Source organism: Klebsiella sp. K47, from assembly GCF_051858335.1.
In the GTDB taxonomy this organism is placed as follows: Bacteria; Pseudomonadota; Gammaproteobacteria; order Enterobacterales; family Enterobacteriaceae; genus Klebsiella; species Klebsiella pneumoniae.
Genome location: NZ_JBPYUI010000020.1, coordinates 1 through 57,671 on the forward strand (window position 1 = coordinate 1; position 57,671 = coordinate 57,671).

The window sequence follows — 57,671 nt, forward strand, 5'->3', positions numbered from 1 at the left end:
TGCGTTGTCTGCGGCCCTCAACCCCGGTCACTTACTGATGTAAGCTCCCGGGGATGTCGGGTCTTGACGCCTTTTTGCAACGCGAAATGCTGGGTTAAATGGGGGGCGCCTTTCACGCCGCAAATGCGTTGTCTGACTCCGGTCGCGCTGCGCTTACCGGGGCTACAGTCGCCAGGTAGCCCGGCTAAGCGAAGCGCCGCCGGGTTCTTCCTTGGTCATGCTCCGCTTATTGGGGCTACGGCTTAATGCTTTTCCCAACCATTCTGCTGGGCGCTAAAGCCGAGCGCCTGCATAAAGGCCGCCATCACGCCGCGGTCCTCCACCCCATGGTCGGCGACGCGCCAGCTATTGATCGCCGGGTTATCACGCAATGTCTCTTCCACTAAGTATTGTCCGACGCCGCGGCGGCGGGTCACTTCACGCACGCACAGATCGCTGAGCTCACCTTCGACGCCGCGCAGGGTAACGCGCACGGCGCCCAGCAGGCGCTCGTTAAAGCGGGCGGCGTAGAGACGATGGTTTTCATCAAGGGTCAGCGTCGACAGATCCTGCGACGGCCAGATTTTCCCCAGATCAATGCGATCCTGATCGCTGAAGTGCTGTAAACGGATAATGGTCAGTTTCATGGGCGGCAAATCCAGTGCAAAACAGAGGCGCCAGTGTACCCAAAATTGCTGTCTGGCGGAGCGCTGTTTTTTGCGCGTACATCAGGGGATTCGTTTTCCTGGCGTTGTCAGGGTAGCGCAATCCGTCATGGATCGAAAAATAAGCAGAATTTTAACCTAATGTGCAGCGTTTTATTCCGCCTTATGTATCGTTATTTTATGCTGCAGGATGGACTTTTTTTTGTTTATCTTCACCAAAATACAGAATATTATCTTTGCTTAATCGACTGAAAAATAGAGGTTTTAATCTGTTTTTTAGTGAAAAACTGCGCTAAACCATTAAACTCAATGGTAAAAATGGCGTTGTTTAATAAAAGCACAGAATGCTTTTTAACCATAAAAATACAAAACATTTACACCACATCACGAACGGGGTTCTGCAGCATGAAAAGGAACGCGAAAACCATCGTCGCGGGCATTGTCGCATTAGCGATGTCGCACGCGGCGATGGCCAAGGATATTAAGGTCGCCGTGGTCGGCGCGATGTCGGGTCCAGTGGCCCAGTGGGGCGACATGGAGTTCAATGGCGCGCGTCAGGCGATTAAAGACATCAACGCCAGCGGCGGCATTAAGGGCGACAAGCTGGTGGCCGTCGAATATGACGACGCCTGCGATCCGAAGCAAGCGGTCGCGGTGGCCAACAAAATCGTCAACGACGGCATTCAGTACGTTATCGGCCACCTGTGCTCCTCTTCCACCCAGCCGGCTTCCGACATCTATGAGGATGAAGGCATCCTGATGATCTCCCCCGGGGCGACCAACCCGGAGCTGACCCAGCGCGGATACCAGTACATCATGCGTACCGCCGGCCTCGACTCCTCGCAGGGGCCGACCGCGGCGAAATATATCGTCGAGAAAGTGAAACCGCAGCGTATCGCCATCATTCATGACAAGCAGCAGTACGGCGAAGGGCTGGCGCGTTCGGTGCAGGACAACCTGAAGAAAGCCGGGGCCAACATCGTCTTCTTCGATGGCATCACCGCGGGGGAAAAAGATTTCTCCGCCCTGCTGGCGCGCCTGAAGAAAGAGAACATCGACTTCGTCTACTACGGCGGCTACTACCCGGAAATGGGCCAGATGCTGCGCCAGGCGCGCTCCGTCGGGTTGAAAACCGTGTTTATGGGGCCGGAAGGGGTCGGCAACGCCTCGCTGTCCAATATCGCGGGCGCCGCGGCGGAAGGCATGCTGGTGACAATGCCAAAACGCTACGATCAGGACCCTGCCAACAGCGCCATCGTCAACGCGCTGAAAGCGGAGAAGAAAGATCCGAGCGGACCGTACGTCTGGATCACCTATGCCGCCGTTCAGTCGCTGGCGCAGGCGATGGACAGAACCGGCAGCCAGCAGCCGCTGGATTTAATCAAAGATTTGAAAGCGCACGGGGCGAAAACCGTGATTGGGCCGCTGACCTGGGATGAAAAAGGCGATCTGAAGGGATTTGAGTTTGGTGTCTTCCAGTGGCACGCCGACGGCTCTTCGAGCGCGGCGAAATAAGCGCTGAAGACGAGTTATCCCTCCGCCCGCGAACCGCGGGCGGTTTGAAAAAGGTTACCTTATGTCCGAGCAGTTTCTCTATTTTCTGCAGCAGATGTTTAACGGCGTCACGCTGGGCAGTACCTATGCGCTGATCGCCATCGGCTATACGATGGTGTACGGCATTATCGGCATGATCAACTTCGCCCACGGCGAGGTCTATATGATTGGCAGCTATGTCTCCTTCATGATCATCGCCGCGCTGATGATGATGGGCATTGACACTAGCTGGCTGCTGGTCGCCGCCGGATTCGTGGGCGCCATTGTGATTGCCAGCGCCTACGGCTGGAGCATTGAGCGCGTGGCCTATCGGCCGGTGCGTAACTCCAAGCGCCTGATTGCGCTGATCTCCGCCATCGGGATGTCTATCTTCCTGCAGAACTACGTCAGCCTGACCCAGGGCTCCCGCGACGTGGCGCTGCCGAGCTTGTTTAACGGCCAGTGGGTCGTCGGCCACAGCGACAGCTTCTCCGCGACAATCACCACCATGCAACTGGTGATCTGGGTGGTGACCTTTATCGCCATGCTGGCGCTGACGCTGTTTATTCGCTATTCGCGAATGGGCCGCGCCTGCCGCGCCTGTGCGGAAGATCTGAAAATGGCGAGCCTGCTGGGCATCAATACCGACCGCGTAATTGCGCTGACCTTCGTCATTGGCGCAGCGATGGCGGCGGTGGCCGGCGTGCTGCTGGGGCAGTTCTACGGCGTGATTAACCCCTACATCGGCTTTATGGCCGGGATGAAGGCGTTCACCGCCGCCGTGCTCGGCGGGATCGGCAGCATCCCTGGCGCGATGATCGGCGGCCTGATCCTGGGTATTGCCGAGGCGCTCTCTTCCGCCTATCTCAGCACCGAATATAAGGACGTCGTTTCCTTCGCGCTGCTGATTCTGGTGCTGTTAGTGATGCCGACCGGCATTCTGGGCCGCCCGGAGGTGGAAAAAGTATGAAACCGATGCAAATTGCAATGGCGCTGCTCTCTGCCGTGATGTTCTTCATTCTGGCGGGCGTCTTTATGGGCGTGCAGCTGGAGCTGAACGGCACCAAACTGGTGGTCGATACCGCCGCCGATATTCGCTGGCAGTGGATCTTCATCGGTACCGCGGTGGTCTTTTTCTTCCAGCTGCTGCGGCCGCTGTTCCAGAAAGCGGTTAAGAACGTCTCCGGGCCGAAGTTTATTATGCCGGCGATTGACGGGTCGACGGTGAAGCAGAAGCTGTTCCTGATAGCCCTGCTGGTGATTGCCGTGGCCTGGCCGTTTATGGTGTCGCGCGGCACGGTGGATATCGCCACCCTGACGATGATCTATATCATCCTCGGCCTCGGGTTGAACGTGGTGGTCGGCCTTTCCGGCCTGCTGGTGCTGGGCTACGGCGGGTTCTATGCCATCGGCGCGTATACCTTTGCGCTGCTGAACCACTATTACGGTCTCGGCTTCTGGACCTGTCTCCCGCTGGCCGGCCTGGTCTCCGCGGCGGCCGGTTTCCTGCTGGGCTTCCCGGTGTTGCGTTTGCGCGGCGACTATCTGGCGATTGTGACCTTAGGCTTCGGCGAGATCGTGCGCATTCTGCTGCTCAACAATACCGAGATCACCGGCGGGCCGAACGGCATCAGCCAGATCCCGAAACCGACCTTCTTTGGCCTCGAATTTAGCCGCAGCGCCCGCGAAGGCGGCTGGGATACCTTCAGCAACTTCTTCGGCGTCAAATACGATCCCTCCGACCGGGTGATTTTCCTCTACCTGGTGGCGTTGCTGCTGGTAGTGCTCAGCCTGTTCGTCATCAACCGCCTGCTGCGAATGCCGCTGGGCCGGGCGTGGGAAGCGCTGCGTGAAGATGAGATCGCCTGTCGTTCGCTGGGCCTGAGCCCGACGCGCATCAAGCTGACCGCCTTTACCATCAGCGCCGCGTTTGCTGGCTTCGCCGGCACGCTGTTCGCCGCGCGCCAGGGCTTCGTCAGCCCGGAATCCTTTACCTTCGCCGAGTCAGCCTTTGTGCTGGCGATCGTCGTGCTGGGCGGGATGGGCTCGCAGTTCGCGGTGATCCTCGCGGCTATTCTGCTGGTGGTCTCGCGCGAGTTGATGCGTGACTTCAACGAATACAGCATGTTAATGCTCGGCGGCCTGATGGTGCTGATGATGATCTGGCGTCCGCAGGGGCTTCTGCCAATGACGCGCGTGCAGTTGAAGCTGAAAAACGGTCAGGCGAAAGGAGAGCAGGCATGAGTCAGCCATTATTATCCGTTAGCGGCCTGATGATGCGTTTCGGCGGTCTGCTGGCCGTCAACAATGTGTCGCTGGAGCTCAGAGAGCGCGAGATCGTCTCGCTGATCGGCCCCAACGGCGCCGGGAAGACCACCGTCTTTAACTGCCTGACCGGTTTTTACAAGCCCACCGGCGGCACTATTCTGCTGCGCGACCAGCACCTGGAAGGGCTGCCGGGTCAGCAGATTGCGCGGATGGGCGTGGTGCGGACCTTCCAGCACGTGCGCCTGTTCCGCGAAATGACGGTGATTGAAAACCTGCTGGTGGCGCAGCATCAGCAGCTGAAAACCGGGCTCTTCTCCGGCCTGCTGAAAACGCCGGCCTTCCGTCGGGCGCAGAGCGAAGCGCTGGACAGGGCCGCCACCTGGCTGGAGCGTATCGGCCTGCTGGAGCATGCCAACCGTCAGGCCAGCAACCTGGCCTACGGCGACCAGCGTCGGCTGGAGATTGCCCGCTGCATGGTGACCCAGCCGGAAATTCTGATGCTCGATGAACCGGCGGCGGGGCTGAACCCGAAAGAGACCAAAGAGCTGGACGAGCTTATCGCCGAGCTGCGTAACCATCACAACACCACCATCCTGCTTATCGAACACGATATGAAGCTGGTGATGGGCATTTCCGATCGCATCTACGTCGTGAACCAGGGAACACCGCTGGCCAACGGGACGCCGGAAGAGATTCGTAATAACCCGGACGTGATCCGCGCATACCTTGGTGAGGCATAAGATGGAAAACGCGATGTTAACTTTTGACAACGTCAGCGCCCACTACGGCAAGATTCAGGCGCTGCACAACGTCAGCCTGCATATCAAACAGGGCGAGATCGTCACGCTTATCGGCGCCAACGGCGCGGGGAAAACCACCCTCCTCGGCACGCTGTGCGGCGACCCGCGCGCCTCCAGCGGGCGCATTGTCTTTGACGGTAAGGATATTACCGACTGGCAAACCGCGAAGATCATGCGCGAGGCGGTGGCGATCGTTCCGGAAGGGCGGCGCGTCTTTTCGCGTATGACGGTGGAAGAGAACCTGGCGATGGGCGGTTTTTTTGCCGACCGCGATCAGTTCCAGACCCGCATCAAATGGGTGTATGAGCTGTTCCCGCGTCTGCATGAACGCCGTATTCAGCGCGCCGGCACCATGTCCGGCGGCGAGCAGCAGATGCTGGCGATCGGTCGCGCCCTGATGAGCCAACCGCGCCTGCTGCTGCTGGATGAACCGTCGCTGGGGCTGGCGCCGATTATCATTCAGCAGATTTTCGACACCATCGAGCAGCTGCGCGAGCAAGGGATGACGATCTTCCTGGTTGAGCAGAACGCCAACCAGGCGCTGAAGCTGGCCGACCGCGGCTATGTGCTGGAGAACGGCCACGTGGTGCTGGAGGACACCGGCGACGCGCTGTTGGCCAACGAGGCGGTGCGCAGCGCCTATCTCGGCGGTTAATTCATCGCAACCCGGCGTCGTTCACTTCGCCGGTTTGTAGCCCGGGCGAGGCGCTTGCGCCGACCCCGGGAGCCGATCGCACGAATACATTTAAAAGAGCCTGTTGGCTCTTTTTTTGTACATGTATGTTGTACAATAAAAGAGTACAGCTTTGGAGGTTTTTATGAGAACGGTTAACTATAGCGAAGCCCGGCAAAATCTGGCCGATGTGCTGGAAAGCGCAGTGACAGGTGTACCTGTGACCATTACCCGTCGTGGGCATAAATCTGCAGTCATCATTAGTGCAGAAGAGTTTGAACGCTACCAGGCGGCCAGAATGGATGATGAGTTCGCGGCTATCATGGCGGTTCATGGTGATGAGATCAGGGAGCTTGCGGATAAATGACGCTGCAGATTATCTCAGCGGAAGAGATAATACAGTTTCACGACAGGCTGCTCCGCGTCACGCCTGGCGTTGCCGGTATGCCCGATCCGGGGCGTGCCGAAGCGATAATGTATAGGGTGCTAAACAAAATTGAATATGAAGGTGTGACAGACGTGTGGCGACTCGCTGCGATGCATCTGCTGGCGATTTCTCGCGGTCATATATTTAATGATGGTAATAAGCGTACGGCACTGTTTATCACCCTGCTTTTTTTAAAGCGAAATGGAATTATATTGCCAGCGAATCCAGACTTCGTCGGCATGACCGTCGAGGCAGCAGCAGGGCAACTTACCCTGGAACAGATTGTCGCGCGTTTGCGTGGATGACGGTTAACTCGTTGCAACCCGGCGGCTTCGCCGGTTTGTAGCCCGGGCGAGGCGCTTGCGCCGACCCCGGGAGCCGACCGCACGAATATTATCCGTGTCTCAGCTCCCACTTTACTTCCCCCGTCCTTTCATCGGCTTGTCATCTCTCTGACCCGTTACTATCTTTTTTTTGTAATAAAAAAGTTATTTTTCTGTAATTCGAACATGTCATGTTACCCCGCGAGCATAAAACGCGTGAAATCGCGCATCCGGCACAACAAGAGAGATAACCGATGATATCGTTACGACATACAGCTTTAGGACTGGCGCTGAGCCTGGCTTTTGCCGGTCAGGCCCTGGCGGTTACCACCATCCCATTCTGGCACTCAATGGAAGGCGAGCTGGGTAAAGAAGTGGATTCTCTGGCGCAACGCTTTAACGCGGCCAATCCTGATTACAAAATCGTTCCGGTATACAAAGGCAACTACGAGCAGAGCCTGAGCGCCGGTATCGCCGCCTTCCGTACCGGCAACGCGCCGGCTATCCTTCAGGTGTATGAAGTCGGCACCGCCACCATGATGGCGTCAAAAGCCATTAAGCCGGTCTACCAGGTGTTTAGCGAGGCGGGCATCAAGTTTGATGAATCGCAGTTCGTACCGACGGTGGCCGGGTATTACACCGATTCGAAAACCGGCCATCTGCTCTCCCAGCCGTTTAACAGCTCTACCCCGGTGCTCTACTACAACAAAGACGCCTTCAAAAAAGCCGGCTTAGATCCGGAGCAGCCGCCGAAGACCTGGCAGGATCTGGCGGCCTATACCGCGAAGCTGAAAGCCGCCGGGATGAAGTGCGGCTACGCCAGCGGCTGGCAGGGCTGGATCCAGATTGAAAACTTCAGCGCCTGGCACGGTCTGCCGGTGGCCACGAAGAATAACGGCTTCGACGGTACCGACGCGGTTCTTGAGTTCAACAAGCCGGAGCAGGTGAAGCATATCGCGCTGCTCGAAGAGATGAACAAGAAGGGCGATTTCAGCTACTTCGGGCGTAAAGACGAGTCTACCGAAAAGTTCTATAACGGCGACTGCGCCATTACCACTGCCTCGTCCGGCTCGCTGGCCGATATCCGCCAGTACGCCAAATTTAACTACGGCGTCGGCATGATGCCTTACGATGCCGACGTGAAAGGCGCGCCGCAGAACGCCATCATCGGCGGGGCCAGCCTGTGGGTGATGCAGGGCAAAGACAAAGAGACCTACACCGGCGTGGCGAAGTTCCTCGACTTCCTGACCAAACCGGAAAACGCCGCCGAGTGGCACCAGAAAACCGGCTACCTGCCGATCACTACCGCGGCCTACGATCTGACGCGTCAGCAGGGCTTCTATGATAAGAACCCGGGCGCCGATATCGCTACCCGCCAGATGCTGAACAAGCCGCCGTTGCCGTTTACCAAAGGTCTGCGCCTGGGCAACATGCCGCAAATCCGCACCATCGTCGATGAAGAGCTGGAGAGCGTGTGGACCGGCAAGAAAACCCCGCAGCAGGCGCTGGATTCCGCCGTGCAGCGCGGGAACCAGCTGCTGCGTCGCTTCGAGCAAGCGACTAAATCGTAATCTGTAACTTGCCCGGTGGCGCTGCGCTTACCGGGCCTACGATGTGCCCTATGTAGGCCGGGTAAGGCGTAGCCGCCACCCGGCATTGTTCAGGAACCCAATCTCAATGTCATCATCCCGTCCGGTATTCCGCTCGCGCTGGCTGCCCTATGTGCTGGTCGCGCCGCAGCTGATTATCACGTTGATTTTCTTTATCTGGCCCGCAGGCGAAGCGCTGTGGTACTCGCTGCAGAGCGTCGATCCCTTTGGCCTTTCCAGCCAGTTCGTCGGCCTGGATAACTTCGTTGCGCTGTTCCACGATCCGTACTACCTGGACTCGTTCTGGACCACCATAAAATTCAGCGCCCTGGTGACCGTCAGCGGCCTGCTCATTTCACTGTTTTTCGCCGCGCTGGTCGACTATGTGGTGCGCGGTAGCCGCTTTTATCAAACGCTGATGCTGCTGCCGTACGCCGTGGCCCCCGCCGTCGCGGCGGTGCTGTGGATCTTCCTCTTTAACCCCGGGCGCGGGCTGATCACCCATTTCCTCGGCGAGCTGGGCTACGACTGGAACCATGCGCAGAACAGCGGCCAGGCGATGTTTCTGGTGGTCTTCGCCTCGGTGTGGAAACAGATAAGCTACAACTTCCTGTTCTTTTTCGCCGCGCTGCAGTCGATTCCGCGTTCGCTGGTTGAGGCCGCCGCCATCGACGGCGCCGGGCCGATTCGTCGCTTCTTTAAGCTGGCGCTGCCGCTGATTGCGCCGGTGAGTTTCTTCCTGCTGGTGGTCAACCTGGTTTATGCCTTCTTCGACACCTTCCCGGTGATCGATGCCGCCACCGCTGGCGGCCCGGTGCAGGCGACCACCACTCTGATCTACAAAATCTATCGCGAAGGTTTCGCCGGGCTCGATCTATCCGCTTCCGCCGCGCAGTCGGTGGTGCTGATGTTCCTCGTCATTATCCTGACGGTGGTGCAGTTCCGTTACGTTGAAAGTAAGGTGCGTTACCAATGATTGAGAACCGTCGCGGGCTGACGATTTTCAGCCACACTATGCTGATCCTGGGTATCGCCGTCATTTTATTCCCGCTGTACGTCGCCTTCGTGGCGGCGACGCTGGATAACAAATCGGTATTTGAAACGCCGATGACGCTGCTTCCCGGCGGACATCTGCTGGAGAACATGAAGACCATCTGGGTGAACGGCGTCGGCGTCAACAGCGCGCCGTTCTGGCTGATGATGCTCAACAGTTTCATCATGGCGTTCGCCATTACGGTCGGCAAAATCGTGGTGTCGATGCTTTCGGCGTTCGCCATCGTCTGGTTCCGCTTTCCGCTGCGTAACCTGTTCTTCTGGATGATCTTTATCACCCTGATGCTGCCGGTCGAGGTGCGTATTTTCCCGACGGTGGAGGTGATCGCCAACCTCAACATGCTCGACAGCTATGCCGGGTTAACGCTGCCGTTGATGGCTTCGGCCACCGCTACCTTCCTGTTCCGCCAGTTCTTTATGACCCTGCCGGACGAGCTGATTGAAGCGGCGCGTATCGATGGCGCTTCGCCGATGCGCTTCTTTCGCGACATCGTGCTGCCGCTGTCGAAAACCAACCTCGCCGCGCTGTTCGTCATCACCTTTATCTACGGCTGGAACCAGTATCTGTGGCCGTTGCTGATTATTCAGGATGTGAATCTTGGCACCGCCGTCGCCGGTATTAAAGGCATGATCGCCACCGGCGAAGGTACTACCCAGTGGAATCAGGTGATGGCGGCGATGCTGCTGACTCTGATCCCGCCGGTCGTCATCGTTTTAGCCATGCAGCGCGCGTTTGTGCGTGGCCTGGTCGATAGTGAGAAATAAAATGGCTGGTTTAAAACTACAGGCAGTAAGCAAAAGCTGGGATGGCAAAACCCAGGTAATTCAACCGTTGACGCTGGACGTGGCGGACGGGGAATTTATCGTCATGGTCGGCCCGTCGGGCTGCGGGAAATCAACGCTGCTGCGGATGGTCGCGGGACTGGAACGGGTGACCAGCGGCGATATCTGGATCGATCGTAAACGGGTGACCGAGATGGAGCCGAAAGATCGCGGCATCGCGATGGTGTTCCAGAACTATGCCCTTTATCCGCATATGAGCGTGGAAGAGAACATGGCGTGGGGGCTGAAGATTCGCGGCATGGGTAAGGGATTGATCGCCGAGCGGGTGCAGGAGGCGGCGCGCATTCTTGAGCTGGATGGTCTGCTCAAGCGCCGCCCGCGGGAACTGTCCGGCGGCCAGCGCCAGCGCGTGGCGATGGGCCGCGCCATCGTGCGTGACCCGGCGGTATTCCTCTTCGACGAACCGTTGTCAAACCTCGACGCCAAGCTGCGCGTGCAGATGCGTCTGGAACTGCAGCAGCTGCATCGCCGCCTGAAAACCACCTCGCTGTACGTCACCCATGACCAGGTGGAGGCGATGACCCTCGCCCAGCGGGTGATGGTGATGAACAAAGGCGTTGCCGAGCAGATCGGCACCCCGGTGGAAGTGTATGAGAAGCCAGCCAGCCGCTTTGTGGCGAGCTTTATCGGCAGCCCGGCCATGAACCTGCTGGAAGGGCGCATCAGCGATGACGGCGGTCGCTTTGAGCTGGCGGGCGGCATGCAGCTGCCGACGAATCATGAGCACCGGCGTCACGCTGGGCGTAAAATGACGCTCGGTATCCGTCCGGAGCATTTTATCTTAAGCTCGCAGGCGCAAGGTGGTATTCCGCTGCTGATGGACACCCTGGAAATTTTAGGTGCCGATAACCTCGCTCACGGGCGCTGGGGCGAACAGAAGCTGGTGGTCAGACTGCCGCACCAGCAGCGCCCGGCGGCAGGCAGCACGCTATGGCTGCATCTGCCTTTGGAACATCTGCACCTCTTTGATGGTGAAACAGGACAACGCGCATGAGTAACTGGCCTTATCCCCGCATCGTCGCCCATCGCGGCGGCGGTAAACTGGCGCCGGAGAACACCCTGGCGGCTATCGACGTCGGCGCCCGCTACGGGCACACGATGATTGAATTTGACGCCAAGCTGTCGAAGGACGGGCAGATCTTTCTGCTGCATGACGATAATCTCGAACGCACCAGCAATGGCTGGGGCGTGGCGGGAGAGCTGGCGTGGGACGATCTGCTGAAGGTCGATGCCGGTAGCTGGTTCAGCCGTGAATTTAAGGGCGAGCCGCTGCCGTTGCTCTCCCAGGTGGCGGAGCGCTGCCGTCGTCACGGCATGATGGCGAATATCGAAATTAAGCCGACCACCGGGCTGGGGCCGCAGACCGGCAGAGTGGTGGCGCTGGCCGCGCGCGATCTATGGCAAGGCATGACCGCGCCGCTGCTCTCCTCTTTTGAAATCGACGCCCTGGAGGCGGCGCAGGAAGCCGCGCCCGAGCTGCCGCGCGGGCTGCTGCTGGATGAGTGGCGCGATGACTGGCGCGAATTGACCACCCGGTTGGGCTGCGTGTCGATTCACCTCAATCACAAACTGCTGGATGCGGCGCGGGTGGCGAGCCTGAAACAGGCCAGCCTGCACATTCTGGTGTACACGGTCAATAAACCCCAGCGCGCCGCCGAACTGCTGTGCTGGGGCGTAGACTGCATCTGCACCGATGCCATTGATGTCATCGGGCCGAATTTCCAGCCTTAAGACGGATTTGCGGCGGACGACCTTTACGGATTAGTCTGCCGCAGCATTCCACCGTTGTTATTTGGCCGCACCTGCTGCGGCGCATTCAGATTGCCGCCCTGGGCCGCGCGCTGCTGATTAGTCTGCAGCTGGTTTTGCAAATGCTGCTGCTGCGAGCGGGTCTGATTGTTCAGATCCTGCTTCAGCATGCTCTGCTGCTGCTGTTGCTGGATCTTCATCTCATTTTGCATGCGCTGCTGGCTGGGGACCACGTAACCCGGCTGGTTAGGGTTGTTATTAATATTGATCGGCTGGGCTAATACGCCAAGCGGCATCAGCGCCGCCAGAAACAGAATCGCTTTCATGGTTTTCTCCTCCCGTGCGTGGGATCACTTAAGTGTACCTCGAATCTGCCATAACAATGATTTTTTAGGAGTTATCAACCAGGCTTAAGCGGGGAATGAAACCTACCTTTCAGGAGTAAGACAATGATAAAAACAACAATATGGCGTCAGGTGGTCATCGCTGCGTTGCTGGCGGGGGGCAGCTTTACCGTCGCCGCCAATCCGCCACCGCCGCCGGTCTCTTATGGCGTAGAGGAAGATGTGTTCCACCCGGTACGCGCCCGGCAGGGGATGGTGGCCTCGGTGGACGCGCTGGCGACCCGCGTCGGCGTGGATATCCTGCGCCAGGGCGGTAACGCTGTCGATGCGGCGGTAGCGGTAGGCTACGCGCTGGCGGTCACCCATCCGCAGGCCGGGAATATTGGCGGCGGCGGTTTTATGATGCTGCGGACTAAAGACGGCAAGACCACGGCGATCGATTTCCGCGAAATGGCGCCAGAGCAGGCCACCCGCGACATGTTCCTTGACGACCAGGGCAACCCGGACAGTAAAAAATCACTGACTTCGCATCTGGCCTCCGGCACGCCAGGCAGCGTCGCCGGTTTCTCCCTCGCGCTGGAAAAGTATGGCACCATGCCGTTGAACAAAGTGATCCGTCCGGCGATTAAGCTGGCGGAAGAGGGGTTTATCGTTAACGATGCGCTGGCGGACGATCTGAAGACCTACGGCAGCGAAGTGATCCCGCAGCATGAAAATAGTAAAGCGATCTTCTGGAAGAACGGCGAGCCGCTGAAGAAGGGCGATCGGCTGGTGCAGAAGAACCTCGGTAAGAGCCTGGAGCTGATTGCCGAGCACGGCCCGGACGCCTTCTATAAAGGGGCCATCGCCGACCAGATCGCTGACGAGATGAAAAAGCACGGCGGGCTAATCACCAAAGCCGATCTCGCCGGCTATAAGGCTGTGGAGCGTACGCCGGTTAGCGGCGAGTATCGCGGGTATGAGGTTTACTCTATGCCGCCGCCGTCCTCCGGCGGGATCCATATCGTGCAGATCCTCAATATCCTCGAAAACTTCGATATGCAGAAATATGGTTTTGGCAGCGCCGACGCCATGCAGGTGATGGCGGAGGCGGAGAAACACGCCTACGCCGACCGCTCTGAATATCTCGGCGACCCTGACTTCGTCAACGTGCCGTGGCAGGCGCTGACCAGCAAGGCTTACGCCAAAGCGATCGCCGCCGAGATTGATGTCAACAAGGCGAAGCCTTCCAGCCAGATCCGTCCGGGCAAGCTGGCGCCCTATGAAAGCAACCAGACCACCCACTTCTCGGTGGTCGATAAAGACGGCAATGCGGTGGCGGTGACCTATACGCTGAATACCACCTTCGGTACCGGCATTGTGGCCGGTGATTCCGGCATTCTGCTCAATAACCAGATGGATGATTTCTCGGCGAAGCCCGGCGTGCCTAACGTCTATGGTCTGGTGGGCGGCGACGCCAATGCGGTGGAGCCGAAAAAACGCCCGCTGTCGTCGATGTCGCCGACCATTGTGGTGAAAGATGGCAAAACCTGGCTGGTGACCGGCAGCCCGGGCGGCAGTCGGATCATCACCACCGTACTGCAGATGGTGGTCAATACCATCGATTTCGGGATGAACGTCGCGGAAGCCACCAACGCGCCGCGTTTCCACCATCAATGGCTGCCGGATGAGCTGCGGGTGGAGAAAGGCTTTAGCCCGGATACCCTCAAGCTGCTGGAGGCGAAGGGGCAGAAAGTGGCGCTGAAAGAGGCGATGGGCAGTACCCAGAGCATCATGGTGGGGCCGGACGGCATGCTGTATGGCGCCTCCGATCCGCGTTCGCCGGATGATTTAACGGCGGGGTATTGATGTGTTGCCCGGTGGCGCTGCTGCGCTTACCGGGCCTACAACTGTGCGAACGCAGGCCGGGTAAGGCGAAGCCGCCACCCGGCAACACGCTACTTCATTCTCGCCATATAATACGCATCCACATACTCACCGTTGCGCAGCGCGTAACGCCTGCCGGTGCCTTCGATCTCAAAGCCGTACTTCTTATACACCGCAATCGCCGGGGCATTATCGGCGAACACCGTCAGCTCAATACGCTCGACGCGCAGCCAGTTGTCGCACAGGTCGATCATCTCGCGCATCAGCGCGCTGCCGATGCCGCAACCCTGATGGCCGGCGGCAACCGCCATGCCAAAGGTTGCGACGTGGCTGCGCCGAGGGCGCGGCTCAACATGGAGAGACAGATGTCCGGCGACCTGCTCGTCCAGTGTCGCCACCAGATGAAAGGTATGGGGTCTGGGCTGTAGCTTCTCCTGCCAGGCTTCCATCGATGGATAGGGGATCTGTAGTGTGTCATGATAGACCTCCGGGTGCGCCATCAGCATACGTAAAGGTTCAGCATCGCGCGGTTCGGCATGGCGTATCACTATGTCACTCATTCCCTTATCCTCTTTTTGGTTACTGATTCCCCTTCACAATCTCTGACGGCGGCCGGGGAGTCAATGTTGTTTTTTGCAAAAAAAAGTAGACAAGTGCGAATGAGAATGATTATTATTGTCCTGCATTCAGGGAGACCCTTGCGGAAAGCCTGAAAGCACGACATTGCTCACATTGCTTCCAGTATTACTTTAGCCAGCCGGGTGCTGGCTTTTTTTTTGCTGCTATCTCAGGCGCTCTGCGGCCTGACGGGCTCCGCGTCGGTTTTGGAGGGTGCGTCTGCTACCAGACCGAGAATATGACTTTTGTTCTCCGCGGCGGCCAGCAGTTCAGCGCGACCGCTAAAAACGCCGCCTTTCTTGATCGCCAGCGCGCGATAGGCGAGGGTACCCTCCAGATGGCCGTGCTCCTCGATGGTGATGCTGTCGCCATGACACTGCCCCTGCACCTTGCCGTCAATTATTAGCTCCCGGCAGCTGACGTTGCCCTCCACCTGGCCTTCACGCATTACCTTAATCAAATGCTCTTTGGCCTCAATGTTGCCGGTGACCTGACCGTGGATATAGACATGGCCGCTGGCGACTATATTGCCGACGAAATGCACCCCGCTGGCGATGACCGTAGTCTCGTGTTTTTTGCTGGCGACCGCTTCGGGTTCTGGGTTAATTGCCGGAGGCGTGGCTGCTTCTGATATCTGAGGTTCCGTTTTATTTTTCTTAATAAACATCGCGTTAATCTTGTTCCGTTGGCTATGGAGGAGGAAAGCGATAAGCGCGCAGGCGGCCGCCAGGCGCGCCAGCGCGCTTGCATCGACAGACCAGGCGATCAGCGCGAGAAGCCAGAAAAAAAGGGCGCCGTTTATGGCGAGATACTGTTTGTCCATCAGCAGCGGCTGGCTACTCCGTTAGTCATCAGCAACCTCCTGGTTTGCTCTCCACTTATCCGCAGTTTTGCCATGGCGATCAAGGTTTTTTGGCGAAAACTGCTGATTTAATCACTTATTAATCAATAAGTTATTAATAATTGCGTATGAGTGATACTCGAACTATTTTCCTAACGAATCTTCACTGCAAGCAAACAGAGAGGATGAAGTGAGGGACCGGCTTGCGCTATGGTTGAAGGTAGCTCATTAACTAAGGACAGCGTTATGACTCTGCACTGCGCATTTATTGGCTTTGGTAAAAGCACCACCCGCTATCACCTTCCTTACGTTTTGCACCGCAAAGACCGCTGGCAGGTAGCGCACATTTACCGCCGCCGGGCGAAGCCCGAGGAGCAGGCGCCGCAGTATTCCCATATTCATTTCACCAGCGACCTTGATGAAGTATTAAACGATCCACTGGTCAAGTTGGTGGTGGTCTGCACTCACGCCGACAGCCATTTTGAATATGCGGAAAAGGCGCTGGAGGCGGGGAAAAACGTGCTGGTGGAAAAGCCGTTCACCCCGACGCTGGAGGAAGCAAAAACTCTGTTTGCCCTGGCGAACAGCAAAGGTCTGACGGTGACGCCCTATCAGAACCGCCGTTTCGACTCCTGCTTCCTGACCACCAAAAAGGTGATTGAGAGCGGGAAACTCGGCGAACTGGTGGAGATCGAAAGCCATTTTGATAACTACCGCCCACTGGCGGAGACCAACCCCGGCGGTCCGCAAAACGGCGAGTTCTATGGCCTTGGCGTGCATACCCTGGATCAGATCATTTCGCTGTTCGGCCGCCCGGACCATGTCTCTTACGATCTGCGCTCGCTGCGCAATAAAGCCAACCCGGATGACACCTTTGAAGCCCAGCTGTTCTACGGCGATATGAAGGCCATCGTTAAGACCAGCCATCTGGTGCAGATCGATTACCCGAAATTTATCGTTCACGGGCACAAAGGTTCGTTTGTGAAGTTCGGCATTGACCAGCAGGAGACCAGCCTGAAGGCCAATATCATGCCGGGCGAGCCGGGATTTGGCGCGGACGACAGCGTTGGCGAGCTGGTGTATGTCAACGAGGCAGGGGAGATGGTGCGCGAAGCGGTGCCGCTGGAGAGCGGCGATTACGGTCGGGTGTACGACGCGCTGTACGACACCCTCGTCAACGGCCAGCCGAATTACGTCAAGGAAACTGACGTTCTCACCAATATGGAGATCCTGCAGCGCGGCTTTGAGCAGCCTTCACCGGCCACCATTACCCTTACCCGATAAGTCAAATTGGCTCCTCTGCGCTTGTTCATATTTTTTGAACAGAGGAGTCAATTTTCACCCTCTATGATCGCCGGCGAAATGGGTCCACACTGACTCCATCGACAACATACGGGGGTGCAACATGATCTATTTACGCAAAGCGAACGAACGTGGCCACGCTAACCATGGCTGGCTGGATTCCTGGCATACTTTCTCTTTCGCCAACTATTATGACCCGAACTTTATGGGCTTCTCCGCCCTGCGGGTGATTAACGACGACGTCATCGACGCCGGTCAGGGCTTCGGTACCCACCCGCACAAAGACATGGAGATCCTGACCTATGTGCTGGAAGGGGCGGTGGAGCACCAGGACAGCATGGGCAACAAAGAGCAGGTGCCGGCGGGCGAGTTCCAGATCATGAGCGCGGGTACCGGGGTGCGCCACTCTGAGTACAACCCGAGCAAAACCGATCGTCTGCGTCTGTATCAGATCTGGATTATTCCGGAAGAAACCGGCATTACCCCGCGCTACGAGCAGCGCCGCTTCGACGCCGCCCAGGGCAAACAGCTGGTACTGTCGCCGGATGCGCGAGATGGCTCGCTGAAGGTGTACCAGGATATGGAACTCTATCGCTGGGCGCTGCTGAAAGATGAGCAGTCGGTTCACCAGATTGCCGCGGAACGCCGCGTGTGGATCCAGGTGGTCAAAGGCGAAGTGACCATCAACGGTACCAAAGCCACCACCAGCGACGGTTTGGCCATCTGGGACGAGCAGGCGATTTCGGTTCATGCCGACAGCGATAGCGAGATCCTGCTGTTCGATCTGCCGCCGGTTTGATAGTTATCTGAGCCAGGTTAAATAAATTGCGCAGCCTTCCCTCATGTTAGGGAAGGTTGCGCTTTGTCCGTGATAAACTGAGAAAATGTTTCCCGTTGATCACAGTCAGGACGATGAAAAAGAAAAGACCCGTACTTCAGGATGTAGCCGATCTTGTCGGCGTGACCAAAATGACGGTCAGTCGCTATTTACGCAACCCGGAGCAGGTCTCCGAAGCGCTGCGTGGCAAGATTGCCGTTGCCCTCGATGAACTGGGTTATATTCCCAATCGCGCCCCTGACATTCTTTCCAACGCCACCAGCCGCGCCATCGGCGTGCTGCTGCCGTCGTTAACCAACCAGGTCTTTTCGGAAGTACTGCGCGGTATCGAAAGCGTCACCGACGCCTTCGGCTATCAAACCATGCTGGCGCACTACGGCTATAAGCCGGAAATGGAAGAGAAACGCCTCGAATCGATGCTCTCCTGGAACATTGACGGCCTGATCCTCACCGAACGCACCCATACGCCGCGCACCCTGAAGATGATCGAAGTCGCCGGCATTCCGGTGGTGGAGCTGATGGACAGCCGGTCGCCGTGTCTCGATATTGCCGTCGGGTTTGATAACTTTGAAGCCGCCCGGCAGATGACCGCGGCGATCATCGCCCGCGGCCACCGCCATGTCGCCTATCTGGGGGCGCGTCTTGATGAACGTACTATCATCAAACAGAAGGGGTACGAGCAGGCGATGCTTGACGCCGGGATGACGCCCTACAGCGTGATGGTGGAGCAATCCTCGTCCTATTCTTCGGGGATTGAGCTGATGCGCCAGGCGCGCCGCGAATATCCACAGCTCGACGGCATTTTCTGCACCAACGATGACCTCGCGGTCGGCGCGGCGTTCGAGTGCCAGCGTCTGGGGCTGAAGATCCCCAATGATATGGCGATCGCCGGGTTCCACGGCCATGATATCGGCCAGGTGATGGAGCCGCGGCTGGCCAGCGTCCTGACCCCGCGCGAGCGAATGGGGCGCATCGGCGCCGAAAGGCTGCTGGCGCGCATTCGTGGTGAAGCGATTACCCCTAAGATGTTAGATTTAGGTTTCACATTGTCACCGGGCGGATCAATTTAAACTGACAAGTTTGAAGTAGATCACACATATTCACATCTGGCACGAATGGATATTGCTTCTCCACAGGTCCGGCATGACAATGTTACCGATAACAGTTACCCGTAACAATTAACCGATACGCCGCCTTCGCGCTGGATGAGTCAGCCCCGGCGCGGCGTACCAGTCCAGTGGGAGGACGCTTTGAGCACGACTAACCATGATCACCACGTCTATGTCCTGATGGGCGTTTCCGGCAGCGGAAAATCCGCTGTCGCCAGCGAAGTGGCGCATCAACTGCATGCCGCGTTTCTTGACGGCGACTTTCTCCATCCGCGCAGCAATATCACCAAGATGGCCTCCGGCGAGCCGCTCAACGATGACGACCGCACGCCGTGGCTGCAGGCGCTAAATGACGCCGCGTTCGCCATGCAGCGTACCAACAAGGTGTCGCTGATCGTCTGCTCGGCGCTGAAGAAGAGCTATCGCGACATTCTGCGCAAGGGCAACCCGAACCTCTCCTTCATCTACCTGAAAGGCGATTTCGACGTGATCGAAAGCCGTCTGAAGGCGCGTAAAGGGCACTTCTTTAAAACCCAAATGTTGGTGACGCAGTTTGAAACGCTGCAGGAACCAGGCGCCGACGAGAGCGATGTGCTTATCGTCGATATCGACCAGCCGCTGGAAGGCGTGGTGGCCAGCACCATCGAGGTGATCAACAAAGGCAGTCACTAGTGAGTACTTTAACGCTTGTTTTAACAGCAGTCGGCTCGGTATTGCTGCTGCTGTTTTTAGTCATGAAGGCGCGAATGCACGCCTTCGTGGCTTTGATGGTGGTTTCTATTGGCGCCGGTCTCTTCTCCGGCATGCCGCTGGATAAAATCGCGGCGACGATGGAGAAAGGGATGGGCGGTACGCTGGGCTTCCTGGCGATCGTCGTCGCGCTCGGCGCGATGTTCGGGAAGATCCTGCATGAAACGGGGGCGGTCGATCAGATTGCCGTCAAGATGCTCAAATCCTTTGGCCACAATCGCGCGCACTATGCGATTGGTCTCGCCGGTCTCATCTGCGCGCTGCCGTTGTTCTTCGAAGTGGCGATCGTACTGCTGATTAGCGTCGCCTTCTCGATGGCGCGCCATACCGGTACTAACCTCGTGAAGCTGGTGATCCCGCTGTTTGCCGGCGTTGCCGCCGCCGCGGCGTTTCTGTTGCCTGGACCGGCGCCGATGCTGCTGGCGTCGCAAATGCACGCCGACTTTGGCTGGATGATCCTGATTGGCCTGTGTGCGGCCATTCCGGGGATGATTATCGCCGGTCCGCTATGGGGCAACTTCATCAGCCGCTACGTCGAATTGCATATTCCTGACGACGTCACGGAACCGCATCTCGGCGAAGGCAAAATGCCCTCCTTCGGCTTCAGCCTGGCGCTGATCCTGCTGCCGCTGGTGCTGGTTGGCCTGAAAACCATCGCCGCGCGCTTTGTGCCGGTGGGTTCCACTGCCTACGAATGGTTCGAGTTTATCGGCCACCCGTTCACCGCGATCCTGGTGGCCTGCCTGGTGGCGATTTACGGTCTGGCGGTACGTCAGGGAATGGCGAAAGACCGGGTGATGGAGATTTGCGGCCACGCGCTGCAGCCGGCCGGGATTATTCTGCTGGTGATCGGGGCTGGCGGCGTCTTCAAGCAGGTGCTGGTTGACTCCGGCGTTGGCCCGGCGCTTGGTGAAGCGCTGACCGGAATGGGGCTGCCGATCGCTATTACCTGCTTCGTACTGGCGGCGGCGGTGCGTATCATTCAGGGCTCTGCCACCGTGGCGTGCCTGACGGCGGTCGGCCTGGTGATGCCGGTGATTGAGCAGCTGAACTACAGCGGCGCGCAGATGGCGGCATTGTCTATCTGTATCGCCGGCGGCTCGATTGTGGTAAGCCACGTGAACGACGCCGGCTTCTGGCTGTTCGGTAAATTTACCGGCGCCAGTGAAGCCCAGACGCTGAAGACCTGGACCATGATGGAAACCATCCTTGGCACCACCGGGGCGATTGTCGGTATGATCGCCTTCCAGCTGCTGAGCTAAGCCCGCTCATCTCCCGCTCGCGGGAAATAAAAAGCCAGGGTAACGCTGCTTACCCTGGCTTCTTTGCAATAAGCCGCCCTTTTTCCCTCTTTTCCTTGCCAGCTATTGGCCCTTATTAGCGCTACGACGATGCTCGTATCCCTCGTCAGCCCTTGCTGTGACTGGGTTTGTCGCTTTTTTTTGGCAAGCGGAAAAGCACCAGATTTCACGCTTAATCCATAATCAGGATCAATAAAATAGCGACGGAAAATATTCCATTCCCCGGGGGATTTCCCCGATAATCGTTGCGCTTTTGACGACGACCAGCGACGGTGGACAATGTGCAGGATAAGTTGCTTTTCTGATTGTTCAGCAATCATTGATTAATTTCACTTGCGACTTTAGCTGCATTTTGTAAGGTGAGGGATAATCCAGTTGGAAACTGGCCAGGCACAAACAGCACACACCTCGCAGGAATACGTTATGAAAAATGTTGGTTTTATCGGCTGGCGCGGAATGGTCGGCTCTGTCCTCATGCAACGCATGGTTGAAGAGCGCGATTTCGACGCCATTCGCCCGGTGTTCTTCTCTACCTCCCAGCTGGGACAGCCAGCGCCGTCATTCGGCGGTAGCACCGGTGGCACGCTGCAGGATGCGTTCGATCTGGACGCTCTGAAGGCGCTGGACATTATTGTCACGTGCCAGGGCGGCGATTACACCAACGAGATTTACCCGAAGCTGCGCGCAAGCGGCTGGCAGGGTTACTGGATTGACGCGGCTTCTTCGCTGCGCATGAAGGACGATGCGATCATTATCCTCGACCCGGTTAACCAGGATGTGATCACCGCCGGCCTGAACAACGGCGTGAAAACCTTTGTCGGCGGCAACTGCACCGTCAGCCTGATGCTGATGTCCCTCGGCGGCCTGTTTGCTCAGGATCTGGTGGAGTGGGTCAGCGTGGCGACGTACCAGGCGGCTTCCGGCGGCGGCGCGCGTCATATGCGCGAGCTGCTGAGCCAGATGGGGCAGCTGCATAATCATGTGGCCGCGGAGCTGGCGGACCCGGCTTCCGCCATCCTGGATATTGAGCGCAAAGTGACGTCGCTGACCCGCAGCGGCGAGCTGCCGGTCGATAACTTTGGCGTACCGCTGGCGGGCAGCCTGATCCCGTGGATCGACAAACAGCTGGATAACGGTCAGAGCCGCGAAGAGTGGAAAGGCCAGGCGGAGACCAACAAGATCCTCGCCACCTCGTCCGTTATCCCGGTAGACGGCCTCTGCGTTCGCGTTGGCGCGCTGCGCTGCCACAGCCAGGCGTTTACCATCAAGCTGAAGAAAGATGTTTCTATCCCGACCGTTGAGGAGCTGCTGGCCGCGCACAACCCGTGGGCCAAAGTGGTACCGAACGATCGTGAGATTACCATGCGCGAGCTGACCCCAGCCGCGGTGACGGGCACCCTGACCACCCCGGTAGGACGCCTGCGTAAACTGAATATGGGGCCGGAGTATCTATCGGCCTTTACCGTTGGCGACCAGCTGCTGTGGGGCGCCGCGGAGCCGCTGCGCCGGATGCTTCGCCAGCTGGCGTAAGCCCAGGATGAACAGAAAGGGGGTCTTCAAGCCCCCTTTTTTTTTGCGTAATACAAGGAGTAAACGCGGATGTTAGATTTTTCCCCACGGAGGTAACTCAGCCTTGGCTATGCTTTAAGTAAGGAATTCCTTACCTGAAGGTGGGACGGAGCAGGAGGATGCTGAGAGCACTGCGCCGTTCAGGTCAAAAAAGTCGCCAGTTACAGGAATGAGCGACACTTACAACAGGATGAAAGCATGTCTAATCATATTGATAGAGACGTGATTAATGCGCTAATCGCCGGTCATTTCGCGGATCCCTTTTCCGTGCTCGGCATGCACCGTACTGACGCCGGGCTGGAAGTGCGCGCATTATTACCCGATGCCACCGACGTGTGGGTTATTGAACCGAAAACCGGACGCAAAGTCGGCAAGCTCGAATGTCTCGACTCGCGTGGTTTCTTCAGCGGCGTCCTGCCGCGGCGTAAAAATGCTTTTCGCTATCAGCTGGCCGTCACCTGGCACGGGCAGCAGAATCTGATCGATGACCCTTATCGCTTTGGTCCGCTGTTACAGGACCTTGACGTCTGGCTGCTGTCGGAAGGGACCCACCTGCGCCCTTACGAAACGCTGGGCGCGCACGCTGCCACCATGGACGGCGTCACCGGTACCCGTTTCTCGGTGTGGGCGCCGAACGCCCGCCGCGTATCGGTGGTGGGGCAGTTTAACTACTGGGATGGCCGTCGCCACCCGATGCGATTCCGCAAAGAGTCCGGGATCTGGGAGCTGTTCGTTCCCGGCGCGCACAATGGCCAGCTGTATAAATTCGAACTGATTGACGCCCACGGCAATCTGCGGGTCAAAGCCGACCCTTACGCCTTTGAGTCGCAAATGCGTCCGGAAAGCGCCTCGCTTATCTGCGATCTGCCGCCCAAAGTGGAACAGCCAGCGGACCGCAGAGCGGCGAACCAGTTTGATGCCCCGATCTCTATCTATGAAGTGCATCTCGGCTCCTGGCGCCGTCATACCGATAATAATTTCTGGCTGAGCTACCGCGAGCTGGCCGACCAGCTGGTGCCCTATGCGAAATGGATGGGCTTCACCCATCTCGAACTATTGCCGGTTAACGAGCACCCGTTCGACGGCAGCTGGGGCTATCAACCCACCGGGCTCTATGCGCCGACCCGCCGCTTCGGCACCCGCGACGATTTCCGTTACTTTATCAATGCCGCGCACGCCGCCGGGCTGAACGTCATTCTTGACTGGGTGCCCGGCCACTTCCCGGCGGATGATTTTGCCCTTGCCTCGTTTGACGGCACTTCGCTGTATGAGCACAGCGATCCGCGCGAGGGGTATCACCAGGACTGGAATACCCTGATCTACAACTACGGACGTCGGGAAGTCAGCAACTACCTGGTGGGTAACGCGCTGTACTGGATCGAACGCTTCGGCATCGATGCGCTGCGGGTCGACGCGGTGGCCTCGATGATCTATCGCGATTATAGCCGCAAGGCGGGAGAGTGGATCCCCAACGAATACGGCGGTCGGGAGAATCTGGAAGCCATTGAGTTTCTGCGCAACACCAACCGCATCCTTGGCGAACAGACTCCGGGCGCGGTCACCATGGCGGAAGAGTCCACCGATTTTGCCGGGGTGACCCGTCCGCCAGCCGGCGGCGGCCTCGGTTTCTGGTTCAAATGGAACCTCGGCTGGATGCACGACACCCTGGATTACATGAAGCTCGATCCGGTGCATCGCCGCTACCATCACGACAAAATGACCTTCGGCATGCTCTACAACTACACCGAGAATTTTGTGCTGCCGCTCTCCCACGATGAAGTGGTGCACGGCAAAAAATCGATTCTCGACCGCATGCCGGGCGATGCCTGGCAGAAGTTCGCCAACCTGCGCGCCTACTACGGCTGGCTGTTCGCCTTCCCGGGGAAAAAGCTGCTGTTTATGGGCAATGAGTTCGCTCAGGGCCGCGAGTGGAACCATGACGTTAGCCTCGACTGGCATCTGCTGGAGGGCGGCGACAACTGGCACCACGGCGTCCAGCGGCTGGTGCGCGACCTGAACCATACCTACCGTCATCATAAAGCGCTGCACGAGCTGGATTTTGACCCCTACGGCTTCGAATGGCTGGTGGTCGACGACCATGAGCGCTCGGTGTTTGTCTTTGTACGCCGTGACCGGGCGGGCAACGAGATTATCGTCGCCAGCAACTTCACGCCGGTGCCGCGCCACGACTACCGCTTCGGCATTAACCAGCCGGGCCGCTGGCGCGAGGCGCTAAATACCGACTCCATGCACTATCACGGCAGCAATCAGGGCAATGGCGGCGTGGTGGAAAGCGACGCTATCGCCAGCCATGGCCGCGAACATTCGCTGTCGCTGACCCTGCCCCCGCTGGCGACGATCTGGCTGGTCCGGGAGGCGCAATGACCTCACTCGCGGCAGGCAAACCTGCGCCATTGGGCGCCAGCTATGACGGCAAGGGGGTGAATTTCGCCCTCTTCTCCGCCCATGCGGAGCGGGTGGAGCTGTGCGTATTCGACGAGCAGGGCAACGAGCAACGCTTCGATCTCCCGGCGCGCAGCGGCGACATCTGGCACGGCTGGCTGGCCGCCGCCGGGCCGGGCCTGCGCTACGGCTATCGGGTACATGGTCCCTGGGACCCGGCGCAGGGGCACCGCTTTAACCCGGCCAAGCTGTTGATCGATCCCAGCGCCCACCGGGTCGAGGGCGATCTGCCTGACGATGAGCGCCTGCACGGCGGCATGTGGCAGCCCGATCGCCGCGACAGCGCCGCGGTCGCGCCAAAATCGCAGGTGGTGGATCTGCGCTATGACTGGCGTGGCGATAAACCGCCGCGTACCCCATGGGGGGAAACGGTGATTTATGAAGCGCACGTGAAAGGGCTCACCTTGCTTAATCCGCAGCTACCGGAAGCCATTCGCGGAACCTATAAAGCGCTGGGCCACCCGGCGATGATCGCTTACTTCAAATCGCTGGGCATCAGCGCCCTTGAGCTGTTGCCGGTGGCGCTGTTCGCCAGCGAGCCGCGACTGCAGCGGATGGGGTTAAGCAACTACTGGGGCTACAACCCGTTGGCGTGGTTCGCGCTGGATCCGCGCTACGCCAGCGACCCGGATCGCGCCCTGGATGAGTTTCGCGATGCGGTTAAGGCGCTGCACGCCGCCGGTATCGAAGTGATTCTGGATATCGTGCTCAACCATAGTGCGGAAATCGATCTCGAAGGGCCCACCGTCTCCCTGCGCGGAATCGACAACCGTAGCTATTATTGGGTAAGGGAGGATGGCGATTATCACAACTGGACCGGGTGCGGTAATACGCTCAATCTTAGCCACCCCGGCGTGGTGGAGTGGGCGCGCCAGTGTTTGCGCTTTTGGGTGGATGAGTGCCATGTCGACGGCTTTCGCTTCGACCTCGCCTCAGTGATGGGGCGGACGCCGGAATTCCGCCAGGATGCGCCGCTGTTCGAGGCTATCCGCCGCGACAGCGTGCTGTCGCAGGTGAAACTGATTGCGGAACCCTGGGATATCGGCCCGGGCGGCTATCAGGTGGGTAATTTCCCACCGCTGTTCGCTGAATGGAATGACCATTTTCGCGATAGCGCCCGACGCTTCTGGTTACAGCAAAATGTCTCCCTGGGGGATTTTGCCCAACGTTTCGCGGCCTCCAGCGATCTCTTTGCCCGCGATGGCAAGCCGCCATCGGCGACGGTCAACCTGGTGACGGCCCACGATGGCTTCACGCTGCGCGACTGCGTTTGTTTCAATCAGAAACACAATGAGGCAAACGGGGAGGAGAATCGCGATGGGACTAACAATAACTACAGCAACAATCATGGTATAGAAGGATTAGAAGCGAATTTTGCGGTGATTGAACGGCGGCGCGCCAGCGCGCATGCGCTGCTGACGACGCTGCTGCTGGCTCAGGGGACGCCAATGCTGCTGGCGGGCGATGAACAGGGCCACAGCCAGCACGGTAACAATAATGCTTACTGCCAGGACAACGCCCTGACGTGGCTGGACTGGCGCCAGGCGAACCCGGGATTAACCGCCTTTACCGCGGCACTGATCCACCTGCGGCGCCGTATTCCGGCGCTCACCCGCAACCGCTGGTGGCAGGAGGGGGATGGCAACGTCCGCTGGCTTAATCGCAACGCCCAGCCCCTGACTGCCGCGGAGTGGCAGCAGGGGGCCGCGTGTATGCAGATCCAGTTGTCGGATCGCTGGCTGCTCACGCTGAACGCCACCGCAGAGGTGGTGGATATGGTTTTACCCGAGGGGGAATGGCGCGCCGTTCCTCCATTCGCCGGAGAGGATAATCCGGTCATCATGGCTGTCTGGCATGGGCCCGCGCACGGAGTGTGCGTATTTCAAAGGTCGTAAGCCCTGAAGCTTTCGGTTGGACCCGTGGCGGCGGCGCGGCGGGATGAGCTGGAAAGCGGGGGTGTAAAAAGGAGTTAATCATGGTTAGGCTTGAAAAAAACGATCCGCTGATGCTGGCGCGTCAATTACCCATCAAATCCGTGGCGTTGATCCTCGCGGGCGGGCGTGGCACCCGGCTGAAGGATCTCACCATTAAGCGTGCGAAACCTGCCGTTCACTTTGGCGGCAAGTTCCGTATTATCGATTTCGCATTATCTAACTGCATTAACTCAGGGATCCGCCGCATCGGCGTTATTACCCAGTATCAGTCGCACACGCTGGTGCAGCACATCCAGCGCGGCTGGTCGTTCTTCAGCGAAGAGATGAACGAGTTTGTCGATCTGCTGCCGGCTCAGCAGCGCGTGCATGGCGAAAATTGGTATCGCGGCACGGCGGATGCGGTGACGCAGAACCTGGATATCATCAGCCGCTACAAGGCCGAGTACGTGGTGATCCTCGCGGGCGACCATATTTATAAGCAGGACTACTCGCGCATGCTGATCGACCATGTCGAAAAAGGGGCGCGTTGCACCGTGGCCTGCATGCCGGTGCCCATTGAAGAGGCATCCGCCTTCGGCGTCATGGCGGTCGACGAAAACGAAAAAATCATTGAGTTTGTCGAGAAACCCGCCAACCCGCCGGCGATGCCGACCGACCCGACCAAATCGCTGGCCAGCATGGGCATTTATGTCTTTGACGCCGCCTATCTTTATGAGCTGCTGGAAGAAGACGATCGCAACGAGAACTCCAGCCACGATTTCGGCAAAGACATCATTCCGAAGATCACCGAAGCTGGCATGGCTTATGCACATCCTTTCCCGCTCTCCTGCGTGCAGTCCGACCCGAACGCCGAACCCTACTGGCGCGACGTGGGGACGCTGGAAGCCTACTGGAAGGCTAACCTCGATCTGGCGTCAGTAACGCCGGAGCTGGATATGTACGACCAGAACTGGCCGATCCGCACCCATATGGAATCGCTGCCGCCGGCGAAGTTCGTGCAGGACCGCTCCGGTAGCCACGGCATGACCTTGAACTCGCTGGTTTCCGGGGGGTGCATTATCTCCGGGTCGGTGGTGGTGCAGTCGGTGCTGTTCCCGCGCGTGCGGGTGAATTCGTTCTGTAACATTGATTCGGCAGTCTTGTTGCCAGATGTCTGGGTGGGGCGCTCATGCCGCCTGCGTCGCTGCGTGATTGACCGCGCCTGTGTTATCCCGGAAGGAATGGTGATTGGTGAGAATGCGGAAGAGGATGCACGCCGCTTCTATCGCTCAGAGGAAGGTATCGTGCTGGTGACCCGCGACATGCTGCGGAAATTAGGGCACAAACAGGAGCGCTAATGCAGGTCTTACATGTATGTTCTGAGATGTTCCCGCTGTTAAAGACGGGCGGTCTGGCGGACGTCATCGGCGCACTGCCGGCGGCGCAAATCGCGGAGGGTATCGATACGCGCGTGCTGTTGCCGGCGTTTCCCGATATCCGTCGCGGCGTGGTGGATGCCCAGGTGGTGACCCGCCGGGATACCTTCGCCGGGCGGATCACGCTGCTGTACGGCCACTTTAACGGCGTGGGGATCTACCTGATAGACGCCCCGCATCTCTATGACCGTCCGGGGAGCCCTTACCACGATACCAACCAGCACGCTTATCCCGACAACGTCCTGCGCTTTGCGCTGCTGGGCTGGGTGGGAAGTGAAATGGCCAGCGGACTGGATCCGTTCTGGCGCCCGGATGTGGTGCATGCCCATGACTGGCACGCCGGCCTGACGCCGGCCTACCTGGCGGCGCGCGGACGCCCGGCTAAATCGGTGTTTACCGTGCACAACCTGGCGTACCAGGGGATGTTTTACTCCTGGCATATGAATGACATTGAGCTGCCGTGGTCGTTCTATAACATGCATGGCCTCGAGTTTAACGGGCAGATCTCGTTTCTCAAGGCCGGCCTCTACTACGCCGACCATATTACGGCGGTGAGCCCGACCTACGCGCGCGAGATCACCGAGCCGCATTACGCCTACGGCATGGAGGGGCTGCTGCGCCAGCGCCATCATGAAGGTCGGCTGTCGGGAATTCTCAACGGTGTTGACGACGGTATCTGGAGCCCGCAAAACGATCTGCTGCTGCCGATGCGCTACGATCGCGACACGCTGGAGGAGAAGGCGGAGAACAAGCGTCAGCTGCAGATTGCCATGGGCCTGAAGGTCGATGATAAAGCGCCGTTGTTTGCCGTCGTCAGCCGTCTTACCAGCCAGAAAGGGCTGGACCTGGTGCTTGAAGCGCTGCCGGGTCTGCTTGAGCAGGGCGGCCAGCTGGCGCTACTGGGCGCCGGCGATCCGGTGCTGCAGGAAGGTTTCCTCGCCGCCGCCGCCGAACACCCGGGCAAAGTGGGTGTGCAGATTGGCTACCATGAGGCCTTCTCCCACCGCATTATGGGCGGCGCCGACGTCATTCTGGTCCCGAGCCGCTTTGAACCCTGCGGCCTGACCCAGCTGTATGGTCTGAAGTACGGGACGCTGCCGCTGGTGCGCCGCACCGGCGGTCTGGCGGACACCGTCGCTGACAGTTCGCTGGAGAATCTGGCCGATGGTCTGGCGACAGGGTTTGTCTTTGAGGACAGCAATGCGCTGTCATTGCTGCGCGCTATCCGTCGCGCCTTTGTCCTCTGGTCGCGCCCGTCGCTCTGGCGCTACGTGCAGCGTCAGGCGATGAATATGGATTTTAGCTGGCAGGTTGCCGCGAACTCCTATCGCGAACTTTATCAACGCTTGATGTAACCACTGGAGTCATTGTTATGAATGTACCCTTTAGCTATGCATCACCGACGCTGAGCGTTGAGGCGTTAAAGCATTCTATTGCCTATAAACTGATGTTTATCATCGGTAAAGATCCGGCCATCGCCAACAAGCATGAATGGCTTAACGCCACGCTGTTTGCCGTTCGCGATCGCATGGTGGAGCGCTGGCTGCGCTCCAACCGCGCGCAGCTCTCCCAGGAAGTGCGCCAGGTGTACTATCTGTCGATGGAGTTTCTGATCGGCCGCACCCTCTCGAATGCGCTGCTGTCGCTGGGCATTTATGACGATGTGAGCAGCGCGCTGGCGGAGATGGGGCTCGATCTCGAAGAGCTGATCGATGAAGAGAATGACCCCGGGCTTGGCAACGGCGGTCTGGGCCGCCTGGCGGCTTGCTTCCTTGACTCCCTGGCGGCGCTGGGTCTGCCGGGACGCGGTTACGGCATCCGCTACGACTACGGGATGTTTAAACAGAATATTGTCGATGGCCGGCAAAAAGAGTCTCCTGACTACTGGCTGGAGTACGGTAACCCGTGGGAGTTTGAGCGCCACAACACCCGCTATAAAGTGCGCTTCGGCGGCCGCATTCAGCAGGAAGGAAAGAAAACCCGCTGGATTGAGACGGAGGAGATCATTGCGGAAGCCTACGACCAGATCATCCCCGGCTTTGACACCGACGCCACCAACACGCTGCGTCTGTGGAGCGCGCAGGCCAGCAGCGAAATTAACCTCGGTAAATTCAACCAGGGCGACTACTTCGCCGCGGTAGAGGATAAAAACCACTCCGAAAACGTCTCCCGCGTGCTCTATCCGGACGACTCGACCTACTCCGGCCGCGAGCTGCGCCTGCGCCAGGAGTATTTCCTCGTGTCGGCCACGGTGCAGGATATCCTGAGTCGCCATTACATGTTGCATAAGACCTATGACAACCTGGCGGGCAAGATTGCCATTCACCTGAATGACACCCACCCGGTGCTGTCGATACCGGAGCTGATGCGTCTGCTTATCGACGAACATAAGTTCAGCTGGGACGAGGCGTTCGAGGTGACCTGCCAGGTCTTCTCCTATACCAACCACACCCTGATGAGCGAAGCGCTCGAGACCTGGCCGGTGGATATGCTGGGTAAAATTCTGCCGCGCCATCTGCAGATTATCTTCGAGATTAACGACTATTTCCTCAAGACCTTGCAGGAGCAGTATCCGAACGATACCGACCTCCTCAGCCGCACCTCGATTATCGACGAGTCTAACGGCCGCCGTGTGCGGATGGCCTGGCTGGCGGTAGTGGTCAGCCACAAGGTCAACGGGGTGTCCGAGCTGCATTCCCGACTGATGGTGGAGTCACTGTTTGCCGAATTCGCCAAAATCTTCCCAATGCGCTTTATCAACGTGACCAACGGTGTGACGCCGCGCCGCTGGCTGGCGCTGGCCAACCCGCCGCTGTCGAAAGTGCTGGATGAGCATATCGGCCGCACCTGGCGGACCGATCTGAGTCAGCTTGATGAGCTGAAACAGCATATCGACTACCCGATGGTCAATCAGGCGGTGCGTCAGGCCAAGTTTGAGAACAAACAGCGGCTGGCCAGCTATATTGCTCAACAGCTCAATGTGGTGGTCAATCCGAAGGCGCTGTTTGATGTGCAGATCAAACGTATCCATGAATACAAACGGCAGCTAATGAATGTGCTGCACGTCATCACCCGCTATAACCGGATCAAGGCCGATCCGCAGGCCGAGTGGGTGCCGCGGGTGAATATTTTCGCCGGTAAGGCGGCCTCGGCCTACTATATGGCCAAGCACATTATTCACCTGATCAACGATGTGGCGGCGGTGATCAATAACGATCCGCAGATTGGCGACAAGCTGAAGGTCGTCTTTATCCCCAACTACAGCGTTAGCCTGGCGCAGCTGATCATTCCGGCGGCAGACCTGTCGGAACAGATCTCCCTCGCAGGCACTGAAGCTTCCGGCACCAGTAATATGAAGTTTGCCCTTAACGGCGCGCTGACTATCGGCACCCTTGATGGGGCAAACGTGGAGATGCAGGAGCACGTGGGCGAAGAGAATATCTTTATCTTCGGCAACACCGCGGAAGAGGTAGAGGAGCTACGTCGCAGCGGCTATAAACCACGCGAATATTACGAGCAGGATGAAGAGCTCCACCAGGCGCTGACGCAGATCGGTACCGGCGTCTTCAGCCCGGCAGAACCGGGGCGCTACCGCGACCTGCTGGATTCGCTGATTAACTTTGGCGACCACTACCAGGTTCTGGCGGACTATCGTAGCTATGTGGACTGCCAGGATCGCGTCGACGAGCTGTATCAAAACCCGGAAGAGTGGGCCTATAAGGCGATGTTGAATATTGCCAACATGGGCTACTTCTCTTCTGACCGGACGATCCAGGAGTACGCGAAATATATCTGGCATATCGACCCGGTAAGGCTGTAAGCCAGTCAATGCAACACCACACAACACAACGGGGCCATTTGGCACCGTTGTGTTGTGTGGCGAACGTTTTATTCGGAAAAGTGCCGGGGAGGATTCAGGCTATTGCGGGAATATACTATTGACGTGAATTCGCCAGCAGTACGATAAATGCTCAATAAGTTTACGTTCATAGCCTATGTGGGATGTAGAAACGACGGATACGTTTGATACCTGGTTCGAATTACAAAGTAGAGCTTTAAAAGAGGATATGTTGGCCACGATGCTCATCCTGTCTGAGTTTGCTCCGCAGCTTGGGCGCCCGTATGTTGATACGGTGAAAGATTCAACGTTTCAGAATATGAAAGAACTGCGGGTTCAGCATCATGGGCTCCCCATCCGCGCCTTTTTTGCTTTTGATCCTCTGCGGAAAGCTATCGTTTTATGTGCGGGCGATAAGGATGGCATGAATGAGAAACGTTTTTACAAAGAGATGATTACTCTGGCTGACAGAGAATTCAGCCAACACCTGACTAAGGAGCGATAATGGCCACGCTAAAAGAACTCATGGCGAAACAGAGTCCTGATAGCCAGCAGCGTATTGCAGCGAAAGCGGCAGAGATACGCCAGTCTGTCGCTTTAAACTTGCTTCGAGAAGAGTTGCAAATGTCGCAAACAGAGATGGCTGCGGCTATGGGGGTAAAGCAGCCAACGATCGCTAAAATGGAACAGGCAGATAACGACCCTCGGCTTTCGACCCTAAAACGCTACATTGCGGCATTGGGGGGAGAACTCAGTATAAATGTCACATTGCCGACTGGAAAAAAAGTCTCGTTTAATTTGTGAACAGGTATCCGGGCCAAGCGCAAGCCATAGCCCGGGTATTTCTCTCCTGGCGCCACGCGATGTCAGGACGCTAACGACAGTTCAGACTTTCCCGCATGCTGCGCCAGCCATTCGCTGATGCGCGCCTGCTGCTCGGCAGTCAGCCACATACCCTGTTTGGTTCGACGCCAGATGGCGTCATCCAGGCTGCGCACCCACTCGTGCTCCACCAGATATTTCAGCTCGGCTTCATAAAACTCGTGGCCGAAATCTTCCCCGAGATCGCTCAGGGCGCTGGCTTCCTTCAGGATCCACTCGCTGTTGCTCCCGTAGGTGCGGGCATAATGGCGGGCCAGTGATTCACTGATGAACGGGAAGCGACGGCGCAGTTTTGCCGCGTAGTCGTCGCGGTCGCCGCCGATATCGCCGCCGGGGAGCACCGCGGTTTTGGTCCATGCCGGGCCGATCCCTTTGTAATAGGGGGTCAGTTTTTCCAGTGCATGCTCGGCCAGTTTGCGATAGGTGGTCAGCTTGCCGCCGAAGACGGACAGCAGCGGCGCCTGACCGTTCTCATCGTGAATATCCAGGGTATAGTCGCGGGTAATGGCCTGCGGCGAATCCGACTCGTCGTCGCACAGCGGACGGACGCCGGAGTAGGTCCAGACGATATCGTCCCGGCTGAGGGTCTTTTTAAAGTGCGCGTTATAGACGTTCAGCAGATAGTTGATCTCTTTATCATCAATGGCCACCGCTTTCGGATCGCCCTTATACTCGACGTCCGTCGTGCCGATGATAGAGAACTCATCCATCCACGGAATAACAAACACTATGCGTTTATCTTCGTTCTGCAGAATATAAGCCTGTTTCTGGGTATGCACCCGCGGCACCACGATGTGGCTGCCCTTGATCAGACGGATGCCGTAAGGCGAGCGCAGATGCATCCCTTCGTCGAAGAACTGTTTGACCCATGGGCCGGTGGCATTGACCAGGCCGCGCGCCTTCCAGGTAAACTTCTCACCGCTATCAATATCTTCCGCTTCCACCACCCACAGGCCATTCTCACGTTTCGCCGAGATAGCGCGGGTGCGGGTACGCACTTCGCCGCCTTTGCGGACGACCATCTGCGCGTTGGCCAGCACCAGGCGGGCATCGTCGACCCAGCAGTCGGAATATTCGAAACCGCGCACAATTTCCGGTTTAAGTACCGATTCTGCGCCAAAACGCAACCCGGTGGATCCCGGGAGGCTGGTGCGTTTGCCCAGATGATCGTACATAAACAAGCCGATACGGATCATCCATGCCGGGCGCAGATGCGGGCGATGCGGTAGGCGAAAGCGCATCGGGAAGGCGATATGCGGGGCCATTTTTAACAGCACTTCACGCTCGGCCAGCGCTTCGCTGACCAGACGGAACTCATAGTGTTCGAGGTAGCGTAGCCCGCCGTGGATCAGTTTGGAACTGGCGCTGGAGGTGGCGCAGGCGAGATCGCGCGCTTCCAGCATCAGTACGGATAAACCACGCCCGGCGGCATCTGCCGCGATACCGGCACCGTTGATGCCTCCGCCTATCACAATCAGATCTTTGGTTTCCACGTTCTTACCCTCTCACACTTTCGTTTAAGCTCATAAATGCTCGATATCGCTCACTATAGCAAACAAACGCGCTTTTGGTAACATCAAAAAAACATTTTGAAGTGATGGGTGTAACATATTGGCGTTTCTTTACCGCCTGACGGTACACTACAGGGTAAAATTGGGTCGGCCATCGCCCGTCATGACGAGAAAGAGAAGAGAATCATGGAACAGTTTGAATGCATCAATGTTGAAGAAGCGCACCAGAAACTGCATCAGCAGACGGCGGTACTGGTCGATATCCGCGATCCGCAAAGCTATGCGATGGGTCATACGCCGGGCGCGTTTCATCTGACCAACGATACGCTGGGCGCGTTTATGCGTGACAACGACTTTGACACGGCGGTGATGGTGATGTGCTATCACGGCAACAGCAGCAAGGGCGCCGCGCAATATCTGCTGCAGCAGGGGTTTGATAAGGTCTATAGCGTTGACGGCGGGTTCGACGCCTGGCATCGCCATTTCCCGGCGGAAGTGGCGCGCGGGACGTTTTAACGACTGGCAGGTATACTATCCCCCTTTGTGTGGAATAAGCGATTCGCTGCATGTTAATGATTACCTCTTTTGCCAACCCGCGGGTGGCCCAGGCGTTTGTCGATTATATGGCGACGCAGGGGATTATCCTGACCATCCAGCAGCATACCCAGAGCGACGTCTGGCTGGCTGATGAGAGTCAGGCCGGGCGCGTCAGGGCTGAGCTGGCGCGTTTTCTCGAAAACCCGGCGGACCCGCGCTATCTGGCGGCGAGCTGGCAGTCCGGACAGACCAATAGCGGGTTGCGCTATCAGCGCTTTCCTTTCTTTGCCACGCTGCGGCATAACGCCGGTCCGTTCACCTGGGCGATTCTGCTGATCTGCATCGCGGTGTTCATCCTGCAAAATCTGCTGGGCGATCAGCCGGTGATGATTTGGCTGGCCTGGCCCTACGATCCTTCGCTGCAGTTCGAAGCCTGGCGCTATTTCAGCCATGCTTTCATGCATTTCTCGCTGATGCATATTCTCTTCAACCTGCTATGGTGGTGGTATCTTGGCGGCGCGGTGGAAAAGCGCATCGGCAGCGGCAAGCTGGTGGTGATCACCGTCATCAGCGCTCTGCTGAGCGGCTTCGTGCAGCACCAGTTTAGCGGCCCGTGGTTTGGTGGCTTGTCGGGCGTGGTCTACGCGCTGATGGGCTACGTCTGGCTGCGGGGCGAGCGCGATCCGCAGAGCGGTATTTATCTGCAGCGCGGGTTGATACTCTTCTCTTTAGTATGGTTAATTGCTGGCTGGTTTGATGTTTTCGGCATGGCGATCGCCAACGGCGCGCACGTGGCTGGTCTGGCGACCGGCCTGGCGATGGCGTTTGTTGATACCTTACATGGGCGAAAACGCGCATAAAGACTTACCGACAGGGGTCGGGTAGGCGACATTTTTCCAGGGATATTTCATGAAACAAACACAACGTCATGACGCCATTATCGAGCTGGTAAAAAAACAGGGTTACGTCAGCACGGAAGAGCTGGTTGAGCAGTTCGCGGTAAGCCCGCAGACCATCCGCCGCGACCTGAACGATTTAGCCGAACAGAAAATGATCCTCCGCCATCACGGCGGCGCGGCGCTGCCCTCCAGCTCGGTCAACACCTCCTGGCACGATCGCAAAGCGACCCAGACTGCGGAGAAAGAGCGTATCGCCCGGCGGGTGGCCAGCGAGATCCCGGACGGGGCGACGCTGTTTATTGATATCGGCACCACGCCGGAAGCGGTGGCGCACGCCCTGCTCGATCACAACGATCTGCGGATTGTGACCAATAACCTTAACGTCGCCAACACGCTGATGGTGAAAGAGGACTTCCGCATTATTCTCGCCGGCGGCGAACTGCGTAGCCGGGACGGCGGGATCATCGGGGAAGCGACGCTGGACTTTATCTCGCAGTTCCGCCTCGACTTCGGCATTCTCGGCATCAGCGGCGTAGACAGCGATGGCTCGCTGCTGGAGTTTGATTATCATGAAGTGCGCACCAAGCGGGCGATCATTGAGAATTCACGCCACGTGATGCTGGTGGTGGACCATACCAAGTTTGGCCGTAACGCGATGGTCAACATGGGCAGCATAAGTATGGTCGATGCGGTCTATACCGACGTGCTGCCGCCGGCCGGCGTGCTGAAGGTGATCACTGATAACAACCTTCAGCTGGAGCTGTGCTAAACGGCAACGGCGTCGTCAGACGCCGTATCCCATCATCTTAAGTAACTGCTGGGCATGCTGTACCGCGTCCTGCCGGTGGGCGACGCCCAGTTTCTGATACAGGTTGCGAATGTGGGTCTTGATGGTGGTGGCCGCCACGTCAAGCTCGCCGGCAATCTGCTCGTTGCTGTAACCGGAATAGATTAAGCCAAGCACCTGCCACTCGCGCTGGGTCAGCGGGCTGGTGCGGATAAGCTCCGGCACCTCCGGATGATTCAGCAGTCGCTCGACGAACCCTTCGTCAAAGTGGGCGAATTTGTGGCGATGATGCTGGTTGATGTCGCGCAGAATACGCTGAGCGCGATGCTGCTCCAGCTCCGGCAACGTGTTCAACTGGATCAGCTGGCGCAGCTGCTGGGCCATCGCCTCGCCTTCAATCACAAAGTGGTTGATAAAACCGGTGCGGTTGGCGAGCGTCAGGGCTTCCAGCAGGGCTTTCTGCGCTTCGCTCTTGCGTCCCGACTGCCAGTACAGCTGGTTGAGCAGCAGCAGGTTGCGGTTGAGATCGCTCATCAAACGCAGCGAACGCGCATTTTCGTTCAGCTCTTCCAGCACCATTTCCGCCGGTTCGAAGTCGCCCAGCAGGATCTGCGCCCGGGCAATGTTGCGCCACTGGCTCTGCAGGAAGTGGTTGTTGGCGAACTCCGGCTTTGGCGTCTGGCGCAGCCAGTTGGCCGCCGCGGTTTTATCACCGGTCATCTGCCAGTAGATCACTCGCACCTTATCGGCGTTGGAGACCCAGTCGCTGTGATAGTGACCATTACCGAGCAGGTTTTCCAGCCGGTTCAGGTGGCTGCGGGCATTATCCAGATCGCCGCGCGCCAGTGAGCACTGGACCATCAGCGCCAGGCACTGCAGCTGCTGCTGCGGCTGATAGGTGGAGAGCACGTCCATCCCCTGGCGGGCGCAAGCTTCAGCCTCGTCGAGGCGCGCCCATGCCCACAGCAGCTGAGAACGGATGCGCAGCAGGAACTCATGCATCGGCAACTGCTCAAGATGCTGTTCGCGTACCAGCTGGAAGGCTTTCTCCTGGCTCTCCCAGGCGGCCTGCAGGAAGCCCTGGGCGAAGAGGATTTCGCTTTGCTGAATGATGCTCCACAGGGCGTAATGCCATACGTCGTGACGGCGGGCCATCTGTTCGGTCTGCTGCATCACGGCGAGGGATTTGGTCAGCTTCCCCTTACAATGGAGAACTTCGCCATGCACCGATGTGGCGACGATGCGGCTGTAATAGTTGGCCAGCGGCAGCTCTTCCAGGGCCACCATTGACAGACGTTCCGCCTCGTCCTGGTCGCCATCGTTAATCGCCACCTGCGCGCGCAGCGCGTTGAAGTCGCCATGCATCGCGGTGTCCATTTCCACACTCATCTCCTGCTCGGCGCGCGCCAGCAGGGTATTGACTTCGCTGTAGCGATGCTGGCTCTGCATCAGCCAGGCCTGGAGCAGGATCAGGCGCGGATTTTCCAGCAGATTGGACCATGGCAGCGCCGCCAGCGACTGCTCCAGTAGCCCCAGCTCGCTATGGTTAAACATGCCCCAGGCATGATTGAGCAAGATATCGCGCAGCATTTTGGCATCGCCGGCCGCCAGCGCATGGTGGATGGCCTCGCTGGGGAAACCTTGCGCCATCCAGCTTTCCGCCGCGGCGCGGTGGATCTCCGGTAGTTCAACCGCCAGCTCCCACTGACAGCGCTGGCGCAGGAAGCTGCCAAACAGCGGGTGATAGCGGAACCATTCGCCGGAATCATCCATCCGCTGCAGGAACAGCCCCTGGCGTTCGATCTCCTCCAGCTGCATCTGGCCATTCTCTTCGCCGGTGACGCGCACGATTAACGCGTCGTTCATTGAGCGCAGCAGAGAACTCTTCAGCAAAAAGTTGCGCGTGCGGGCGTCAACGTTATTCAGCACTTCATCCACCAGATAATCCGACAGATGGCTGGCGTTAATCCCGGCGAGGCGGCGGGCGGAGTGTTGGGCGGAGGAGTTATTCTGGCGGGCGGAGAGGGCGATGAGTTGTAGCGCGGTGGCCCACCCGGCGACATCGTCGCACAGCCGGCTACTGTCGTCGGCTTCGATAGGCGATGTCAGACGACAGTCGAAAAATTGTTTCGCCTCCTGGTGGGTAAAGGCCAGCTGCTGACTGCCAATCTCCAGAAGCTGATCGCGGACGCGCAGATTGGCAATGCCCAGCTGCGGCAGGTTACGCGACAGGACCACCAGGGTCATATTCTCCGGCTGATGGCGCAGGAAAAAGCGCATCGCGTCATGGATCACCGGATTATTGATCAGATGGTAATCATCAATGACGAGATACAGCGGGCGCTGCCAGTCGGCAAGTTCAATAAACAGCTGCGCAAAAAGAGAGGAGAGACTGGCGTACTGGCGTTTTTGCACCATCGCTTCACTGGCCGCGCAGTGGTTGCCGGTAGCCTGCTGAATCGCCGCGATCAGATAGCTGGCAAAACGCTCCTGCTGGTTGTCGCCTTCGTCCAGCGAAAACCACCCAAGATCGTTTTTACCCGCGGCCCACTGAGAAATGAGCGTTGTTTTACCGTACCCGGCAGGACTGGTGATCAGCACGAGACGATAATTGTTCGCGCCGGAAAGTTTCGCCAGTAAGCGCTCACGAACCACAGTGTGTTCAAGGCGGACCGGACGACTTAATTTGGACGGAATCAACATAGTTCTACATTTCGCTGTGCAAGAGAGAGGTTGCGATTTTTTTTGCGCTTCGTAATTAATATCTAATAAGGTCGGTGATTATGAAATTTATTGCAAGTTATGTCCGAAGTTTATGCTCTTGAATTTGCTCTATGTCACAAATTTCGACATTGGCTGAGAATGGGAAAAAATCGCAGGCAGGACTGGTCGGCCGCGGTTTTCAGGCGGTAGCTGGCGGAGTGTGGGTGGATTTATTTTACGCTAAGAGTAGTTGTTTGTTTTTATTAAATTATTGTCAGCGATTTCTTAGAAGTAATCTTTTTTGCGGGTCAATGCGATGAAAGGTGCTTATTTCTTCAGGGGCCTCTATTTATTTTGTTAATAACGTGGCGAGGAACTGGAAGATTTTTTACGCGTATTGGCCTGTAACAAATTTTTAGCTACCGGAGGTAACCTCTCGATTGTCATATCGCGGTGATTTTTACAGCATATTTTTGCCTTCTCACCCACACTATAGTGTTCAGGATCACACTTTTCGCTCATCCCCGCCACTCCTCCCTGTCTAATCCCCGTCAGGATGAGGACGATGAATCGGGAGGTCGGCACACTAGCGCCATCGTTTTAGTAAAGGACCCGGATCTCATTATGTCACAGACTACATTTAACAAAGCTCAGTTTCAGGCTGCACTGACGCGTCAGTGGCAGCATTTTGGTTTACAGTCCGCTTCCGAGATGACACAGCGTCAATGGTGGCGCGCAGTCAGCGGAGCGCTGGCGGAACTCCTGGCGGCGCAGCCGGTAGCGAAACCGGCGCAAGGACAGCGTCACGTTAACTACATCTCAATGGAGTTTCTGATTGGTCGTCTGACCGGCAACAACCTGCTCAACCTGGGCTGGTACGAGGGCGTCAGCGACGCGCTGAAAGGCTACGATGTCAACCTCACCGATCTGCTGGAAGAAGAGACTGACCCGGCGCTGGGTAACGGTGGCCTGGGACGTCTGGCAGCCTGCTTCCTCGACTCCATGGCGACGGTGGGGCAGTCGGCGACCGGTTACGGTCTCAACTACCAGTATGGCCTGTTCCGCCAGTCATTTGACGATGGCCAGCAGATGGAAGCCCCTGACGACTGGGGGCGCAGCAGCTACCCGTGGTTCCGTCATAACGAAGCGCTGGATGTCCAGGTAGGTATCGGCGGGAAAGTCAGCAAAAACGGCGAATGGCAGCCGGCGTTCGTCATTACCGGCGAAGCCTGGGACCTGCCGGTGCTTGGCTATCGCAACAACGTCGCCCAGCCGCTGCGTCTGTGGCAGGCCAAACACGCTCATCCGTTCAACCTGACCAAATTCAACGATGGCGATTTCCTGCGCGCCGAGCAGCAGGGCATCGACGCGGAAAAACTGACCAAGGTGCTGTACCCGAACGACAACCATCAGGCCGGTAAAAAACTGCGCCTGATGCAGCAGTACTTCCAGTGCGCCTGCTCAGTGGCCGATATCCTGCGCCGTCATCATCTGGCAGGCCGCAAGCTGGCCGAACTGGCGGATTACGAAGTGATCCAGCTGAACGATACGCACCCGACCATCGCCATCCCGGAGCTGCTGCGCGTGCTGATCGACGAGCACCAGCTTAGCTGGGACGACGCCTGGGCGATCACCAGCAAAACCTTTGCTTACACCAACCACACCCTGATGCCGGAAGCGTTGGAATGCTGGGATGAGAAGCTGGTAAAAGCGCTGCTGCCGCGCCATATGCAGATCATTAAAGAGATCAACGACCGCTTTAAACAGCTGGTGGACAAAACCTGGCCGGGCGATAAGCAGGTCTGGGCGAAGCTGGCGGTGGTGCATGACAAACAGGTTCGGATGGCCAACATGTGCGTGGTGGGCGGCTTTGCTGTCAACGGCGTGGCGGCGCTGCACTCGGATCTGGTGGTAAAAGATCTGTTCCCGGAATATAACCAGCTGTGGCCGAACAAATTCCATAACGTGACCAACGGCATCACGCCGCGCCGCTGGATCAAGCAGTGCAACCCGGCGCTGGCCTCGCTGCTGGATGAGACGCTGAAAAAAGAGTGGGCCAATGACCTCGACCAGCTGATCAACCTGGAAAAATATGCTGACGATGCGGCGTTCCGTCAGACTTATCGCGATATCAAGCAGGCCAACAAAGTTCATCTGGCTGAGTTTGTGAAGCAGCGTACCGGGATTGAGATCAACCCGCAGGCGATCTTCGATATCCAGATCAAACGTCTGCACGAGTATAAGCGTCAGCACCTTAACCTGCTGCATATCCTTGCGCTGTACAAAGAGATCCGCGAAAACCCGCAGTCCGACCGCGTACCGCGCGTCTTCCTGTTCGGCGCGAAAGCGGCGCCGGGCTACTATCTGGCGAAAAACATTATTTTTGCCATCAATAAGGTAGCGGAAGCGATCAACAACGACCCGAAAGTCGGCGATAAGCTGAAGGTGGTCTTCCTGCCGGACTATTGTGTATCGGCAGCAGAAAAACTGATCCCGGCGGCGGATATCTCCGAGCAGATCTCCACCGCGGGTAAAGAAGCCTCTGGCACCGGCAACATGAAGTTGGCGCTGAACGGCGCGCTGACCGTCGGGACGCTGGATGGCGCTAACGTGGAAATCGCTGAGCAGGTGGGCGAGGAGAACATCTTTATCTTCGGCCACACGGTTGAAGAGGTGAAAGCCCTGAAAGCGAAAGGCTACGATCCGCTGAAATGGCGTAAAAAAGACAAGCTGCTCGATGCGGTGCTTAAGGAGCTGGAGAACGGCACCTACAGCAACGGCGACAAGCATGCCTTCGATCAGATGCTGCACAGCCTGCTGCAGGGCGGCGATCCGTACCTGGTGCTGGCCGATTTCGAAGCCTACGTAGCGGCGCAAAAACGGGTAGATGAGCTGTATCGCGACGAGGAGGCCTGGACCCGCGCGGCTATCCTCAACACCGCGCGCTGCGGCATGTTCAGCTCCGACCGCTCGATCCGCGATTATCAGCAACGTATCTGGCAGGCGAAACGCTAAAGGAAGGCCTATGGAGAGTAAACGCCTCGATAATGCCGCGCTGGCGGCGGGCATCAGCCCCAGCTATATCAACGCGCACGGCAAGCCGCAGTCTATCGCGGCTGTCACCAAACAGCGCCTGCTGGATGCGATGCATCGCTCTACCGCCGCCACGAAAGTGGCGGTTAACCCGCTGCCGAACGTGAAAATTTTCACTCACGGCAAAAAAATGTCGCTGCCGGTGGCAGGACGCGGTGAGTATCAGTGGATCCTGACTACTGAGGACGGTAAGCAGTATCAAGGGAAAACCCGCGGCGGCGAGACGCTGCCGCTGCCGGCCAAACTGCCGGAGGGGTACCACTCCCTGACCCTCACCCAGGAGGGGGAGCGCTGGCACTGCCGGACTATCGTCGCGCCAGCCCGCTGCTATGAGCCGCAGCCGCTGAAAGAGGGGAAAAAGCTGTGGGGCACCTGCGTGCAGCTGTATACCCTGCGCTCAGAGAAAAACTGGGGGATCGGCGATTTTGGCGATCTGCGGGCCATGCTGCCGGAAATCGCCCGCCGCGGCGGGTCGTTTATTGGCCTTAACCCGATTCATGCCCTCTATCCGGCGAACCCGGAGAGCGCCAGCCCCTATAGCCCGTCTTCACGTCGCTGGCTGAACGTTATTTATATCGACGTCAACGCGGTTGAAGATTTCCAGCGTAGCGAAGAGGCGCAGGCGTGGTGGCAGTCTCCGGCAACGCAGCAGGCACTGCAGGCGGCGCGGGAAACGGACGATGTGGATTATACCGCCGTCACTACGCTGAAAATGACCGCGCTGCGTATGGCATGGAAACAATTCTCTCGTCGTGAAGATGAGCAGATGACAGCGTTCCGCGAGTTTGTTCTGCGCGAAGGGGAAAGCCTCTACTGGCAGGCGGCTTTCGATGCGCTGCACGCCTGGCAGGTACAACAGGACCCGCTGCGCTGGGGCTGGCCGGCCTGGCCGAAGGCCTTTCAGGATATCGACAGCCCGGAGGTGAAAGCCTTCTGCGTTGAGCATGAGGATGACGTCAGTTTCTATCTTTGGCTGCAGTGGCTGGCCTGGAGTCAGTTTGCTGCCTGCTGGGAAACCAGCCAGCGTGACGGCATGCCGATCGGCCTCTACCGCGACCTGGCGGTGGGCGTCGCCGAGGGCGGGTCGGAAACCTGGTGCGATCGTGAACTGTACTGCCTGAAAGCATCCGTAGGCGCGCCGCCGGATATTCTGGGCCCGCTGGGCCAGAACTGGGGCCTGCCGCCGATGGATCCGCATATCATTGCCGCCCGCGCCTATGAGCCGTTTATCGACCTGCTGCGCGCTAATATGCAGAACTGCGGCGCGTTGCGCATCGATCACGTGATGTCTGTGCTGCGTCTGTGGTGGATCCCGTATGGTGAAACCGCCGACCATGGCGCTTACGTTCAGTATCCGGTCGACGATCTGCTGTCGCTTCTGGCGCTGGAAAGCCAGCGTCATCGCTGCATGGTGATCGGTGAAGATCTGGGCACGGTACCGGTGGAGATCGTCAGCAAGTTACGCAACAGCGGCGTCTATTCTTATAAGGTGCTCTATTTTGAGAGTGATGCAGAGAAAACGTTCCGCGCGCCGGCGCTGTACCCGGAGCAATCAATGGCTGTGGCGACGACGCACGACCTGCCCACTCTCCGCGGCTACTGGGAAAGCGGCGATCTGACGTTAGGTAAAGCGCTGGGCCTCTATCCTGATGAGGTGGTGCTGCGCGGACTGTACCAGGACCGCGAGCTGGCGAAACAAGGGCTGCTGGACGCACTGCATAAGTACGGCTGTCTGCCCAAGCGCGCCGGCCATAAGGCCTCGCTGATGAGCATGACGGGGATCCTCAACCGGGGGATGCAGCGTTATATTGCCGACAGCAACAGCGCCCTGCTGGGCCTGCAGCCGGAAGACTGGCTGGAGATGGCGACGCCGGTTAACATTCCGGGCACCAGCACCGAGTACCCGAACTGGCGCCGGAAGCTGTCCGTCACCCTGGAGCAGATGTTTGCCGATGAACGGGTCAATAAGCTGATTAAGGATCTGGATAAACGGCGCAAGGCGGCGAGCAAGAAAGCCGCCTCCTGATAACTTCCTGCCGCGCGCTCCTCTGCGCGGCGAAGAGCATGTCCGATAAAAAAGGCCGGCCCGCTTCACGCGGACCGGCCTTTTTCTGTGGCGGGAGTGACCTTACACCACCATCCCCAGCAGCAGACAACCCACCAGGCCGCAGACTGAGATAATGGTTTCCAGCACCGACCAGGACTTGATGGTCTCGCCGATGGTCAGGTTAAAGTACTCTTTGAACAGCCAGAAGCCCGGATCGTTAACATGGGAGAAGATAACGCTGCCGGAGCCAACGGCGATAACCATCAGCTCCGGGCTGACGCCGGTGGTGGCGATCAGCGGCGCGGCGATCCCGCCCGCGGTGATGGCGGCCACGGTCGCCGAACCCAACGCGATACGCAACACCGCGGCGATAGACCACGCCATAAACAGCGGAGACATGTTCGATTCGTGCATGATAGAGGCGATGTATTTATCCATGCCGCTATCCACCAGCACCTGCTTGAAGGCGCCGCCGCCGCCGATGATCAACAGCATCATGGCGATGATTTTAATCGAAGAGGTCAGGGTATCGTTGATTTGCTCCATGGAGCGGCCGCGGTTCAAACCGAAGGTGAACAGGGCAATCAGTACCGCAATCAGGGTGGCCATCACCGGGTCGCCGAAGAACTCGGCAATTGGCAGGAAGGCGTGGCCTTTCGGCAGGATCATCTCAGCCACGGCGCGCATCGCCATCAGGATCACCGGAACCAGCGAGGTCCAGACGCTGACGCCAAAGCCGGGCATCTCTTCTTCAGTGAACACTTTCGGGTTATGCAGGCCTTCCGGGATCGGCTTATCTATCCCTTTCAGGAAGCGCGCAAACACCGGTCCCGCCAGGATAACCGTCGGGATAGCCAGAATGGTGCCGTAGAGCAGCGTTTTGCCCATATCGGCATGGAAGATGGTGGCGATCGCGGTCGGACCCGGATGCGGCGGCAGGAAGCCGTGGGTGACGGAGAGCGCGGCTGCCATCGGTACGCCGACGTACAGCAACGGAATACGGGCCGAGGCGGCGATGGTGAACACCAGCGGCAGCATCAGCACGAAGCCCACTTCATAGAACAGGGCGAAGCCAACGGTGAAGCCGGTCAGGACCACCGCCCACTGAATATGCTTCTTACCGAACTTATTGATAAGCGTGGTGGCGATACGCTGGGCGCCGCCGCAGTCTGCCAGCAGCTTACCGAGCATAGCGCCGAAGCCCATGATCAGCGCGAGGCTGCCAAGGGTGCCGCCAACGCCGTTTTTGATGGAGACGATCACTTTATCCAGTGGCATACCCTGCATTAATCCGACGGCGAGCGCCACCAGAACCAGCGCAATGAAGCCGTTCATTTTGAAACGGATCATTAACAGCAACAACAGGGCAACCCCGATAGCAACGATGACTAATGGCATGATTTACCTGGCCTTAATTTGTTATGGGTAACGTCAAAGTTCGAACCTGTAGAGCATCCGCTCCGTCAGGGAGCAAAATAGTCTGGCGCCGTAAACGCTTGCATTATCCTTACCCAGAGAAAGGATAGCTGGCTATTTTTTTGCCGGTGGCGCCTGAAATGGATGATACGGGTAACATGTGAGGGTTGAGAATCACCTGACGTGGGAAAATGTTAAATATGAGACTTAAGTCATACTCTTTCCCCGGTTTTTGCCGGTCGTTTAGCGGGAGATGTTGCGCGGTAACACAGAATGGATCACGGCGATCCGGCGGCAGGCTGCCGCCGGAGGAAGGGTTTAGTAGTAGGAGTGCTCGCCGCGCTGGTGCTCGGTCAGATCGCGAACCCCTTTCAGCTCCGGAAACTCGTTCAGCAGCTGTTTTTCAATACCTTCTTTCAGGGTCACGTCGACCATCGAGCAGCCGTTGCATCCGCCGCCGAACTGCAGGATAGCCAGACCGTCGTCGGTGATCTCCATCAGCGATACGCGGCCGCCGTGGCCTGCCAGCTGCGGGTTAATCTGCGACTGCAGCAGGTACTCGACGCGCTCCATCAGCGGGGCATCGTCAGAGACTTTGCGCATTTTGGCGTTCGGCGCTTTCAGCGTCAGCTGCGAGCCGAGCTGGTCAGTGACGAAATCAATTTCAGCGTCTTCCAGATAGGGCGCGCTGAGCTCATCGACATAGGCGGTCAGCTGTTCAAATTTCAGCGCCGTGTCGGTGTCTTCCACCGCATCCGGTGGGCAGTAGGATACGCCGCACTCAGCGTTTGGGGTGCCGGGATTAATCACAAATACGCGAATTTGCGTCCCTTCTTCCTGATTTGCCAGCAGTTTGGCAAAGTGCGCTTGTGCAGCATCGGAAATACGGATCATAGCGTTGGCCTAATAGTTGACTATTTTACTGGGTTATAATACGCCCATCAGCGGGGGTCTACAAGGTACGGCACAAACACCATACCTGAACCGTCGCGGCGCCGTTTCGCAAAAGCAGGCGGGATATCTCGGCGACGGTGCTGCCGGTCGTGACGACATCATCCACCAGAGCGATATGGAGTCCCTGCACGGCAAATTCAAGCTGAAAGGCATTTTTCAGGTTCTGCCTGCGCTGGCGGGCATTGAGCGAATGTTGGACGGCGCCGGCTCGCTGGCGAGTCAGGCCTTCGCGATGCCAGACGCATCCTCGCCAGCGGGCTAACGGTCGGCACAGTTCGTCGCACTGATTATAACCCCGGCGCCAGCGACGGCGATGCCATAGCGGCACGCCGACCAGAGCGTCTACTGGCGGCAAATCGTCACGCTGCAGAAGGCGCTGCAGCAGCAGACGCGCGAGGGCGGGGCCCAGCTCCGGGCGATGGTGAAACTTCAGCTGCTGCACCAGACCGCTCAGCGGCGGGCGATAGTCATTGACCGCCACCAGCCGATGCCAGGGAGGCGGCTTTTGCAGGCAGCGGCCGCAGGGGTGACGGGATGCCGCCGCCGGCAGGCCGCACTGCGGGCAGAGCGGGGGACAGGCGAGCAGGGCGCGGCTGCAGCGGGAGCAGATCCCCCAGCGGGCGACTGCCAGCGGCATTTGGCATAGCCAGCATAAGCTGTGTGCTGTTAGCATATTTGGCCTTCTGTCCAGTAAAAAGAGAACGGTAACGGATGAACGACATCTGGTGGCAAACAATCGGCGAAGGAGATTGTCATCTTGTGCTGCTGCACGGCTGGGGGCTGAACGCTCAGGTATGGGATTGCATCACGCCGCAGCTGGCTTCGCATTTTACCCTCCACCTGGTGGATCTGCCGGGCTATGGCCGCAGCGGCGGGTTTGGGGCGATGTCGCTGGAGGCGATGGCGCAGCGGGTGCTGGAGCAGGCCCCTCCACAGGCGGTGTGGCTGGGCTGGAGCCTGGGCGGGCTGGTGGCCAGCCAGGTCGCGATTATGCGTCCGGAACGCGTGCAGGCGCTGGTGACGGTTGCCTCTTCCCCCTGTTTCGCGGCTCGTGACGACTGGCCCGGCATCAAGCCCGAGGTGCTGGCCGGATTTCAGCAGCAGCTGAGCGACGATTTCCAGCGCACCGTCGAGCGATTCCTCGCCCTGCAAACCATGGGCACAGAGAGCGCGCGTCAGGATGCGCGGGCGTTAAAGCAGGCGGTGCTCTCGCTGCCGATGCCTTCCGCCGAGGCGCTGAATGGCGGACTGGAGATCCTCAGAACCGTCGATCTGCGTCAGGCGCTGGTCAGGCTGCCGATGCCGTTTCTGCGGCTGTATGGCCGGCTGGATGGACTGGTGCCGCGCAAGATCGTCCCGTTGCTGGATGACCTGTGGCCGGAAAGCGAGTCAATCCTCTTCGATAAGGCCGCGCATGCGCCGTTTGTTTCCCATCCCGCGGCCTTCTGCGAGCCGCTGCTGGCGCTGAAGACGCGGCTGGGGTAATTTTTTTTGCCGCGCCATGGTAAAAGGGCCATTCCTAGCAATACTTAGGTTGTTACGGTGGTTGATTATTTCAATCCGCCACCGTGACCTACAATAACAACCTTATGGAGAGTAGAGGCTATGAAACTTGTTACAGGAATGGTTGCATCTCTGGTGATAGGCACCCTCTCTTTCGGCGCATTCGCCGCGAAAGAGATCCAAAAAGAAGACGTGGCGAAGATGAATCTGACCAAGGTCGGTAGCATTACGACCTCCAGGACGACGTCGCCGATGGACGCCCGACGCGATCTGTCGAAAAAAGCCGATGAGCTGGGTGGGAAATACTTTGTGGTGATTGCCGGGCAGAAAAACGAAAAAACCGTACACGCGAACGCTGACGTTTATAAATAATCCAGTCATAAGAAAACGGGCCTGCTGGCCCGTTTTTCATAGCTGTCTTACTCGTTTTACCTCGTTGCGCGACCTGGCCTGACTCCTTTCATCGCAGCGCCCACCACTCCTGCCGGCACGCCGCTTTCCCTTCAGGGCAACTTTTACAGCTGCCGGAGAGGCAGCCCTCGCTCGTTTCGCTGATCCGGACCACCTTACCCATGGCTTCCATTCGCTCAAGCATGGCGTCAATCAGCGGCTGAGGTGTCTGCAGGCGAGCACTGAGCTGTTTCGCCTCCATGCGGCCCTGCAGGGCCAGCATATCGCGGACTTCCATTAACGACGCCACAGTCCCTCCTTAGTGGCAATCGCCAGCCGGGCTGGAACAGCAGGAGGCCGGCGTTTTTCGCGTGGCCAGCAGCGAGACGTCCACCCTGCTGCGCGCCCGGCGCAACAGGCCGAAGAGCACCACGTTGAACAACACTACCGCCAGGATACATACCAGACTGTAGCGCGGGTGATCGCTAAAGCTAACGGTCTGGTAATAGAGCGTCGAGAGCGAATAGGCGATATTCAGCCCCCACAGGATGGAGAAGGTCATCCAGCCGCGGCTTGATTCGCGGGCGATGGCGCCCATCACCGAGATGCAGGGAATATAGAGCAGGACGAAGATCAGGTAGCTGTATGCCGCCGCCGCGCTGCCAAATTTACTGCCCATCACCCCCATGGCGCCGGTGGCCATTTCGCCATCGCCTTTGCTGGCTTCGATGGGGTTGGCCAGGACGCTGAGGCTGAAGGTGTCTTTCAGTCCCTGCCATGTCTCATCGACGGCGGCGAGCAGTTCTTCGCCGAGACTGAAGGTCTGCGGATTGAATTCCTCATTCTGGATATCTTCGGCGGTATAGAGGGTGTTCAGCGTACCCACTACCACCTCTTTCGCCATCGCGCCGGTAAACAGGCCGACGGTGGCCTGCCAGTTATCTTCATGCACGCCGATCGGTTTAAACACCGGCGTAATGACCCGGCTCACCGAGGCCAGCGCGGAGTCGTTGATGTTGTCGACGACCTTACCGCTCAGTGAGAAGCTGTTCAGCGCGCTGAGGAAGATGCTGACGATGACGATCACCTTCCCGGCGCGCAGCACAAAGCCTTTCAGGCGCTGCCAGGTCTGGATAATCAGGCTCTTGATATGCGGGACGTGGTACACCGGCAGCTCCATCACGAACGGCGAGGCTTCGCCGCGCATAATGGTGTGCTTCAGCATCAGGCCGGTGAGGATGGCCATCACAATGCCCAGCACATAGAGCGAGAAGACCGCCAGCGCGCCGTTCTGACCAAAGAAGGCGGCCGCGAAGACGGCGAAGATCGCCAGCCGCGCGCCGCAGGACATAAACGGCGCCATCATAATGGTCATCAGACGCTCGCGCGGCGCGTCAAGGGTGCGGGCGCCCATCACCGACGGCACGTTGCAGCCAAAACCGACAATCAGCGGGACGAAGGATTTCCCCGGCAGGCCGAGGGCTTGCATCAGGCGATCCATCACAAAGGCGGCGCGCGCCATGTAGCCGGAGTCCTCAAGGAAGGAGAGAAACAGATACATCATGCCGATCTGCGGCACCAGCGGCAGCACGGTGTTGATACCGCCGCCGATCCCCTGGGCGAGGAACACGGTCAGCCAGTCCGGGAAGTGCAGGGTGTAACCCAGCCATTGAATGCCATGCACAAAGATCGCGACCGAGCCGGCATCGAAAATCGGCTGCAGCGCGCCGCCGATGTTGATCGCCAGCAGGAACATCAAGTACATGACAAAGAGAAAAATCGGCAACCCGAGGAAGCGGTTGAGGATCACTTTGTCCATCGCGGCGGTGAAGCGGCTTGGTTCGGCGGTCAGGGTATTGCTGACGGCGTCGCAAATGGCGGCGATGGTCTGATAGCGCGCGTCAGCGATGTGCAGCGCCGGGTCGTCGATCTCGTCGCTGAGATTCGCCAGAGCGATATCCAGTTTATCGGCGGCGTCGCCGGCATAGGCCCGGCTGTAGATATCGCCCTCCAGCATCTGCAGACCCAGCCAGCGCCGCTGCCGGGTCGGGATCTGCGCTGACATCTGCTGCGCCAGCAGGTCAGCTTCGCGCAGCAGCGGCTGCGGATAGTGGACCAGCTCAAGATCGCTGTTCGCCTGATGACGGTCGAGGGCGATCTTCAGCGCTTCGATCCCCCGTCCGCGAGTCGATACCAACGGAATGACCGGGCAACCGAGACGGGCGGCGAGGGCGTCGATATCGATCCGCACCTGCTGCTTTTCGGCGATATCCAGCATGTTCAGCGCGACGACGCAGGGGATCCCCAGCTCGAGCAGCTGCAGCGTCAGATAGAGGTTGCGCTCGAGGTTGGAGGCATCGACCACGTTAATCAGCATGTCGGCGTCGCCGCTCAGGATGTAGTGGCAGGCAATCTGCTCGTCCAGCGAGGTCTGCGAGGAGATGGTGGTCAGGGAGTAGGTTCCCGGGAGGTCGACCAGCGTGACCTGGTGGTCAGTGGTGGCGAAAATCCCCTCTTTACGCTCAACGGTCACCCCAGCCCAGTTGCCCACACGCTGGCGAGCGCCGGTCAGCTGATTAAATAAGGTGGTCTTTCCGGAATTAGGATTACCAATTAAACCAACGGTTAATTTTTGCATATTTCAGACTCTTGTGCCGGGCCAGCCGTTATTGTGCAACCGCTTCCAGTTCGATTAAGGCGAGATCTTTTTTGCGTAATACCAGACTGACGCGTCGGGTTTCAATATGAACAGGATCGCCGAGCGGCGCCACGCGAACCACATGAAAAGAGGAACCGGGCAGCATGCCGAGGGAGAGCAGTTTCTGACGGTATGCTGGGCTAATATCGCGAGAAAAACCGGTAATTTTCCACGCACTATCAGGTGTGAATTGCATAGGGCCTACTTGTCTATCGCTAACCGAAGAAGAATTTTCCGGACGCCTGGAGGCAGTTGCGCCGGGGACCGTAGCCAACGAAAAAAGAAAAAACGTTCTGTAATCGATGATAATGAGAATGGTTTTTATCATCAATACATATGATGCGCTGCAGGCTATTTTTAAAGTGAAAATCACCTTTTTATTGATATGCCGCAAAGTCAGCCTGTAATCAAAAATGCGCGAAATATTATTTCGGCGATCTAATGTTTAATTAAGGTTTCTGAAGTTAACGAAATGAAAATATTAATTTCGCTGCCTTTCAGGCGTGGAATAAAAGCAGGTTATCAGAAACAACTGAAGCTGTTTTGCGCGTGATGGCGATGGCCTGGTCATGAAAAAAAACTGCCCCTGAAAAAGGGGCAGGGAGAGTTTAGCGTTTTTTACCCATCGCTGCGGCGAGGGCATCCATCATCGCGCTGTTGCCGGCAGGCTGCGCCTCGCGACCGCGGGGTTTGGCGGCTTTCGCGGCCGGGCGGTTACCCTGCGGGCGCTCCTGACCACCGCCGCGGCGGGCGTTGCTGTCGCCCGGCTGCTCGTCGAGACGCATGGTCAGGGCGATACGCTTACGCGGCAGATCGACTTCCATCACTTTGACCTTGACGATGTCGCCCGCTTTCACCACGGTGTGCGGATCCTCAACAAACCGGTCAGAAAGCGACGAAATGTGTACCAGTCCGTCCTGATGAACGCCGATATCAACAAACGCGCCGAAGTTGGTGACGTTGGTGACGGCACCTTCCAGAATCATTCCCGGCAGCAGGTCATTCATGGTCTCCACACCATCGGCGAACTTCGCGGTCTTAAACTCCGGACGCGGATCGCGGCCCGGTTTTTCCAGCTCTTTGATAATGTCGGTGACCGTCGGGACGCCAAACTTCTCATCGGTGAAGTCCACTGCCTTCAGGTGGCGCAGCGCACTGCTATTGCCCATCAGATCTTTCAGCGCCTGCTGGGTGGCGGCCAGAATACGTTCGACCACCGGGTAAGCTTCCGGGTGAACGGTGGAGGCATCCAGAGGGTTGTCGCCGTGGTTGATACGCAGGAAGCCCGCGCACTGTTCAAAGGCTTTCGGCCCCAGACGGCTGACTTTCAGCAGCTGCTGGCGGTTTTGGAACTGACCATTCTCGTCGCGCCAGGCGACGATGTTCTGCGCCATCATGCGGGTCAGGCCGGCGACGCGGGTCAGCAGCGGAACGGAGGCGGTGTTCAGGTCAACGCCGACGGCGTTCACACAGTCTTCCACCACCGCGTCCAGCTTACGCGCCAGCTGGGTCTGGCTGACGTCGTGCTGATACTGGCCGACGCCAATGGATTTTGGGTCGATTTTCACCAGCTCGGCCAGGGGATCCTGCAGACGGCGGGCGATGGAGACCGCGCCGCGCAGCGACACGTCGAGGTCCGGAAACTCCTGCGCCGCCAGCTCGGAGGCGGAGTAAACGGAAGCCCCGGCTTCGCTGACGATCACCTTCTGGGCGGTGACCTTCGGGAACTGTTTCTGCACGTCGAGGAAGAAACGCTCGGTTTCACGCGAGGCGGTACCGTTGCCGATGGCCACCAGCTCAACGTTGTACTTCTCACACAGCGCGGCGACGGCGACGGCCGCTTTGGCGGCCTGGCCGGTGTGGGGATAGATGGTATCGGTAGCGACCAGTTTACCGGTGGCGTCGACGACGGCCACTTTCACCCCGGTGCGCAGGCCCGGATCGAGTCCCATGGTGGCGCGCAGCCCGGCGGGCGCGGCCATCAGCAGATCGTGCAGGTTGCGGGCGAAGACGTTGATTGCCTCGTCCTCCGCGCGTTCGCGCACGGTGCCCATCAGCTCGGTTTCGAGATGCATCAGGACTTTGATCCGCCAGGTCCAGCTGACGACGCCTTTACGCCAGCTGTCCGCCGGGGCGTTATTCAGGCGCAGGCCCAGGTGGTCGATAATAATTTGCTCGCCGTGGCTCTCTTTCGGCGGCTCGTCAAACTGCGGGTCAGCGTTTAAAGAGAGCTGCAGGACGCCTTCGTTGCGACCGCGGAACATCGCCAGCGCGCGATGCGACGGCACGGTGGCGATCGGTTCATGGTGATCGAAGTAGTCGCGGAATTTAGCGCCTTCCTCTTCTTTACCGCTGACGACGGTGGAGACCAGGTGGGCGTTTTTCCACAGATAGTCACGGACCTTCGCCAGCAGCGCGGCGTCTTCGGCAAACCGCTCCATCAGAATATAGCGCGCGCCGTCCAGGGCCGCTTTGCTGTCGGCTACGCCCTTATCGGCATCAATATATTTTGCGGCCTCCGCTTCCGGATCGTGGGCCGGTTCGTTCCACAGCATGTCAGCCAGCGGTTCGAGCCCGGCTTCGATAGCGATCTGGCCGCGTGTACGGCGCTTCGGCTTGTAGGGCAGGTAGAGATCTTCCAGTTCGGTTTTGCTGAGCGTGGTGTTGATGGCTTTTTCCAGCGCGTCGGTCAGTTTGCCCTGTTCAGCGATGGATTTGAGGATCGCCTGACGACGGTCTTCGAGTTCGCGCAGATAGCCGAGGCGAGTTTCCAGATTACGCAGCTGCGTGTCATCCAGACCGCCGGTGACTTCTTTACGATAACGTGCAATAAACGGCACGGTGTTCCCTTCATCAAGCAGGCGAACGGCAGCTTCTACCTGTTCGGCTCTGGCCTGAAGTTCACCCGCAATAATGCGGCAGAGCGAATCATTCATCATGGCTTTTAATTCATCTTTAGGGTCAAAAAACAGGGACTAGTTATACGGACTGACGGCTAAAAATACCAGCCGCGCCGGGCGTCTCTCGGAAAGTTCTTGTCTATTTAACGTATTCGATCTCGTTGACATACCAGCTGGCTTCGCCCGCCGGCGTGTTGACGATGGCCAGATCGCCAACCTCTTTTTTTAACAGTGCGCGCGCCATCGGCGAGTCGATGGAGATATAGTCTTTGCGGCCAAAAATTTCATCGTAACCGACGATGCGAAAGCGCTTGATATCGCCTTCATCGTTTTCAATCTCTACCCAGGCGCCGAAGAAGACTTTACCTTCCTGTTGCGGCGAGTAATCGACGATTTTCAACTGTTCCAGACATTTGGTCAGATAGCGGACCCGGCGATCGATCTCCCGCAGGCGCTTTTTGTTGTACTGGTAGTCCGCGTTCTCGCTGCGGTCGCCGAGGCTGGCGGCCCAGGTCACCTTTTTGGTCACTTCCGGACGCTCCTGGCGCCACAGGTAGTCCATCTCCTGCTTCAGTTTTTCATATCCCTCGCGGGTGATCAGCGGCGTTTTCATCGTGAGTTCAACCTTCTGACTGTCTGTCGTTGCGCACAATTTGTAGCGCGTAATAATACCGACAGGATAAATACTGTGTCTTATGATTAAATGTATACTTAACCTGCTGTTAAATATGCTTTGTAACAATTTAGCCTGGAATATATACCAGATTTAGCTGGTGAGCGCGCCGGGCTTTTTTGAGAATACGCACTGACTATCGCAGTGAACCTTTGGGAGTACAAACAATGCAAGAGAATTATAAGATTCTGGTTGTGGATGACGACATGCGCCTGCGTGCGCTGCTCGAGCGTTATCTGACCGAGCAGGGCTTCCAGGTTCGTAGCGTGGCGAACGCCGAACAGATGGATCGTCTGTTAACCCGTGAATCCTTCCACCTGATGGTGCTGGATCTGATGCTGCCGGGCGAAGATGGTCTCTCTATCTGCCGTCGTCTGCGCAGCCAGAGTAACCCGATGCCGATCATTATGGTGACGGCGAAAGGCGAAGAGGTCGATCGGATCGTGGGTCTGGAGATCGGGGCTGACGACTATATTCCGAAGCCGTTTAACCCGCGCGAACTGCTGGCCCGCATCCGGGCGGTGCTGCGCCGCCAGGCGAACGAGCTGCCGGGCGCGCCGTCGCAGGAAGAGGCGGTTATCGCCTTTGGTAAATTCAAACTGAATTTAGGCACCCGCGAGATGTTCCGTGAAGACGAGCCGATGCCGTTGACCAGCGGCGAATTCGCGGTCCTGAAGGCGCTGGTGAGCCATCCCCGTGAGCCGCTGTCGCGCGATAAGCTGATGAACCTCGCCCGCGGCCGCGAATACTCTGCGATGGAGCGCTCCATCGACGTACAGATCTCCCGCCTGCGCCGCATGGTGGAAGAGGACCCGGCGCATCCGCGCTACATCCAGACCGTCTGGGGTCTGGGCTACGTCTTCGTCCCGGACGGTTCTAAGGCATGAAACGCGTGCGCTTTTCGCCGCGCAGCTCCTTTGCTCGCACACTGCTCCTGATCGTCACCTTGCTGTTCGTCAGCCTGGTGACGACCTATCTGGTGGTACTGAATTTCGCGATCCTGCCGAGTCTCCAGCAGTTTAATAAAGTGTTAGCCTACGAAGTGCGTATGCTGATGACCGACAAACTGCAGCTGGAGGATGGCACCCAGCTGGTGGTGCCCCCGGCGTTTCGTCGTGAAATTTATCGCGAGCTGGGGATTTCGCTCTATTCCAATGAAGCGGCGGAAGACGCAGGCCTGCGCTGGGCGCAGCATTATGAATTCTTAAGTCAGCAGATGGCCCATCAGCTTGGTGGCCCCACAGAGGTGCGGGTAGAGGTCAATAAAAGCTCCCCTGTGGTGTGGCTGAAGACCTGGCTGTCGCCCAATATCTGGGTGCGGGTGCCGCTGACCGAGATCCATCAGGGCGACTTCTCGCCGCTGTTCCGCTATACCCTGGCGATCATGCTGCTGGCGATAGGCGGCGCCTGGCTGTTTATTCGTATTCAGAACCGCCCGTTGGTGGATCTGGAGCACGCGGCGCTGCAGGTCGGGCGCGGCATTATTCCGCCGCCGCTGCGCGAGTATGGCGCCTCCGAAGTGCGTTCGGTGACGCGCGCCTTTAACCATATGGCGGCGGGCGTGAAGCAGCTGGCTGACGACCGTACGCTGCTGATGGCCGGGGTCAGCCACGATTTACGTACTCCGCTGACCCGCATTCGTCTGGCCACCGAGATGATGGGCGAGCAGGACGGCTATCTCGCGGAGTCGATCAACAAAGATATTGAAGAGTGCAACGCCATCATCGAGCAGTTTATCGACTATCTGCGCACCGGGCAGGAGATGCCGATGGAGCTGGCGGATCTGAATGCGGTGCTGGGGGAAGTGATCGCTGCGGAGAGCGGCTATGAGCGGGAAATCGCCACCGCCCTGCAGGCCGGCGAAATTCCGGTACGTATGCACCCGCTGTCTATCAAGCGCGCGCTGGCGAATATGGTGGTCAACGCGGCCCGCTATGGCAATGGCTGGATCAAGGTCAGCAGCGGCAGCGAAGCGAGCCGGGCCTGGTTCCAGGTAGAAGATGATGGACCGGGGATTAAACCTGAGCAGCGGGAGCACCTGTTTCAGCCGTTTGTACGCGGCGACAGCGCCCGCAGCACCAGCGGCACCGGGCTGGGGTTGGCGATTGTTCAGCGTATTATCGACAATCACAACGGCCGGCTGGAGATTGGCTCCAGCGAACGCGGCGGGTTACTGATCCGCGCCTGGCTGCCGGTGCACCGGATGCTGGCGCCGATGAAACCCGCCAGGGAGAGCTGATCGCGCCCGCGGTTAGCTGCTCAGGATGTTGCACAATAAAAAGCCGGGCAAGCCCGGCTTTTTCACCTTTGCGCCCGTTAGCGCTGCGGTCCTGCCGCCACCAGCGCGGCGCCCGCTGGCGTATCGGTATACTTCTCAAAATTCTCAATAAACAGCTTCGCCAGCTGGTCGGCTTTTTCCTGCCACTGCTCCGGGGAACCATAGGTGCTGCGCGGATCGAGGATGTGGGTATCCACGCCCGGGAGCGCCGTCGGGATCTGCAGGTTAAACATCGGCAGGGTAAAGGTCTCCGCGTTGTCCAGCGAGCCATTGAGGATGGCGTCGATGATCGCGCGGGTATCTTTAATCG

General features: G+C 58.2%; 51 protein-coding genes (1 of these 51 running past the window's edge). 35 read left to right on the forward strand and 16 right to left on the reverse strand.

Annotation, left to right across the window (positions count from 1 at the left end):
* Nucleotides 1–242: 242 nt before the first annotated feature.
* Nucleotides 243–626, reverse strand: coding sequence for an aspartate 1-decarboxylase autocleavage activator PanM (gene panM, locus RRF55_RS18540; RefSeq protein WP_002920810.1), 384 nt, complete (start codon nucleotides 624–626; stop codon nucleotides 243–245).
* A 423-nt stretch (nucleotides 627–1,049) separates the two neighbouring features.
* Between panM and livK the strand changes: the two genes are divergently transcribed.
* From livK to ugpQ, 12 genes are all read left to right on the forward strand, one after another.
* A complete protein-coding gene (gene livK, locus RRF55_RS18545; RefSeq protein WP_002920808.1) occupies nucleotides 1,050–2,159 on the forward strand; it encodes a high-affinity branched-chain amino acid ABC transporter substrate-binding protein LivK in 1,110 nt (369 codons plus the stop codon).
* Between the two features lie 61 nt (nucleotides 2,160–2,220).
* On the forward strand, nucleotides 2,221–3,147 hold the full coding sequence (livH, locus tag RRF55_RS18550; protein WP_002920807.1) for a high-affinity branched-chain amino acid ABC transporter permease LivH: 927 nt from the start codon (nucleotides 2,221–2,223) through the stop codon (nucleotides 3,145–3,147).
* Nucleotides 3,144–4,421 (forward strand): branched chain amino acid ABC transporter permease LivM, encoded by a 1,278-nt coding sequence (gene livM / locus RRF55_RS18555; RefSeq protein ID WP_004174005.1) that lies wholly within the window; start codon nucleotides 3,144–3,146, stop codon nucleotides 4,419–4,421. The genes livH and livM overlap by 4 nt, the downstream gene beginning before the upstream one ends.
* Nucleotides 4,418–5,185, forward strand: coding sequence for a high-affinity branched-chain amino acid ABC transporter ATP-binding protein LivG (gene livG / locus RRF55_RS18560; protein ID WP_002920803.1), 768 nt, complete (start codon nucleotides 4,418–4,420; stop codon nucleotides 5,183–5,185). Before livM ends, livG begins: the two co-directional genes overlap by 4 nt.
* A 1-nt stretch (nucleotide 5,186) precedes the next feature.
* Nucleotides 5,187–5,900, forward strand: a complete 714-nt coding sequence (gene livF, locus RRF55_RS18565) for a high-affinity branched-chain amino acid ABC transporter ATP-binding protein LivF (RefSeq protein WP_004145133.1) — start codon at nucleotides 5,187–5,189, stop codon at nucleotides 5,898–5,900.
* A 163-nt stretch (nucleotides 5,901–6,063) separates the two neighbouring features.
* On the forward strand, nucleotides 6,064–6,285 hold the full coding sequence (locus RRF55_RS18570; RefSeq protein WP_004174006.1) for a type II toxin-antitoxin system Phd/YefM family antitoxin: 222 nt from the start codon (nucleotides 6,064–6,066) through the stop codon (nucleotides 6,283–6,285).
* The gene (locus RRF55_RS18575; protein ID WP_002920800.1) at nucleotides 6,282–6,650 is read left to right on the forward strand and encodes a type II toxin-antitoxin system death-on-curing family toxin; all 369 of its coding nucleotides are present in this window, start codon (nucleotides 6,282–6,284) and stop codon (nucleotides 6,648–6,650) included. Before RRF55_RS18570 ends, RRF55_RS18575 begins: the two co-directional genes overlap by 4 nt.
* A 272-nt stretch (nucleotides 6,651–6,922) precedes the next feature.
* Nucleotides 6,923–8,239: a sn-glycerol-3-phosphate ABC transporter substrate-binding protein UgpB gene (gene ugpB, locus RRF55_RS18580; protein WP_004174008.1), complete on the forward strand. Its 1,317-nt coding sequence runs from the start codon at nucleotides 6,923–6,925 to the stop codon at nucleotides 8,237–8,239.
* A 106-nt stretch (nucleotides 8,240–8,345) separates the two neighbouring features.
* Nucleotides 8,346–9,233 carry a sn-glycerol-3-phosphate ABC transporter permease UgpA gene (ugpA, locus tag RRF55_RS18585; protein ID WP_002920792.1) on the forward strand — a complete coding sequence of 296 codons (888 nt, stop codon included), beginning with the start codon at nucleotides 8,346–8,348 and terminating at the stop codon, nucleotides 9,231–9,233.
* Nucleotides 9,230–10,075, forward strand: a complete 846-nt coding sequence (gene ugpE / locus RRF55_RS18590) for a sn-glycerol-3-phosphate ABC transporter permease UgpE (RefSeq protein ID WP_004185988.1) — start codon at nucleotides 9,230–9,232, stop codon at nucleotides 10,073–10,075. Before ugpA ends, ugpE begins: the two co-directional genes overlap by 4 nt.
* A 1-nt stretch (nucleotide 10,076) precedes the next feature.
* Nucleotides 10,077–11,147: a sn-glycerol-3-phosphate import ATP-binding protein UgpC gene (locus RRF55_RS18595; RefSeq protein ID WP_004150074.1), complete on the forward strand. Its 1,071-nt coding sequence runs from the start codon at nucleotides 10,077–10,079 to the stop codon at nucleotides 11,145–11,147.
* A complete protein-coding gene (gene ugpQ / locus RRF55_RS18600; protein WP_087791940.1) occupies nucleotides 11,144–11,884 on the forward strand; it encodes a glycerophosphodiester phosphodiesterase in 741 nt (246 codons plus the stop codon). The genes RRF55_RS18595 and ugpQ overlap by 4 nt, the downstream gene beginning before the upstream one ends.
* Nucleotides 11,885–11,907: 23 nt before the next feature.
* Here ugpQ and RRF55_RS18605 read toward each other — a convergent pair whose 3' ends face one another.
* Entirely contained in the window at nucleotides 11,908–12,228 is a 321-nt protein-coding gene (locus tag RRF55_RS18605; protein ID WP_004150073.1) for a DUF2756 family protein, read from the reverse strand.
* A 123-nt stretch (nucleotides 12,229–12,351) separates the two neighbouring features.
* Between RRF55_RS18605 and ggt the strand changes: the two genes are divergently transcribed.
* Nucleotides 12,352–14,094, forward strand: a complete 1,743-nt coding sequence (ggt, locus tag RRF55_RS18610) for a gamma-glutamyltransferase (protein WP_023285604.1) — start codon at nucleotides 12,352–12,354, stop codon at nucleotides 14,092–14,094.
* Nucleotides 14,095–14,183: 89 nt separating this feature from the next.
* On the opposite strand, the gene yhhY is transcribed toward ggt, so the two are convergent.
* On the reverse strand, nucleotides 14,184–14,660 hold the full coding sequence (gene yhhY / locus RRF55_RS18615; RefSeq protein ID WP_072145336.1) for an N-acetyltransferase: 477 nt from the start codon (nucleotides 14,658–14,660) through the stop codon (nucleotides 14,184–14,186).
* A gap of 239 nt (nucleotides 14,661–14,899) precedes the next feature.
* On the reverse strand, nucleotides 14,900–15,553 hold the full coding sequence (locus RRF55_RS18620) for a bactofilin family protein (protein WP_064179148.1): 654 nt from the start codon (nucleotides 15,551–15,553) through the stop codon (nucleotides 14,900–14,902).
* 264 nt (nucleotides 15,554–15,817) lie between these two features.
* Between RRF55_RS18620 and RRF55_RS18625 the strand changes: the two genes are divergently transcribed.
* The 5 genes from RRF55_RS18625 to gntU all read left to right on the forward strand — a co-directional run bounded on the left by RRF55_RS18625 (nucleotide 15,818) and on the right by gntU (nucleotide 20,832).
* Nucleotides 15,818–16,855, forward strand: a complete 1,038-nt coding sequence (locus RRF55_RS18625; RefSeq protein WP_439419154.1) for an oxidoreductase — start codon at nucleotides 15,818–15,820, stop codon at nucleotides 16,853–16,855.
* A gap of 121 nt (nucleotides 16,856–16,976) precedes the next feature.
* Nucleotides 16,977–17,672: a pirin family protein gene (locus RRF55_RS18630; protein ID WP_002920779.1), complete on the forward strand. Its 696-nt coding sequence runs from the start codon at nucleotides 16,977–16,979 to the stop codon at nucleotides 17,670–17,672.
* Between the two features lie 113 nt (nucleotides 17,673–17,785).
* The gene (gene gntR, locus RRF55_RS18635; protein ID WP_032415768.1) at nucleotides 17,786–18,781 is read left to right on the forward strand and encodes a gluconate operon transcriptional repressor GntR; all 996 of its coding nucleotides are present in this window, start codon (nucleotides 17,786–17,788) and stop codon (nucleotides 18,779–18,781) included.
* Between the two features lie 180 nt (nucleotides 18,782–18,961).
* Nucleotides 18,962–19,492: a gluconokinase gene (gntK, locus tag RRF55_RS18640; protein ID WP_002920775.1), complete on the forward strand. Its 531-nt coding sequence runs from the start codon at nucleotides 18,962–18,964 to the stop codon at nucleotides 19,490–19,492.
* On the forward strand, nucleotides 19,492–20,832 hold the full coding sequence (gene gntU, locus RRF55_RS18645; RefSeq protein ID WP_002920773.1) for a gluconate transporter: 1,341 nt from the start codon (nucleotides 19,492–19,494) through the stop codon (nucleotides 20,830–20,832). The genes gntK and gntU overlap by 1 nt, the downstream gene beginning before the upstream one ends.
* Here the strand turns inward: gntU and RRF55_RS18650 are convergent.
* The gene (locus RRF55_RS18650; RefSeq protein WP_020325126.1) at nucleotides 20,829–21,191 is read right to left on the reverse strand and encodes a hypothetical protein; all 363 of its coding nucleotides are present in this window, start codon (nucleotides 21,189–21,191) and stop codon (nucleotides 20,829–20,831) included. The two genes, gntU and RRF55_RS18650, sit on opposite strands and share 4 nt — an antisense overlap.
* 103 nt (nucleotides 21,192–21,294) lie before the next feature.
* Here RRF55_RS18650 and asd point away from each other — a divergent pair, with 103 nt between their 5' ends.
* From asd to RRF55_RS18690, 8 genes are all read left to right on the forward strand, one after another.
* Complete coding sequence (gene asd / locus RRF55_RS18655) at nucleotides 21,295–22,401, forward strand: aspartate-semialdehyde dehydrogenase (protein ID WP_002920570.1); 1,107 nt, start codon at nucleotides 21,295–21,297, stop codon at nucleotides 22,399–22,401.
* Nucleotides 22,402–22,638: 237 nt separating this feature from the next.
* On the forward strand, nucleotides 22,639–24,825 hold the full coding sequence (gene glgB / locus RRF55_RS18660; protein WP_004150069.1) for a 1,4-alpha-glucan branching enzyme: 2,187 nt from the start codon (nucleotides 22,639–22,641) through the stop codon (nucleotides 24,823–24,825).
* Nucleotides 24,822–26,798, forward strand: coding sequence for a glycogen debranching protein GlgX (gene glgX / locus RRF55_RS18665; protein ID WP_083565609.1), 1,977 nt, complete (start codon nucleotides 24,822–24,824; stop codon nucleotides 26,796–26,798). Before glgB ends, glgX begins: the two co-directional genes overlap by 4 nt.
* Nucleotides 26,799–26,878: 80 nt before the next feature.
* On the forward strand, nucleotides 26,879–28,174 hold the full coding sequence (gene glgC, locus RRF55_RS18670; protein WP_002920566.1) for a glucose-1-phosphate adenylyltransferase: 1,296 nt from the start codon (nucleotides 26,879–26,881) through the stop codon (nucleotides 28,172–28,174).
* Complete coding sequence (glgA, locus tag RRF55_RS18675; protein WP_130974867.1) at nucleotides 28,174–29,607, forward strand: glycogen synthase GlgA; 1,434 nt, start codon at nucleotides 28,174–28,176, stop codon at nucleotides 29,605–29,607. Before glgC ends, glgA begins: the two co-directional genes overlap by 1 nt.
* Nucleotides 29,608–29,624: 17 nt before the next feature.
* Nucleotides 29,625–32,072: a glycogen phosphorylase gene (gene glgP, locus RRF55_RS18680; RefSeq protein WP_021312822.1), complete on the forward strand. Its 2,448-nt coding sequence runs from the start codon at nucleotides 29,625–29,627 to the stop codon at nucleotides 32,070–32,072.
* 175 nt (nucleotides 32,073–32,247) lie between these two features.
* On the forward strand, nucleotides 32,248–32,595 hold the full coding sequence (locus tag RRF55_RS18685; protein ID WP_016529833.1) for a type II toxin-antitoxin system RelE/ParE family toxin: 348 nt from the start codon (nucleotides 32,248–32,250) through the stop codon (nucleotides 32,593–32,595).
* Nucleotides 32,595–32,894: a helix-turn-helix domain-containing protein gene (locus RRF55_RS18690; RefSeq protein WP_002920557.1), complete on the forward strand. Its 300-nt coding sequence runs from the start codon at nucleotides 32,595–32,597 to the stop codon at nucleotides 32,892–32,894. The genes RRF55_RS18685 and RRF55_RS18690 overlap by 1 nt, the downstream gene beginning before the upstream one ends.
* 62 nt (nucleotides 32,895–32,956) lie before the next feature.
* Here the strand turns inward: RRF55_RS18690 and glpD are convergent, their stop codons facing one another.
* Nucleotides 32,957–34,465, reverse strand: coding sequence for a glycerol-3-phosphate dehydrogenase (glpD, locus tag RRF55_RS18695; protein ID WP_002920554.1), 1,509 nt, complete (start codon nucleotides 34,463–34,465; stop codon nucleotides 32,957–32,959).
* A 204-nt stretch (nucleotides 34,466–34,669) separates the two neighbouring features.
* Here glpD and glpE point away from each other — a divergent pair, with 204 nt between their 5' ends.
* From glpE to RRF55_RS18710, 3 genes are read left to right on the forward strand one after another with little or no spacing between them, the layout of a single operon-like run.
* Entirely contained in the window at nucleotides 34,670–34,999 is a 330-nt protein-coding gene (gene glpE / locus RRF55_RS18700; protein WP_002920552.1) for a thiosulfate sulfurtransferase GlpE, read from the forward strand.
* Nucleotides 35,000–35,049: 50 nt separating this feature from the next.
* Complete coding sequence (gene glpG / locus RRF55_RS18705) at nucleotides 35,050–35,880, forward strand: rhomboid family intramembrane serine protease GlpG (protein WP_004151408.1); 831 nt, start codon at nucleotides 35,050–35,052, stop codon at nucleotides 35,878–35,880.
* A gap of 49 nt (nucleotides 35,881–35,929) precedes the next feature.
* Nucleotides 35,930–36,688, forward strand: a complete 759-nt coding sequence (locus RRF55_RS18710) for a DeoR/GlpR family transcriptional regulator (protein ID WP_002920548.1) — start codon at nucleotides 35,930–35,932, stop codon at nucleotides 36,686–36,688.
* 15 nt (nucleotides 36,689–36,703) lie between these two features.
* Here RRF55_RS18710 and malT read toward each other — a convergent pair whose 3' ends face one another.
* Nucleotides 36,704–39,409, reverse strand: coding sequence for an HTH-type transcriptional regulator MalT (gene malT, locus RRF55_RS18715; protein ID WP_016529568.1), 2,706 nt, complete (start codon nucleotides 39,407–39,409; stop codon nucleotides 36,704–36,706).
* 624 nt (nucleotides 39,410–40,033) lie between these two features.
* On the opposite strand from malT, the gene malP reads away from it, so the two are divergent.
* The gene (malP, locus tag RRF55_RS18720) at nucleotides 40,034–42,424 is read left to right on the forward strand and encodes a maltodextrin phosphorylase (protein WP_004151407.1); all 2,391 of its coding nucleotides are present in this window, start codon (nucleotides 40,034–40,036) and stop codon (nucleotides 42,422–42,424) included.
* 10 nt (nucleotides 42,425–42,434) lie between these two features.
* Nucleotides 42,435–44,528 carry a 4-alpha-glucanotransferase gene (gene malQ / locus RRF55_RS18725; protein WP_002920543.1) on the forward strand — a complete coding sequence of 698 codons (2,094 nt, stop codon included), beginning with the start codon at nucleotides 42,435–42,437 and terminating at the stop codon, nucleotides 44,526–44,528.
* 102 nt (nucleotides 44,529–44,630) lie between these two features.
* On the opposite strand, the gene gntT is transcribed toward malQ, so the two are convergent.
* The 3 genes from gntT to gntX all read right to left on the reverse strand — a co-directional run bounded on the left by gntT (nucleotide 44,631) and on the right by gntX (nucleotide 47,592).
* Nucleotides 44,631–45,947 (reverse strand): gluconate transporter, encoded by a 1,317-nt coding sequence (gene gntT / locus RRF55_RS18730; RefSeq protein ID WP_002920542.1) that lies wholly within the window; start codon nucleotides 45,945–45,947, stop codon nucleotides 44,631–44,633.
* A gap of 336 nt (nucleotides 45,948–46,283) precedes the next feature.
* Nucleotides 46,284–46,859, reverse strand: coding sequence for a Fe-S biogenesis protein NfuA (nfuA, locus tag RRF55_RS18735; RefSeq protein WP_002920540.1), 576 nt, complete (start codon nucleotides 46,857–46,859; stop codon nucleotides 46,284–46,286).
* A 58-nt stretch (nucleotides 46,860–46,917) separates the two neighbouring features.
* A complete protein-coding gene (gene gntX / locus RRF55_RS18740; protein ID WP_004185961.1) occupies nucleotides 46,918–47,592 on the reverse strand; it encodes a DNA utilization protein GntX in 675 nt (224 codons plus the stop codon).
* A 38-nt stretch (nucleotides 47,593–47,630) separates the two neighbouring features.
* Here gntX and bioH point away from each other — a divergent pair, with 38 nt between their 5' ends.
* Complete coding sequence (gene bioH, locus RRF55_RS18745) at nucleotides 47,631–48,404, forward strand: pimeloyl-ACP methyl ester esterase BioH (RefSeq protein WP_004174021.1); 774 nt, start codon at nucleotides 47,631–47,633, stop codon at nucleotides 48,402–48,404.
* Nucleotides 48,405–48,524: 120 nt separating this feature from the next.
* Nucleotides 48,525–48,794 carry a YdgH/BhsA/McbA-like domain containing protein gene (locus RRF55_RS18750; protein ID WP_002920510.1) on the forward strand — a complete coding sequence of 90 codons (270 nt, stop codon included), beginning with the start codon at nucleotides 48,525–48,527 and terminating at the stop codon, nucleotides 48,792–48,794.
* Nucleotides 48,795–48,882: 88 nt separating this feature from the next.
* On the opposite strand, the gene feoC is transcribed toward RRF55_RS18750, so the two are convergent.
* From feoC to greB, 5 genes are all read right to left on the reverse strand, one after another.
* A complete protein-coding gene (gene feoC / locus RRF55_RS18755) occupies nucleotides 48,883–49,122 on the reverse strand; it encodes a [Fe-S]-dependent transcriptional repressor FeoC (RefSeq protein WP_002920509.1) in 240 nt (79 codons plus the stop codon).
* 9 nt (nucleotides 49,123–49,131) lie between these two features.
* Entirely contained in the window at nucleotides 49,132–51,450 is a 2,319-nt protein-coding gene (gene feoB / locus RRF55_RS18760) for a Fe(2+) transporter permease subunit FeoB (protein ID WP_002920508.1), read from the reverse strand.
* Between the two features lie 28 nt (nucleotides 51,451–51,478).
* A complete protein-coding gene (gene feoA, locus RRF55_RS18765) occupies nucleotides 51,479–51,706 on the reverse strand; it encodes a ferrous iron transporter A (RefSeq protein WP_002920506.1) in 228 nt (75 codons plus the stop codon).
* Nucleotides 51,707–52,118: 412 nt separating this feature from the next.
* Nucleotides 52,119–54,449: a Tex family protein gene (locus RRF55_RS18770; protein ID WP_064153060.1), complete on the reverse strand. Its 2,331-nt coding sequence runs from the start codon at nucleotides 54,447–54,449 to the stop codon at nucleotides 52,119–52,121.
* 100 nt (nucleotides 54,450–54,549) lie between these two features.
* A complete protein-coding gene (gene greB / locus RRF55_RS18775; protein WP_002920503.1) occupies nucleotides 54,550–55,023 on the reverse strand; it encodes a transcription elongation factor GreB in 474 nt (157 codons plus the stop codon).
* Nucleotides 55,024–55,250: 227 nt separating this feature from the next.
* On the opposite strand from greB, the gene ompR reads away from it, so the two are divergent.
* Nucleotides 55,251–55,970, forward strand: coding sequence for an osmolarity response regulator transcription factor OmpR (ompR, locus tag RRF55_RS18780; RefSeq protein WP_001157751.1), 720 nt, complete (start codon nucleotides 55,251–55,253; stop codon nucleotides 55,968–55,970).
* Nucleotides 55,967–57,322, forward strand: a complete 1,356-nt coding sequence (envZ, locus tag RRF55_RS18785; protein WP_002920333.1) for a two-component system sensor histidine kinase EnvZ — start codon at nucleotides 55,967–55,969, stop codon at nucleotides 57,320–57,322. The genes ompR and envZ overlap by 4 nt, the downstream gene beginning before the upstream one ends.
* Before the next feature lie 77 nt (nucleotides 57,323–57,399).
* Here the strand turns inward: envZ and pckA are convergent, their stop codons facing one another.
* Nucleotides 57,400–57,671 carry the end of a phosphoenolpyruvate carboxykinase (ATP) gene (gene pckA / locus RRF55_RS18790; protein WP_069197115.1) on the reverse strand. It continues 1,351 nt past the right edge of the window, so the window shows 272 of its 1,623 coding nt (coding positions 1,352–1,623); its start codon lies off the right edge, out of view; it ends in the stop codon at nucleotides 57,400–57,402.

Excerpts from the sequence above, each read along its gene's own strand:
- feoB (WP_002920508.1), bottom strand. The coding sequence starts at position 51,450 with ATGCAAAAATTAACCGTTGGTTTAATTGGTAATCCTAATTCCGGAAAG.
- feoA (WP_002920506.1), bottom strand. The coding sequence starts at position 51,706 with ATGCAATTCACACCTGATAGTGCGTGGAAAATTACCGGTTTTTCTCGC.
- glpE (WP_002920552.1), top strand. The coding sequence starts at position 34,670 with ATGGAACAGTTTGAATGCATCAATGTTGAAGAAGCGCACCAGAAACTG.
- livH (WP_002920807.1), top strand. The coding sequence starts at position 2,221 with ATGTCCGAGCAGTTTCTCTATTTTCTGCAGCAGATGTTTAACGGCGTC.
- livF (WP_004145133.1), top strand. The coding sequence starts at position 5,187 with ATGGAAAACGCGATGTTAACTTTTGACAACGTCAGCGCCCACTACGGC.
- RRF55_RS18650 (WP_020325126.1), bottom strand. The coding sequence starts at position 21,191 with ATGATTGCTGAACAATCAGAAAAGCAACTTATCCTGCACATTGTCCAC.
- ompR (WP_001157751.1), top strand. The coding sequence starts at position 55,251 with ATGCAAGAGAATTATAAGATTCTGGTTGTGGATGACGACATGCGCCTG.
- RRF55_RS18750 (WP_002920510.1), top strand. The coding sequence starts at position 48,525 with ATGAAACTTGTTACAGGAATGGTTGCATCTCTGGTGATAGGCACCCTC.
- gntR (WP_032415768.1), top strand. The coding sequence starts at position 17,786 with ATGAAAAAGAAAAGACCCGTACTTCAGGATGTAGCCGATCTTGTCGGC.
- RRF55_RS18605 (WP_004150073.1), bottom strand. The coding sequence starts at position 12,228 with ATGAAAGCGATTCTGTTTCTGGCGGCGCTGATGCCGCTTGGCGTATTA.
- ggt (WP_023285604.1), top strand. The coding sequence starts at position 12,352 with ATGATAAAAACAACAATATGGCGTCAGGTGGTCATCGCTGCGTTGCTG.
- malP (WP_004151407.1), top strand. The coding sequence starts at position 40,034 with ATGTCACAGACTACATTTAACAAAGCTCAGTTTCAGGCTGCACTGACG.
- glgA (WP_130974867.1), top strand. The coding sequence starts at position 28,174 with ATGCAGGTCTTACATGTATGTTCTGAGATGTTCCCGCTGTTAAAGACG.
- glgB (WP_004150069.1), top strand. The coding sequence starts at position 22,639 with ATGTCTAATCATATTGATAGAGACGTGATTAATGCGCTAATCGCCGGT.
- glgX (WP_083565609.1), top strand. The coding sequence starts at position 24,822 with ATGACCTCACTCGCGGCAGGCAAACCTGCGCCATTGGGCGCCAGCTAT.
- ugpQ (WP_087791940.1), top strand. The coding sequence starts at position 11,144 with ATGAGTAACTGGCCTTATCCCCGCATCGTCGCCCATCGCGGCGGCGGT.
- RRF55_RS18685 (WP_016529833.1), top strand. The coding sequence starts at position 32,248 with ATGTGGGATGTAGAAACGACGGATACGTTTGATACCTGGTTCGAATTA.
- RRF55_RS18595 (WP_004150074.1), top strand. The coding sequence starts at position 10,077 with ATGGCTGGTTTAAAACTACAGGCAGTAAGCAAAAGCTGGGATGGCAAA.
- glpG (WP_004151408.1), top strand. The coding sequence starts at position 35,050 with ATGTTAATGATTACCTCTTTTGCCAACCCGCGGGTGGCCCAGGCGTTT.
- RRF55_RS18620 (WP_064179148.1), bottom strand. The coding sequence starts at position 15,553 with ATGGACAAACAGTATCTCGCCATAAACGGCGCCCTTTTTTTCTGGCTT.
- livM (WP_004174005.1), top strand. The coding sequence starts at position 3,144 with ATGAAACCGATGCAAATTGCAATGGCGCTGCTCTCTGCCGTGATGTTC.
- livK (WP_002920808.1), top strand. The coding sequence starts at position 1,050 with ATGAAAAGGAACGCGAAAACCATCGTCGCGGGCATTGTCGCATTAGCG.
- greB (WP_002920503.1), bottom strand. The coding sequence starts at position 55,023 with ATGAAAACGCCGCTGATCACCCGCGAGGGATATGAAAAACTGAAGCAG.
- RRF55_RS18710 (WP_002920548.1), top strand. The coding sequence starts at position 35,930 with ATGAAACAAACACAACGTCATGACGCCATTATCGAGCTGGTAAAAAAA.
- glgP (WP_021312822.1), top strand. The coding sequence starts at position 29,625 with ATGAATGTACCCTTTAGCTATGCATCACCGACGCTGAGCGTTGAGGCG.
- ugpA (WP_002920792.1), top strand. The coding sequence starts at position 8,346 with ATGTCATCATCCCGTCCGGTATTCCGCTCGCGCTGGCTGCCCTATGTG.
- RRF55_RS18625 (WP_439419154.1), top strand. The coding sequence starts at position 15,818 with ATGACTCTGCACTGCGCATTTATTGGCTTTGGTAAAAGCACCACCCGC.
- malQ (WP_002920543.1), top strand. The coding sequence starts at position 42,435 with ATGGAGAGTAAACGCCTCGATAATGCCGCGCTGGCGGCGGGCATCAGC.
- envZ (WP_002920333.1), top strand. The coding sequence starts at position 55,967 with ATGAAACGCGTGCGCTTTTCGCCGCGCAGCTCCTTTGCTCGCACACTG.
- gntX (WP_004185961.1), bottom strand. The coding sequence starts at position 47,592 with ATGCTAACAGCACACAGCTTATGCTGGCTATGCCAAATGCCGCTGGCA.
- glgC (WP_002920566.1), top strand. The coding sequence starts at position 26,879 with ATGGTTAGGCTTGAAAAAAACGATCCGCTGATGCTGGCGCGTCAATTA.
- bioH (WP_004174021.1), top strand. The coding sequence starts at position 47,631 with ATGAACGACATCTGGTGGCAAACAATCGGCGAAGGAGATTGTCATCTT.
- ugpE (WP_004185988.1), top strand. The coding sequence starts at position 9,230 with ATGATTGAGAACCGTCGCGGGCTGACGATTTTCAGCCACACTATGCTG.
- malT (WP_016529568.1), bottom strand. The coding sequence starts at position 39,409 with ATGTTGATTCCGTCCAAATTAAGTCGTCCGGTCCGCCTTGAACACACT.
- panM (WP_002920810.1), bottom strand. The coding sequence starts at position 626 with ATGAAACTGACCATTATCCGTTTACAGCACTTCAGCGATCAGGATCGC.
- ugpB (WP_004174008.1), top strand. The coding sequence starts at position 6,923 with ATGATATCGTTACGACATACAGCTTTAGGACTGGCGCTGAGCCTGGCT.
- gntT (WP_002920542.1), bottom strand. The coding sequence starts at position 45,947 with ATGCCATTAGTCATCGTTGCTATCGGGGTTGCCCTGTTGTTGCTGTTA.
- livG (WP_002920803.1), top strand. The coding sequence starts at position 4,418 with ATGAGTCAGCCATTATTATCCGTTAGCGGCCTGATGATGCGTTTCGGC.
- RRF55_RS18770 (WP_064153060.1), bottom strand. The coding sequence starts at position 54,449 with ATGATGAATGATTCGCTCTGCCGCATTATTGCGGGTGAACTTCAGGCC.
- RRF55_RS18690 (WP_002920557.1), top strand. The coding sequence starts at position 32,595 with ATGGCCACGCTAAAAGAACTCATGGCGAAACAGAGTCCTGATAGCCAG.
- asd (WP_002920570.1), top strand. The coding sequence starts at position 21,295 with ATGAAAAATGTTGGTTTTATCGGCTGGCGCGGAATGGTCGGCTCTGTC.
- nfuA (WP_002920540.1), bottom strand. The coding sequence starts at position 46,859 with ATGATCCGTATTTCCGATGCTGCACAAGCGCACTTTGCCAAACTGCTG.
- RRF55_RS18570 (WP_004174006.1), top strand. The coding sequence starts at position 6,064 with ATGAGAACGGTTAACTATAGCGAAGCCCGGCAAAATCTGGCCGATGTG.
- RRF55_RS18630 (WP_002920779.1), top strand. The coding sequence starts at position 16,977 with ATGATCTATTTACGCAAAGCGAACGAACGTGGCCACGCTAACCATGGC.
- RRF55_RS18575 (WP_002920800.1), top strand. The coding sequence starts at position 6,282 with ATGACGCTGCAGATTATCTCAGCGGAAGAGATAATACAGTTTCACGAC.